Annotated in this window: 55 protein-coding genes and 1 pseudogene (2 of these 56 running past the window's edge); 31 read left to right on the top strand and 25 right to left on the bottom strand. The window is 65.1% G+C overall.

All coding sequences use genetic code 11. The features are described 5' to 3' along the window. The 3 genes in view from recD to recC are tightly spaced (each overlapping or abutting the next) and all read right to left on the bottom strand, a layout consistent with a single transcriptional unit that may run on beyond the window. A protein-coding gene (gene recD, locus IB223_RS18055; RefSeq protein ID WP_192203175.1) for an exodeoxyribonuclease V subunit alpha crosses the window boundary here: on the bottom strand, nt 1–562 show its start. Its footprint begins 1,316 nt before the window's first position; 562 of the gene's 1,878 nt are visible here — the first part of the coding sequence; it begins with the start codon at nt 560–562; its stop codon lies off the left edge, out of view. Continuing rightward, nucleotides 559–4,176: an exodeoxyribonuclease V subunit beta gene (locus IB223_RS18050; RefSeq protein WP_192203174.1), complete on the bottom strand. Its 3,618-nt coding sequence runs from the start codon at nt 4,174–4,176 to the stop codon at nt 559–561. The genes recD and IB223_RS18050 overlap by 4 nt, the downstream gene beginning before the upstream one ends. After that, nucleotides 4,173–7,547 (bottom strand): exodeoxyribonuclease V subunit gamma, encoded by a 3,375-nt coding sequence (gene recC / locus IB223_RS18045; RefSeq protein ID WP_192203173.1) that lies wholly within the window; start codon nt 7,545–7,547, stop codon nt 4,173–4,175. The genes IB223_RS18050 and recC overlap by 4 nt, the downstream gene beginning before the upstream one ends. A 216-nt stretch (nt 7,548–7,763) precedes the next feature. Between recC and IB223_RS18040 the strand changes: the two genes are divergently transcribed. The 6 genes from IB223_RS18040 (at nt 7,764) to IB223_RS18015 (ending at nt 12,018) form a co-directional block, all read left to right on the top strand. Next, nucleotides 7,764–8,552 carry an ATP-binding cassette domain-containing protein gene (locus IB223_RS18040; protein WP_192203172.1) on the top strand — a complete coding sequence of 263 codons (789 nt, stop codon included), beginning with the start codon at nt 7,764–7,766 and terminating at the stop codon, nt 8,550–8,552. 175 nt (nt 8,553–8,727) lie between these two features. Next, complete coding sequence (locus IB223_RS18035) at nt 8,728–9,480, top strand: MlaE family lipid ABC transporter permease subunit (RefSeq protein WP_192203171.1); 753 nt, start codon at nt 8,728–8,730, stop codon at nt 9,478–9,480. Between the two features lie 3 nt (nt 9,481–9,483). Next, nucleotides 9,484–10,026: an outer membrane lipid asymmetry maintenance protein MlaD gene (mlaD, locus tag IB223_RS18030; RefSeq protein ID WP_192203170.1), complete on the top strand. Its 543-nt coding sequence runs from the start codon at nt 9,484–9,486 to the stop codon at nt 10,024–10,026. Nucleotides 10,027–10,034: 8 nt separating this feature from the next. Next, nucleotides 10,035–10,697, top strand: a complete 663-nt coding sequence (locus IB223_RS18025; RefSeq protein WP_192203169.1) for an ABC transporter substrate-binding protein — start codon at nt 10,035–10,037, stop codon at nt 10,695–10,697. Beyond that, nucleotides 10,681–10,983, top strand: coding sequence for an STAS domain-containing protein (locus IB223_RS18020; protein WP_343227227.1), 303 nt, complete (start codon nt 10,681–10,683; stop codon nt 10,981–10,983). The genes IB223_RS18025 and IB223_RS18020 overlap by 17 nt, the downstream gene beginning before the upstream one ends. Before the next feature lie 30 nt (nt 10,984–11,013). Next, the gene (locus IB223_RS18015; protein WP_192203167.1) at nt 11,014–12,018 is read left to right on the top strand and encodes a VacJ family lipoprotein; all 1,005 of its coding nucleotides are present in this window, start codon (nt 11,014–11,016) and stop codon (nt 12,016–12,018) included. 218 nt (nt 12,019–12,236) lie between these two features. Here IB223_RS18015 and rmuC read toward each other — a convergent pair whose 3' ends face one another. Continuing rightward, on the bottom strand, nt 12,237–13,586 hold the full coding sequence (gene rmuC / locus IB223_RS18010) for a DNA recombination protein RmuC (protein ID WP_192203166.1): 1,350 nt from the start codon (nt 13,584–13,586) through the stop codon (nt 12,237–12,239). A gap of 163 nt (nt 13,587–13,749) precedes the next feature. Here rmuC and IB223_RS18005 point away from each other — a divergent pair, with 163 nt between their 5' ends. From IB223_RS18005 to fabV, 3 genes are all read left to right on the top strand, one after another. Continuing rightward, nucleotides 13,750–14,388: a suppressor of fused domain protein gene (locus tag IB223_RS18005; RefSeq protein WP_192203165.1), complete on the top strand. Its 639-nt coding sequence runs from the start codon at nt 13,750–13,752 to the stop codon at nt 14,386–14,388. 172 nt (nt 14,389–14,560) lie between these two features. Further along, entirely contained in the window at nt 14,561–15,997 is a 1,437-nt protein-coding gene (locus IB223_RS18000) for an amino acid permease (protein WP_192203164.1), read from the top strand. A 169-nt stretch (nt 15,998–16,166) separates the two neighbouring features. Then, a complete protein-coding gene (gene fabV / locus IB223_RS17995; RefSeq protein WP_192203163.1) occupies nt 16,167–17,384 on the top strand; it encodes an enoyl-ACP reductase FabV in 1,218 nt (405 codons plus the stop codon). Nucleotides 17,385–17,580: 196 nt separating this feature from the next. Here the strand turns inward: fabV and IB223_RS17990 are convergent, their stop codons facing one another. After that, nucleotides 17,581–18,249, bottom strand: coding sequence for a DUF1080 domain-containing protein (locus IB223_RS17990; RefSeq protein WP_192203162.1), 669 nt, complete (start codon nt 18,247–18,249; stop codon nt 17,581–17,583). A gap of 1 nt (nt 18,250) precedes the next feature. Then, nucleotides 18,251–19,420, bottom strand: coding sequence for a class I SAM-dependent rRNA methyltransferase (locus IB223_RS17985; RefSeq protein WP_192203161.1), 1,170 nt, complete (start codon nt 19,418–19,420; stop codon nt 18,251–18,253). A gap of 241 nt (nt 19,421–19,661) precedes the next feature. On the opposite strand from IB223_RS17985, the gene IB223_RS17980 reads away from it, so the two are divergent. After that, complete coding sequence (locus tag IB223_RS17980) at nt 19,662–20,621, top strand: TerC family protein (RefSeq protein WP_192203160.1); 960 nt, start codon at nt 19,662–19,664, stop codon at nt 20,619–20,621. 90 nt (nt 20,622–20,711) lie between these two features. Next, a complete protein-coding gene (locus tag IB223_RS17975) occupies nt 20,712–21,497 on the top strand; it encodes a rhomboid family intramembrane serine protease (RefSeq protein WP_192203159.1) in 786 nt (261 codons plus the stop codon). 149 nt (nt 21,498–21,646) lie between these two features. On the opposite strand, the gene IB223_RS17970 is transcribed toward IB223_RS17975, so the two are convergent. Then, nucleotides 21,647–23,926: a TonB-dependent receptor gene (locus IB223_RS17970; RefSeq protein ID WP_192203158.1), complete on the bottom strand. Its 2,280-nt coding sequence runs from the start codon at nt 23,924–23,926 to the stop codon at nt 21,647–21,649. A gap of 262 nt (nt 23,927–24,188) precedes the next feature. Here IB223_RS17970 and IB223_RS17965 point away from each other — a divergent pair, with 262 nt between their 5' ends. Next, on the top strand, nt 24,189–25,208 hold the full coding sequence (locus IB223_RS17965) for a TIGR00266 family protein (protein ID WP_192203157.1): 1,020 nt from the start codon (nt 24,189–24,191) through the stop codon (nt 25,206–25,208). A 52-nt stretch (nt 25,209–25,260) separates the two neighbouring features. After that, nucleotides 25,261–26,325: a patatin-like phospholipase family protein gene (locus tag IB223_RS17960; protein WP_192203229.1), complete on the top strand. Its 1,065-nt coding sequence runs from the start codon at nt 25,261–25,263 to the stop codon at nt 26,323–26,325. 78 nt (nt 26,326–26,403) lie between these two features. On the opposite strand, the gene IB223_RS17955 is transcribed toward IB223_RS17960, so the two are convergent. The 4 genes from IB223_RS17955 to IB223_RS17940 form a co-directional block, all read right to left on the bottom strand. Further along, complete coding sequence (locus tag IB223_RS17955) at nt 26,404–27,018, bottom strand: N-methyl-D-aspartate receptor NMDAR2C subunit (RefSeq protein WP_225591194.1); 615 nt, start codon at nt 27,016–27,018, stop codon at nt 26,404–26,406. 170 nt (nt 27,019–27,188) lie between these two features. Then, nucleotides 27,189–27,491, bottom strand: coding sequence for a putative quinol monooxygenase (locus IB223_RS17950; RefSeq protein WP_192203155.1), 303 nt, complete (start codon nt 27,489–27,491; stop codon nt 27,189–27,191). Between the two features lie 84 nt (nt 27,492–27,575). Continuing rightward, complete coding sequence (locus tag IB223_RS17945) at nt 27,576–28,256, bottom strand: glycosyltransferase (protein ID WP_192203154.1); 681 nt, start codon at nt 28,254–28,256, stop codon at nt 27,576–27,578. After that, nucleotides 28,253–28,735, bottom strand: coding sequence for an Lrp/AsnC family transcriptional regulator (locus IB223_RS17940; protein WP_192203153.1), 483 nt, complete (start codon nt 28,733–28,735; stop codon nt 28,253–28,255). The genes IB223_RS17945 and IB223_RS17940 overlap by 4 nt, the downstream gene beginning before the upstream one ends. Nucleotides 28,736–28,864: 129 nt before the next feature. Between IB223_RS17940 and phhA the strand changes: the two genes are divergently transcribed. The 8 genes from phhA (at nt 28,865) to IB223_RS17900 (ending at nt 37,185) form a co-directional block, all read left to right on the top strand. Beyond that, entirely contained in the window at nt 28,865–29,749 is an 885-nt protein-coding gene (gene phhA / locus IB223_RS17935; RefSeq protein WP_192203152.1) for a phenylalanine 4-monooxygenase, read from the top strand. Nucleotides 29,750–29,795: 46 nt separating this feature from the next. Continuing rightward, complete coding sequence (azu, locus tag IB223_RS17930; RefSeq protein ID WP_192203151.1) at nt 29,796–30,251, top strand: azurin; 456 nt, start codon at nt 29,796–29,798, stop codon at nt 30,249–30,251. 148 nt (nt 30,252–30,399) lie between these two features. Then, entirely contained in the window at nt 30,400–33,015 is a 2,616-nt protein-coding gene (gene acnD, locus IB223_RS17925; RefSeq protein ID WP_192203150.1) for a Fe/S-dependent 2-methylisocitrate dehydratase AcnD, read from the top strand. A gap of 43 nt (nt 33,016–33,058) precedes the next feature. Then, nucleotides 33,059–33,523 carry an SRPBCC family protein gene (locus tag IB223_RS17920; protein ID WP_192203149.1) on the top strand — a complete coding sequence of 155 codons (465 nt, stop codon included), beginning with the start codon at nt 33,059–33,061 and terminating at the stop codon, nt 33,521–33,523. 99 nt (nt 33,524–33,622) lie between these two features. Beyond that, the gene (locus IB223_RS17915; RefSeq protein WP_192203148.1) at nt 33,623–34,141 is read left to right on the top strand and encodes a hypothetical protein; all 519 of its coding nucleotides are present in this window, start codon (nt 33,623–33,625) and stop codon (nt 34,139–34,141) included. 33 nt (nt 34,142–34,174) lie between these two features. Continuing rightward, nucleotides 34,175–35,368 (top strand): 2-methylaconitate cis-trans isomerase PrpF, encoded by a 1,194-nt coding sequence (gene prpF / locus IB223_RS17910; protein ID WP_192203147.1) that lies wholly within the window; start codon nt 34,175–34,177, stop codon nt 35,366–35,368. An 84-nt stretch (nt 35,369–35,452) separates the two neighbouring features. After that, a complete protein-coding gene (locus tag IB223_RS17905; RefSeq protein ID WP_192203146.1) occupies nt 35,453–36,559 on the top strand; it encodes a histidine kinase in 1,107 nt (368 codons plus the stop codon). Then, nucleotides 36,556–37,185 carry a response regulator transcription factor gene (locus tag IB223_RS17900; protein WP_192203145.1) on the top strand — a complete coding sequence of 210 codons (630 nt, stop codon included), beginning with the start codon at nt 36,556–36,558 and terminating at the stop codon, nt 37,183–37,185. Before IB223_RS17905 ends, IB223_RS17900 begins: the two co-directional genes overlap by 4 nt. 171 nt (nt 37,186–37,356) lie before the next feature. On the opposite strand, the gene IB223_RS17895 is transcribed toward IB223_RS17900, so the two are convergent. Then, entirely contained in the window at nt 37,357–38,592 is a 1,236-nt protein-coding gene (locus IB223_RS17895) for a DUF4010 domain-containing protein (RefSeq protein ID WP_192203144.1), read from the bottom strand. A gap of 91 nt (nt 38,593–38,683) precedes the next feature. Here IB223_RS17895 and IB223_RS17890 point away from each other — a divergent pair, with 91 nt between their 5' ends. From IB223_RS17890 to IB223_RS17880, 3 genes are read left to right on the top strand one after another with little or no spacing between them, the layout of a single operon-like run. Continuing rightward, nucleotides 38,684–39,715, top strand: a complete 1,032-nt coding sequence (locus IB223_RS17890) for a class 1 fructose-bisphosphatase (protein ID WP_192203143.1) — start codon at nt 38,684–38,686, stop codon at nt 39,713–39,715. Nucleotides 39,716–39,771: 56 nt separating this feature from the next. Then, on the top strand, nt 39,772–40,317 hold the full coding sequence (locus IB223_RS17885) for a hypothetical protein (protein WP_192203142.1): 546 nt from the start codon (nt 39,772–39,774) through the stop codon (nt 40,315–40,317). A 16-nt stretch (nt 40,318–40,333) separates the two neighbouring features. After that, complete coding sequence (locus IB223_RS17880) at nt 40,334–41,032, top strand: 2OG-Fe(II) oxygenase (RefSeq protein ID WP_192203141.1); 699 nt, start codon at nt 40,334–40,336, stop codon at nt 41,030–41,032. 16 nt (nt 41,033–41,048) lie between these two features. Here the strand turns inward: IB223_RS17880 and IB223_RS17875 are convergent, their stop codons facing one another. The 3 genes and pseudogenes from IB223_RS17875 to IB223_RS17860 form a co-directional block, all read right to left on the bottom strand. Continuing rightward, nucleotides 41,049–41,582 carry a nucleoside 2-deoxyribosyltransferase gene (locus tag IB223_RS17875; protein WP_192203140.1) on the bottom strand — a complete coding sequence of 178 codons (534 nt, stop codon included), beginning with the start codon at nt 41,580–41,582 and terminating at the stop codon, nt 41,049–41,051. A gap of 92 nt (nt 41,583–41,674) precedes the next feature. After that, nucleotides 41,675–42,616, bottom strand: a pseudogene (locus tag IB223_RS17870) (PA0069 family radical SAM protein); the annotation flags it as partial. 889 nt (nt 42,617–43,505) lie between these two features. Further along, complete coding sequence (locus IB223_RS17860) at nt 43,506–43,754, bottom strand: helix-turn-helix transcriptional regulator (RefSeq protein ID WP_192203138.1); 249 nt, start codon at nt 43,752–43,754, stop codon at nt 43,506–43,508. A gap of 118 nt (nt 43,755–43,872) precedes the next feature. Between IB223_RS17860 and IB223_RS17855 the strand changes: the two genes are divergently transcribed. The 3 genes from IB223_RS17855 (at nt 43,873) to IB223_RS17845 (ending at nt 45,789) form a co-directional block, all read left to right on the top strand. Beyond that, on the top strand, nt 43,873–44,685 hold the full coding sequence (locus IB223_RS17855; protein WP_192203137.1) for a hypothetical protein: 813 nt from the start codon (nt 43,873–43,875) through the stop codon (nt 44,683–44,685). Between the two features lie 93 nt (nt 44,686–44,778). Then, the gene (locus tag IB223_RS17850) at nt 44,779–45,054 is read left to right on the top strand and encodes a BPSL0761 family protein (RefSeq protein WP_192203136.1); all 276 of its coding nucleotides are present in this window, start codon (nt 44,779–44,781) and stop codon (nt 45,052–45,054) included. Between the two features lie 3 nt (nt 45,055–45,057). After that, the gene (locus tag IB223_RS17845) at nt 45,058–45,789 is read left to right on the top strand and encodes an SseB family protein (RefSeq protein ID WP_192203135.1); all 732 of its coding nucleotides are present in this window, start codon (nt 45,058–45,060) and stop codon (nt 45,787–45,789) included. 67 nt (nt 45,790–45,856) lie between these two features. On the opposite strand, the gene IB223_RS17840 is transcribed toward IB223_RS17845, so the two are convergent. From IB223_RS17840 to IB223_RS17800, 9 genes are all read right to left on the bottom strand, one after another. Continuing rightward, a complete protein-coding gene (locus IB223_RS17840) occupies nt 45,857–46,333 on the bottom strand; it encodes a hypothetical protein (protein WP_192203134.1) in 477 nt (158 codons plus the stop codon). 242 nt (nt 46,334–46,575) lie between these two features. Beyond that, entirely contained in the window at nt 46,576–48,231 is a 1,656-nt protein-coding gene (locus IB223_RS17835) for a hypothetical protein (RefSeq protein ID WP_192203133.1), read from the bottom strand. Further along, the gene (locus IB223_RS17830; protein WP_192203132.1) at nt 48,228–49,133 is read right to left on the bottom strand and encodes a hypothetical protein; all 906 of its coding nucleotides are present in this window, start codon (nt 49,131–49,133) and stop codon (nt 48,228–48,230) included. The genes IB223_RS17835 and IB223_RS17830 overlap by 4 nt, the downstream gene beginning before the upstream one ends. A gap of 107 nt (nt 49,134–49,240) precedes the next feature. Continuing rightward, complete coding sequence (locus IB223_RS17825; protein WP_192203131.1) at nt 49,241–49,654, bottom strand: hypothetical protein; 414 nt, start codon at nt 49,652–49,654, stop codon at nt 49,241–49,243. A 57-nt stretch (nt 49,655–49,711) separates the two neighbouring features. Further along, complete coding sequence (locus IB223_RS17820; protein WP_192203130.1) at nt 49,712–50,458, bottom strand: hypothetical protein; 747 nt, start codon at nt 50,456–50,458, stop codon at nt 49,712–49,714. Nucleotides 50,459–50,591: 133 nt separating this feature from the next. After that, entirely contained in the window at nt 50,592–51,014 is a 423-nt protein-coding gene (locus tag IB223_RS17815; RefSeq protein ID WP_192203129.1) for a hypothetical protein, read from the bottom strand. A 146-nt stretch (nt 51,015–51,160) separates the two neighbouring features. Next, the gene (locus IB223_RS17810; protein WP_192203128.1) at nt 51,161–51,613 is read right to left on the bottom strand and encodes a hypothetical protein; all 453 of its coding nucleotides are present in this window, start codon (nt 51,611–51,613) and stop codon (nt 51,161–51,163) included. Between the two features lie 70 nt (nt 51,614–51,683). Next, entirely contained in the window at nt 51,684–52,118 is a 435-nt protein-coding gene (locus IB223_RS17805) for a hypothetical protein (protein ID WP_192203127.1), read from the bottom strand. A 406-nt stretch (nt 52,119–52,524) separates the two neighbouring features. Further along, nucleotides 52,525–53,004: a hypothetical protein gene (locus tag IB223_RS17800; RefSeq protein ID WP_192203125.1), complete on the bottom strand. Its 480-nt coding sequence runs from the start codon at nt 53,002–53,004 to the stop codon at nt 52,525–52,527. An 87-nt stretch (nt 53,005–53,091) separates the two neighbouring features. Here IB223_RS17800 and IB223_RS17795 point away from each other — a divergent pair, with 87 nt between their 5' ends. The 4 genes from IB223_RS17795 to IB223_RS17780 are packed head-to-tail and all read left to right on the top strand — an operon-like array spanning nt 53,092 to nt 55,560. After that, nucleotides 53,092–53,328 (top strand): hypothetical protein, encoded by a 237-nt coding sequence (locus IB223_RS17795; protein WP_192203123.1) that lies wholly within the window; start codon nt 53,092–53,094, stop codon nt 53,326–53,328. 59 nt (nt 53,329–53,387) lie between these two features. After that, complete coding sequence (locus IB223_RS17790) at nt 53,388–54,338, top strand: SOS response-associated peptidase family protein (protein ID WP_225591193.1); 951 nt, start codon at nt 53,388–53,390, stop codon at nt 54,336–54,338. Beyond that, nucleotides 54,338–54,493, top strand: coding sequence for a hypothetical protein (locus IB223_RS17785; RefSeq protein ID WP_192203119.1), 156 nt, complete (start codon nt 54,338–54,340; stop codon nt 54,491–54,493). Before IB223_RS17790 ends, IB223_RS17785 begins: the two co-directional genes overlap by 1 nt. A gap of 8 nt (nt 54,494–54,501) precedes the next feature. Continuing rightward, entirely contained in the window at nt 54,502–55,560 is a 1,059-nt protein-coding gene (locus tag IB223_RS17780) for a DUF4238 domain-containing protein (RefSeq protein ID WP_192203117.1), read from the top strand. Nucleotides 55,561–55,615: 55 nt separating this feature from the next. On the opposite strand, the gene IB223_RS17775 is transcribed toward IB223_RS17780, so the two are convergent. Beyond that, on the bottom strand, nt 55,616–56,532 hold the 3' portion of the coding sequence (locus IB223_RS17775) for a hypothetical protein (RefSeq protein ID WP_192203115.1). 502 nt of this gene lie beyond the right edge of the window; only the last 917 of its 1,419 coding nucleotides appear in the window; its start codon lies beyond the right edge, outside the window — the gene reads right to left on this strand; it ends in the stop codon at nt 55,616–55,618.

Raw genomic sequence — 56,532 nt, 5'->3', positions numbered from 1 at the left:
GGCGCGCGGTCGTGGTGGTCTTGCCGGTACCGGGACCGCCTGTGACCAGCAGCAGGGCATGGCGCAGCGCGAGCGCGGCGGCACGCGCCTGGTGAGCATCGTGCGCGGCCGGCGGAAACAGCTGCGCGAACACGGGCGCGAGCGCATCGATGCCGGTTGCCGGCACCGCGTGCGCGGCGAGGCGTTGCAGGCCGAGCGCGAGCGCGCGTTCGTACTCGCGATAGCGGCGCAGGTAGAGCAGGTTCTGTTCCAGCACCAGCGGCGCGTGCGGATCGGCGGCGGCATCGGCATCGTCCGGCGTCGCCACCCAGCGCGAGGCGGCAAGGCATGCGCGCCACGCGTCGGCGGATGGCCAGTCGATGGGGGCTTCGGCATCGAGCAGTGCCTGCGGCTCGCGCAGCGAGAGTCCGGCATGGCCCTTGGCGACGGCGAGCGACGCCAGCGCGGCGGCGGCCAGTACCGCGTCGGGCGTGGACGCATCCAGGCGGCGCAGGCTCTGCGCGAGGGCGTGGTCCAGGGTGCGCAGGTGGCCGTTGCGGAACAGGGCCTCGAGCAGGCTCATGCGGCCGCCTCCCGACCGTGGCCGGCGAACAGGGCGTCGAGTGCGTGCACGAGTTCCGGCGCGAAGCGCTGCGCATGCACACCGAGCGACGCATCGCGCGCGGGTTCGAGCCCGCGGCAGAACACGTAGCGGATGCCGCCGAAGTCGCGCGCGTAGTCGTAGCCGTCGCCCAGGCGGAAACGCAGCCAGCGGTGCAGCGCGACGGTGTAGACCAGGGCCTGCAGGTCGTACTCGCTGTGCGCCATCGCGGCGGCCAGCGCAGGCGCGTCGTAGCGCGGCAGGCGGTTGGACTTGTAGTCGAGCACGTACCAGCGCCCGTCGCGCACGTAGGTCAAATCGATCTTGCCGGTCATCAACCCTTCCAGCCGCGAGCGCAGGCCGAACCCCTGGCGGGCGCGCACCACGTCATGCGCGTGCAGCAGCGCCAGCAACGTCGGCACGGCAGTGGGCGCGAGGGCGAAATGGAATTCGATTTCGGCACGCCGCTCGTATTCGCCCAGCGCATGCAGTGCGCCGCCCTCGGGCAGCGCGACGGTCAGCGTGCGCCCGACCAGCGAGGTGAGCAGCGCGATGCCGTCGGCCAGGTCGTCCTGGGCGTAGCCTTCCCTGCGCAGCGCGGCGAGCAGGGCAGCATGTTCTCCTTCCGGCGCCGCATCGCCCACCTGCCACTGCGCCCATGCACTGAAGCGGGTGTCTTCGAGCGCCGCATGCAGCACGTTGCCGAAACGGCTGCCACTGAAACGCGGGTCGTACGCGTCGGCGGTGATGCCGGGGGATGCGTCTGCGTCATCGGGCGGCTGCACCGGTTCGTCCGCGGCCGCGCCATCGGCCTCGGTGGCAGCGGCATCGATGGCGTGGCCCGCATCGGCATGTGCGAGCTGGGTGAAGCTGTAGACCCACCAGTCGGGCGCGATGGAACGCCGGGCGATGCGGGCGGGCGGCACCGCGCCCTCGGCCACGGACGGCAACCACGGCAATGCCGCGGGCGGCGACGTGGAGTCGATGCAGATGCCCGGGTCGCGCGCCCGCAGGGCGTCGACATCGCGCACCATCGCCCACAGCGGTGACTGGGCGTGCTGGTAGAAGGCGCCCGCTGCCAGCCACAGCGCGTGGCAGGCACGGGTCAGGCCGACGTACAGCAGGCGCGCATCTTCGGCGCGCTGTGCCTCGCTCCATTGCGCCTTGGCCGCGCTCCAGCCGGAGACCTCTTCCTGCAGCTTCCAGTGCAGCACGCGGCCATCCGCGTCGGTGACGACGACACGCTGGCCGGGATCGGGCGCCTTGCCGCCGATGCCTGCGTACGGCAGGAACACCAGCGGATACTCCAGGCCCTTGCTCTTGTGCAGCGTCACCACCTGCACGCGGTGCGCATCGGATTCCAGCCGCAGCAGCTGCGCGTCGTCATCGGCGCCGGTGCCGGCATCGGCGATGGCAGCGGCCAGCCAGTCGACGAGGCCGGGCAGGCCGAGCGTACGGGCGTCGGCCTCCTGCAGCATTTCGGCCGTCTGCAGGTAGTTGGTGAGCCTGCGCTCACCGTCGAGCAGGCCGAGCAGGCGCGGGGCGTGCTCCGCGCACAGGTCGTTGACCAGCGCCAGCGGGCCACCGCGTTGCAGGCGTTCGCGCCAGTCCTGTGCGCGCTGTTGCCAGCGGCGCATCGCATCGCCGTCGGTCTCGAGTGCGGCGATGCCGGTGGCATCCACGCCCAGCAAGACAGTGGACAGCGCGGTGCGCAGATGGCCGTCGTCCGCGCCGTGCATCAACGTGCGCAGCAGCGCATGCAGTTCGCGTGCTTCCGGCGTGGCGAACAGGCTGAGCTTGCCGGCCGCGACGGCGGGAATGCCGACCTCGGCCAGCGCCTGCCGGATGCGGGTGGCATCCCGGTGCGTGCGGACCAGCACGGCGATGTCGCCGGGCCGCACGGGTCTGCCGGCGATCGTCGCCGCGCCGGACCGCGCCTCGACCAGCACGCCATGGATGGCGGCCACGCAGGCAGCGGTGGCCAGCTCACGCGAGGTGCCTGCGTCCCAGGGCTTGAGCTTGCCGTCCGGTCCGGGCGCTGGCGATGGCGCCTGCCACACGGTCAGCGCAGGTGCGGCCGTGCCATGACGCTGGAAGTCGTCATCGTGACGGGTGCCGCCGGGCGCGACCGGATGGAAACGGATGCGCTCATCGACGAACGCGGCGTCGCCGGCCTGTGCGTACAGCGCTTCGATGGCGCGCAGCACCGAGGGCCGCGAACGGAAGTTGTGCGACAGCGGTGGCGCGGCGACGGCATCGGCCTGCGCGGCGAGGTAGGTTTCCACGTCGCCGCCACGGAAGCCGTAGATCGCCTGCTTGGGATCCCCGATGACGAACAGCGCCGGCTGCGGACTCCTGCTGCCGAACACGCGGTCGAAGATGCGCCACTGGCGTGGATCGGTGTCCTGGAACTCGTCGACCAGCGCGACGCGGTACTGCGCCCGCAGGCGCTGCACCAGGGCGTCCGCATGCGGCGTTTCGAGCGCGTCGGCGACGCCGTCGATCAGGTCGTCGTAGGTCTGCGCGCGCAGCTGCTGTTTGCGCAGCACCAGCCGTGCCCGGGCATCGTCGCGCAGGCGATGCAGCAGGGCGACGCGGCGCGCCTCCCGGTAAGCCTCGATGCGGTCCTGCATCTGCAGGTACACGTCGATGGCATCGCTCAACGGCGACGCCGGGGTGCGGCCCGTGCCGCCCTTGCTGGTTTTCTGCAGCAGCGCCTCACGGCGCAGCTGCGGCAGCTTGTCGTGCGCGAATGGCACGCCGGCATCATCCGCGACCGCCCACGCACCCAGCGCGTCGAACAGCGCGGTGATCCACTCGACCTTGTAGCTTCCGCCGTGCAGCACCTTGCCCTCCACTGCGGCGACCAGGGCATCGCGGAACGCGTTCCCGTGGGCGTGGTACGCGGCAGCGAGTGCTTCGCCCGCTGCGCGCAACGCGGGTGCGGGGTCGGCGGGCAGCGGATCGACGGGGTGCGGCTGCAACCGCTGTTCGCGCAGCAACACGGGCAGGTCGGCCGCCAGGGCCTCGGGGCCGCCCTTCCACAGTGCAAGCAGATCCTCCGCACCGTCATCGTCCACGCCATGCGCGCGCCACAGGTCCGCGGCGATTTCCTGCCGCAGCGATGCGTCGTTGGCGAGCAACTGCGGGGCATCGAAACCGTGCCCGCTTTCCAGGGCGTGTTCGCGCAGCACCCGTGCGCAGAAACCATGGATGGTGAACACCGCCGCCAGGTCCATGCCGTCGGCGGCTTCGCGCAGGCGGCGATGCAGTGCAGTGGGGGATTCGCCACTCCGCGCTCGATGCGCGTCGAGGAGCGCGCGCGTCAATGCCGCTTCCGGCCCTTCATCGGCCGCGGCGACAGCGGGCAGCGATGCCGCCAGCAGCAGGCGGGCGCGGATGCGCGCGCGCAGCTCCTGGGTGGCGGCCTCGGTGAAGGTGACGGCCAGGATCTCGCCGATGCGCAGGCCGCCTTCCACCACCAGCCGCACGACCAGCGTGGCCAGGGTGAAGGTCTTGCCGGTACCGGCGGACGCCTCGATGGATTGCACGCCATCGAGCGGCAGCGCGAGATAGGGATCGTGCGCGGCGGTCATCCGGCGTCCTCCGCGTCGAAGACGGGAGCCAGCGCGCGCAACGCATCGGGATCGGTGCCGGCGTAGACCTCGCCCTGCGTGACCGCGAGATAGATCGACATCGAAAGATCCGCGAACCGCAACCGCGTGGCGTCATCGGTGAACGGATCGCACCCGCGCAGCGCGAGCCGCAGCGCATCTCCGCTGCCTTCGCTCCAGCTGCGCTCGCTTCCGTACCATTTCTTCGCCGCTTCCTTCAGGCCCGCTTCCATGTCGGGCGCGGCGGCGAAGAATTCCCAACCGCTGTAAGGCGCGAATGGCAGCGGTTCGCGCAAGCCCTGTTCGCGCAGCCAGAGCAGGTGCCGGAGCACCGTGCGCGCCTGGTCCGGAGCGAGGGGCGGGCGCACGTGGGGACCGAACGGATGGCCGGATGCCGGCTTCCTGCCGCCTTCGTGGAATTGAACCAGGGGCAGCGCCAGGCCGGCCGCACTGGCGAGCAGCCAGTCCAGGCCGTCGCGGATCGCCGCGTTTCCGCCCGGAGCACCGATGCGAACGCGGGCAAGCCCGTGCGGATACACGCCCGCCAGCGTGCCGTGCAATGCGACGCCGTCGATGTCCACCTCGATGCGCTGCGTCGCCGGCACGTCGCCGCCGCGCCAGTCGGCGAAGGCGCGCGCATACGGCATGACCTCGCTGCGCAGCGCGGCCAGCGTGCGCCGCCCCAGCGGACCCGAGGGCAGCAGTGCGCGGGCGCGCAGGGCGGCATGCAGCGTGGCGTCATCGTCGCCCTGCAGCGCCCCGGCGAACACGGCCGCCTGCACTTCACTGCGCGCCAGGCCGCGGCCCGGCAGCAGCAACGGTTCGACGTCGTCGCCCGTCTCGTCGATCCCGTCCAGCCGCAGGCCGAGCCGCTGGCGCAGGAACTGCTCGGCCGGTGCGGTCAGGAAGCGGCGCAGCAGGTCGAGCGACAGCGGGGAGCCGGCGTCGTCGGGTGGCGGCATCGCGTCGCCCGGGAACCAGCGCGGCAGGGGCGAGCGTCGCCCTGCCAGCTGGTCGGCGGCGGGATGCCATTGCCGGCGGTAGCTGAAGCGGCGCGGGTCGTCATCGCCACCGAACGCGGCGGGCGAGAACGGCTGCAGCGGATGGTGCACCACCAGCGCCCTGGCGACGGACGCCGGATCGGCATGCTGCTGCGCGGCGGCGTCGATGAGTTCACTGACCAGCACCGACGGTTCGCGTGCGCTGCCGTCGCGCGGATCGGCACCGAGATAACTGAGAAGGAACACGTCCTGCGCGGCGGCGAACAGTTGCAGGAACAGGAAGCGGTCGTCTTCGCGCAGCGAGCGGTCGCCATGCCGGCGCTTGTCGGTGCCGAGTTCGGCCGTGAGCTTGCTCAGGCCGGCGGCGGGATCGCGGCGCGGATAGTCGCCATCGTTCATGCCGAGCACGCAGATCACGCGGAACGGCAGCAGCCGCATCGGCACCATGCGGCCGAAGCTGATGCCGCCGGTCAGCAGGGGCGCGCGCGTATCGGCTTCGGCAAGCGTGGTGGTGAAGTGCGCGCGCACCACGTCGGCCGGCACGGTGTCGGCATAGCCCGCTTTCTCCGCCTGCGCGGCGAAGTCGTCGATGAGCATGCGCAGGCGGTCGAGTGCGCGCTGTCGGGCGGGCAGCGTGGGCTCGCGGGGCAGCAGTGCGGCGAGCAGTCCGAGCAGCCGTTCGCGCCATTGCGCGGGCGTGATCGCTTCGCCCAGCGATTTCTGGTGGCGCGCCAGCACGCGCAACAGGCGGACCAGGATGTCCAGCGCATCGAGCGCGCTGCCTTCCAGTTCCGGCCAGGGCGCGACGCCGGCGATGTCGTCCTGCGCGCCGCTGGCGTGGCCCAGCAGCAGGCGGTCGAGCGCGAACTGCCAGGTGTAGGCATCGTCGGCGGGCGCGTCGTGCGCGGCACGGTGCTTCGCATCCAGTCCCCAGCGCGCGCCTGCGGCCTGCAGCCACGCGTGCAGGCGCTCGAAGGCGGGGGCATCGAGACCGGCCGCGTCCGCGATGGGCGCACTGGCGAGCAGATCGAGGATCTCGTGGGTGCCGAAGCGCGAGACCGGCAGGCCGAGCAGGCGCACGAACACGTCGGCCAACGGCTCGCCCGCCAGCGGACTGGTGTCGGCCAGCGCGTACGGCAACCGGTCGCCATCGCCCGGTGCGCCGAACACGGCTTCCAGGTAGGGCACGTACGGGTCGATGTCCGGCGCCAGCACCGCGATCTCGCGCGGCTGCAGCGGCGGATCGAAGTGGTCGTCCTCCAGCAACGCTCGCAGCTGGTCGTGCAGCACCTGCAGTTCTCGCAGGCGCGTGTGGCAGGCGTGTACCTGCAGGCTGGGATCGTCGGTGCGCAGGGCCGGCAGCAGGTCGGGCGGCTGCGCACGGCGATGGAACAGGTCCGACTGCAGTCGCCGCAGCAGGCTGCCCTGGAACTTGCCGCCCCCTGCGCCGGGATCGGCGTGGCCGCGCACGTCCAGGCTGGGATGCACCAGTTCGTAACCGCCGATCACGGCCATGAAGTCGCGCCCCGCCGCACCCCAGGCCTGCAGCAGGCGGGCGTCGGCGGTCGTGTCGTCCTCGGCGCCCGCGCGCAGGCGTTGCAGGTCGCCCCAGTAGTCCTTCACCGGCGAAGGGACATAGAAATGCAGCGTGCCCACGCGCGCCTGCGTAGCCAGCACGCGCAGCACATCGGGGGAGACATTGAGCGTGGCGAACGCGAACACGCGTGGCGGCAGTCCCTGCGGCAACGGCTGGCCCGAGCCCTCGAAGCGGTCGAGATAGCGCTGGATGCGCCGCGCGCGATAGTCGTGGCCACCGGCGACATGGCGCCACAGGATCGCCTGCGGGTCGTCGGGATCGGCGCCACTTTCCCAGCGCAGCAACCAGTCGCGGCGCCACGCCTGGTACTTCTCGAACACGTCGGCCAGTTCCCCCGCCAGCGCCCACGGCTTGAGTGGATCGGGCCGGCGCGACGCGGTACCCGCCAGGTAGGCGGCGATCTGCGCCATGGCCGGACGCGCGAGCAGCACGGGGTCGGTCAGCGCGGCGTACAGCCGCCAGTGCAGCGTCGCGGCATCGAGATCGTCGCCCTCGCCCGGCACATTGGCGTCCAGCGCACATGCGACGAACTCGCCGGGGGTGAGGAATTCCAGGTTCGCGGCGATGCCGTGCTCGGTGGCCAGCGTGGCCTGCAGCCAACGCCGCATCGCGACCTGCGGGATCAGCACGGTATCCGGCGCCAGCAGCGGCACGCCGGGCGCGGCCGTGCTCAATTCCCGTGCCAGCAGGCCCGCCAGCACCTCCAGCGCGTTGGAGTGGTAGAGGCGGAAGTCGGGCGTGGCGTGGGTCGTCATCGTCGTCGCCATTGTGCCGGATGCCGGCATGGCGCCGAAGACACAGCGGTTTGGGCCACAGCATCCCGCACGACCGTGCGCGCGGGCGGCGGTCGGGTGCCACAATAATCAAACTGCGCGGTACGGTTTATGTTCAGCCGTTGGCCGTGAAGCTACATCGTTGTTTTTGCGTTAACCCGCTACTCCCCCGCTCCGCCCCCCTCGCCGACGACGCCCATGACGCCTGCCGACGCCCCTGCCGTGCACCTGTCCGGCCTCCGCCTTGATCGCGGCGGTCGCACCATCCTGCGCGACATCGACCTGTCGGTGCCGCGCGGCAGCATCACCGCGGTGCTGGGTCCGTCGGGCAGCGGCAAGTCGACACTGCTGGCCGCGTTGACCGGCGAATTGCCGCCAGCGGCGGGCAGCGTGGAGGTGTTCGGCCAGCCCGTGCCGCACCGCAGCCGCGCGTTGCTGGACATGCGCAAGGGCATCGGCGTGCTGCTGCAGGGCAACGGCCTGCTGACCGACCTGAGCGTGGCCGACAACGTGGCGCTCCCGCTGCGCACGCACACGAAGCTGCCGGAGGCACTGATCCGCCGGCTGGTGGACTTCAAGTTGAATGCGGTGGGCCTGCGCGCCGCCGCCGACGCCTATCCTCGCGAACTCTCCGGCGGCATGGCGCGCCGCGTGGCGCTGGCCCGGGCGCTGGCGCTGGACCCGCCGCTGATGATCTACGACGAGCCGCTGACCGGGCTGGACCCGATCGCCAGCGGCGTGATCATGAGCCTGATCCAGCGCCTCAACGACACCCTGGGGCTGACCAGCATCATCGTGACCCACCACGTACATGAAACCCTGCCCATCGCCGACCAGGCGGTGGTGATCGCCAACGGCGGACTGGTGTTTTCCGGCACGCCGGCAGAACTGGAAGCGACGTCCGACCCGCTGGTGAAGCAGTTCCTGCGCGGCGAACCGGATGGCCCGATCGCGTTCGACACGGTCAAGCGCGGGGAGGCTGCGTGATGCGTTATTGCACGGCGCAGATTGTCCCTCTCGTCATCCCGGCGAACGCCGGGATCCATGTTGATTTTGATTCTGCCCGCGAGGCCCGGAGCAACCGCAAGAGCACAATGGATTCCGGCTTTCGCCGGAATGACGGCTCAAGCGCGGCAGACGGCGCTGTTGGGGAGGTGCACTGATGCCCTTCGTCGAAGCCACCCGTTCGCTGGGCCGCGCTGGCCTGTTCTCACTGTCGGTGTTCCGTGCATCGAAGCCGACCCGGGACTTCTTCGCCGAGCTGACCCGCGAGATCTACAAGATCGGCGGCCGCTCGCTGCCGATCATCGCGGTGGGCGGTGCGTTTGTGGGTCTGGTGCTGACGCTGCAGGGCTACCGCACGCTGACCACGTTCGGCGCCAGTGATGCGCTGTCCACGTTGCTCGGCCTGTCGCTGTACCGCGAGCTGGGCCCGGTGCTGACCGCGCTGCTGTTCATCGGCCGCGCCGGCAGTTCCATCGCGGCCGAGCTGGGGCTGATGCGCGCCACCGACCAGATCAAGGCGCTGGAACTGATGGCCATCGATCCGGTGGCCAAGGCCGTGGCGCCGCGCTTCTGGGCGGCGGTGCTGACGGTGCCGCTGCTGACCGGTTTCTTCTGCTCGCTGGCGATCAGCGCGAGTTATTTCGAGGCCGTGCACGTGCTTGGCCTGGACAACGGCACGTTCTGGTCCGCGCTGCAGAACAGCGTGGATTTCTGGGACGACTTCGGCGTGGCCCTGCTGAAGTCGGCGGTCTTCGGCGGTACGGCCGCCCTGGTCGCGGCCTACGTGGGTTTCCACGCCGAGCCGACCATCGAGGGCACCTCCGTGGCTACCACCCGCGCGGTGGTGAATGCCTCGCTGCTGGTGCTGATGTTCAATTTCGTCATGTCTGCATTGCTTTTCAGGAGCTGACCCATGTCCGTCCGTGGACCCCGTCTCGAGTTCGCCGTCGGCGCCTTCCTGCTGCTGGCCCTGGCCTCGCTGCTGGTGCTGGCGCTGGCTTCCACCAACAAGCGCTTCGGTGTGGGCGGCGGCAGCTACGAGCTGACCGCGCGCTTCTCCAACCTCGGCCAGCTGCGCAAGCAGGCCCCGGTGAAGATCGGCGGTGTGGTCATCGGTCAGGTGGCCGACATCCGGCTGGATCCGGTCAAGTTCGATTCCCTGGTGACCCTGTCGATCGACAGCCAGTACAAGGACCTGCCGGCCGACACCGCCGCCGGCATCTTCACCAGCGGCCTGCTGGGCGAGAACTACATTGGCCTGTCGCCGGGCGGTGACCCGGAGGTCCTGAAGCCCGGCGAAGAGATCGCCTTCACCCAGCCAGCGGTGGACCTGCTGCAGCTGGCCGGCAAGTACATGTTCAGCGGCGGCACCAACAATGCCGGTGCAGGCTCCGGGGAAACCCCGGCCAGCGGCGAGACGGCCGCGCCCCCCGTTACGGAAGAACCCACGCCATGAAGACCCTGATGAAGCCCTCCCTCCTGTCCGTCGTGCTGTCTGCCGCGCTGCTGGTGTCCGCACCGCTCGCTGTGTCGGCGCAGACCGCGGCACCGGCCACCGCCACCAAACAGGCCAGTGCCAGCCAAGTCGTGCTGGCCAGCAGCACGCGCATCCTGACCACGCTCGACCAGCGCCGTGCCGAATTCAAGTCGAACCCGGCCGCACTGCGCCAGTTCGTCACCACCGAGTTCAACACGCTGTTCGACGGCGACTATGCCGCCCGACTGGTACTGGGCGTGCACGGCCGTGGTGCCTCCGATGCCGACGTGAAGCTGTTCGGCCAGGCCCTGACCGAGCGCCTGCTGTCGGCCTATGGTGCACGACTGGCCGACTTCAACGCGCGTCTGAAGGTGCGGGTGAAGTCTGAAAGCCCGCTGCCCGGCGGTCGCGGCGTGAAGGTCGACACCGAGTTCGTCCAGGCCGACCAGACCGTCACCCCGATCACCTTCTACGCGCGCAACGTGGGTGGCCAGTGGAAGGTGTTCGACGTGCTGCCGGAAGGCGTGTCCTTCGTGCAGACGTTCAAGACGCAGTTCGATACGCCGCTGCGGCAGAAGTCCATCGCCCAGGTGGCGGCGGACCTGAAGGCCGGCAGGCTGCAGGTCAATGGCAGTGCCAGCGGCAACTGACGCCGGCGTCCAGCGGGACGGCGACGCGCTCGTGTTCACGGGTGCGCTGGACCGCGCTGCGGCCGCCGCGCTTTGGCCCAAAGCGTCGGCACAGCTCGCCGGTGCGCAACGCATTGTCCTGACCAACGTCACTACCGTCGACAGCGCCGGGCTGGCACTGTTGGCCGAGCTGGCCGCGCGACTGCGCGCCGGCGGCACCTCCCCGCGTTTGGAAGGCCAGCCCGCTGGCCTGGCCGAGCTCCAGGCCGCGTATCGCCTGACCCCGGAACTGGATTTCCCGACGTAACCCCCACCCCCGCCGTTTGCAGGAATCAGGATGAATCTGTTCCGTCTCAGCACCGTCGTCCTGCTCGCCGCCCTGGCGACCGCATGCGCGTCGGCGCCCAAACCCTCGACAGCCGCGCCGGCCGACGCGGTGGTGATCGACAGCACCGCTTCGGCCCCGTTGCCGACCGAACCGCCCATCGACCCGGCCAGCATCGACACGCAGGCGCCGACGACGGACACCGCCACGGCGTCGGAGGGCGAGGACGACTTCGCCGCCATCTACGGCCAGGGTGCCTACGACCCGGTGGCCGATCCGACCCTCCCCGCACCCGCACAGTCGCCGACCGCCTACGACCCGTGGGAGAAGTTCAACCGGAAGGTGCACGCGTTCAACAACGTCGTCGACCGTGCGGTCGCACGCCCGCTGGCCCGTGCCTACGTGGCGGCGGTGCCGCGACCCGTGCGCTTGGGCGTTGGCAACTTCTTCGACAACCTGCGCCAGCCGCTGACGATGGTGAACCAGCTGCTGCAGGGGCGTCCGCGCGATGCCACGCAGACGTTCGGCCGCTTCCTGCTGAACTCCACGGTCGGCATCGGCGGCATCTTCGACCCCGCCAGCGACCTCAAGATGAAGCGCCGCAGCGAGGATTTCGGCCAGACGCTCGGCACCTGGGGCTGGAAGCGCTCTCGTTATGTGGAGCTGCCTTTCTTCGGCCCCCGTACCGTGCGTGATGTGCTCGGACTTGCAGGCGACATGCCGCTCAGTCCGACCCGGTACGTGGAAGACGACAAGACCCGCATCTTCCTGCAGGGCCTGAACCTGGTGGACACGCGCGCCCAGCTGCTGTCGCTGGACAGCCTGCGCGAAGGCGCGGTGGACGATTACGCGCTGGTCCGCGATTCGTGGCTGCAGCGCCGCAATTACCAGATCGAAAGCCACCGCACGCCGAAGCAGACCGAAGAAGAACTGCCGGAGTACCTGCAGGACGACGAGAACAACCCTACCGTGCCGGCGGACGCCATGCCGATGCCGGAAATCACTGGCGGCGGTTGAGACCGGCAGGTAGCGATGAATGAAAACGGCGCCTCATGGCGCCGTTTTTCTTTGGCTGTTCCCCTCTCTCCGCGCAGCGGGGAGAGGGTGCCGAAGGCGGGTGAGGGGCGAACGGAGTGGGACAAATTCCATGCCTCGATGGAGGCCGCGCTCGCCCCTCATCCGCCCGCTGGGCACCTTCTCCCCGCGCGCGGGGAGAAGGAGAAAAGCCAGAGCCCTCACTCCGCTTCGTCGCTACCCAACAGCTTCTGCGTTTCTTCACCCGGCAACGCTTCCACGCCGCGAAGCTGGCGCTCGATCGCACGCGTGCGCACGCCCGCCTGCTTGATGCTGTTCTGCACCGTGTCCAACTGGCTGTTGGCCTTCTCCAGCACGGTGGCGAACTTGCCGAATTCGGTCTTCACCGCACCCAGCAGCACGCGCACCTCGCTGGAACGCTTTTCGATCGCCAGCGTGCGGAAGCCCATCTGCAGGCTGTTAAGCAATGCCGCCAGCGTGGTCGGGCCGGCGATGACGATGCGATGGTCGCGCTGCAAGGCATCGACCAGCCCGGGACGGCGGATGGCCTCCGCGTACAGACCTTCGGTGGCCAGGAAGAGCACCGCGAAATCCGTGGTGTGGGGAGGCACCACGTACTTCTCGTTGATCGACTTCGCCTGTACCTTGATCGCGCGCTCCAGCTGGGTGGCGGCTGTGCGCATCGCATCGGTGTCGCCGCGCTCCTGCGCTTCGATCAGTTTCTCGTAATCCTCGCGCGGGAACTTGGCATCGATCGGCAGCCACACCGGCACGTCGCCGTCCTGGCGGCCGGGCAGGCGGATGGCGAAATCCACCGCTTCGTTGCTGTCCGGACGGACCTTCACGCTGCGCGCGAACTGCTCGGCCGTCAGCACTTGCTCCAGCAGGTTCTCCAGCTGCACCTCGCCCCAGCCGCCGCGATCCTTGACGTTGCTCAGTACACGCTTGAGGTCGCCGACACCGGTGGCGAGCTGCTGCATTTCACCCAGGCCGCGCTGGACCGCCTCCAAGCGCTCGGACACCAGCGAGAACGACGCATCGAGACGCTGCGTCAGAGTGGCCTGCAACTTCTCATCCACCGTCGCGCGCATCTGCTCCAGCTTCTGCGCGTTGTCGGCCTGCAGCTCCTTCAGGCGATCCTCCAGCGTGGCGCGCATCTCGCCGATCCGCTGCTCGTTGCGCTGGGTCAGTTCGTTGAGCCGCTGGCCCAGCGCGTCGGCGAAACGCTGCTGCGATTCGGAGGATTCCAGCCGGCCCTTGCGGGCATCTTCGGTCAGCGTATCGCGCAGCACGTCCAGGCGCTGGTCGGTGCGGGTGCTGAGATCGGCCAGGCTGCGGGCAAAGCCGTCGATGCGGGCCTCCTGCGCGCGCGACAACCCCTCCAGCTGCTCGCGCAGCTCGCCACGACCCTCGCGCTGCTCGTCGCGCAGCGCCCGTTCCAGCAGGTCACCGATGCGCGCCTCCGGACGGCGCAGCAGTAGCACCGCCAGCAGCACGACGGCGAGGGCCACGAGAATCAGCAGGAGGACGAGCAGGGTCTGGGAATCCATGCGGACAGTGTAGCCGCTGGCGTCTCATCGCCTGAGCCGGCCACGGCGCGAACGCCCTCGCACAGGAAGCGCGCGCCTCGTCACGGGACGTGGAGATGCGGCTTGACCCGCTCGAGCCGGCGGCGCACAGTCGCCGCGCACTGACCGCTTGGGGAAAGCCGGCATGCTGCAACGCCTCCGCACGCTGATGGGCGCCGCGCCCGATCCGCTGCCCGCACTCGCCGGCGCGCGGATCGCCGCATTGCGCGACACGCTGGGCGAACCCGAATACATCGACCGCGACGACGACCGCCGGCACCGCGTGGACGTGCACGTGTACGCACGCGAGTTCTCCGGCGGTGGCGACACCGGCCACGTGCTGGTCACCAGTGGCATGAGCGACCGCCTGATGACGATGCCGGAGGGCTATGACGGCGATGAATCCGCCGCGCGCGAGCTGTTCTGGTACGTCCGCGAGCCGCATCCGGACTTCATCGCCCAGCTGCGCTGGCTGGCCAAACTGCCGTTCGCCGAAGGCAGCTGGCTGGGTTACGGCCATACCGTGCCCATGCCCGTGCCACCCCTGGCCGCCTCGCCGTTCTCCACGTTCCTGCTGCTGCCGCCCGCGGTCGCGGCGGACCGGCACCTGTTCGACAACCTGCATCTGCACGGCCATGGCATAGAGACCCTGGTGGTGCACCTGCTGTCGGATGCGGAGTACGACCTGGTGCGATCTGACGAGGGCCTGGATGTGTTCCTCGACCTGCTGGATGTGCACCACTACCCGCAGGTGTTCGATCCGTCGCGATCGTCCTACCTCTGAGCGATCCCGCATCGCGTGGTGCGGCGCCGATTGCCAGCCCGTGCCCTGCCCGCTTAGGCTGCGGACGGCCCCGGGGCGGGGATTGCGCCGGCGGGTCCTGTCCTCCCCCTTACCATTCCTGCGCCGGCCCATCGCCGGCGTGCAGTCCCGTTGACGCATTCGAGGAGTTTCCATGACCTGGCTACGGCGCAAATCCATCGACCGGATCACCGAGCACGAAGAGGGCCGCCGACTGGTTCCCACGCTGAGCTGGCCGCACCTGGTGGCGCTGGGTATCGGGGCCATCGTCGGTACCGGCATCTACACGCTGATCGGCGTGGGCGCCGAGAAGGCCGGGCCCGCGGTACTGATCTCGTTCATGGTCGCCGGCATCGTCTGCGCGTGCGCCGCGCTGGCCTACGCCGAACTCTCGACGATGATGCCCGCCGCCGGCAGCGCCTACACCTACAGCTATGGCGTGCTTGGCGAAGCGATCGCGTGGATCGTGGGCTGGAGCCTGATCCTGGAATACTCGCTGGTCGTCAGCACGGTGGCCGTGGGCTGGTCGGGCTATTTCGTCGGCTTCCTCGAATGGGTGCAGCAGAGCTTCGGCTGGAACGTCACCCTGCCCGCAGCGTTGTCGGCCGGTCCGCATGCCGGTGGCCTGATCAACCTGCCGGCCATCGTCATCACGTTCCTCGTCGCGGGGATGCTGATCGCGGGTACGCGTGAAAGCGCGACACTCAATGCGGTCCTGGTGGTGCTCAAGCTGATCGCACTGGCGGTGTTCATCGCGGTCGCCCTGCCGGCCTTCAACCCGGACAACCTGCAGCCGTTCATGCCGTACGGCTTCCCGAAATCGATCGGGCCCGATGGGGTCGAACGCGGTGTGATGGCGGCGGCGGCGATCATCTTCTTCGCCTTCTACGGGTTCGATGCGATCTCCACGGCGGCCGAGGAAACCAAGAATCCCGGCCGCGACCTGTCCATCGGCATCATCGGTTCGATGGTGGGCTGCACGCTGATCTATCTGGTGGTGGCGGTGGCCGCGGTGGGCGCCCTGAGCTACACGGTCTTCGGCCAGAGCGCCGAGCCGCTGGCGCTGATCATGCGCGAACTCGGCCACGGCACGGCCGCGCTGGTCATCGGCATCGTGGCGATCATCGCGCTGCCGACGGTGCTGCTGGCGTTTTTCTACGGACAGAGCCGCATCTTCTTCGTCATGTCGCGCGACGGCCTGTTGCCGCGCAATCTGTCGAAGGTCAACGCGCGTACCGGCACGCCGGTGGCGATCACCGTGTTCACCGCGGTGCTGGTGGCGGCGCTGGCCGGCGTGGCGCGCCTGGACGAAATCGCCGCGCTCGCCAATGCCGGCACGCTGGCGGCCTTCGTCGCGGTGGGCGTGTGCCTGCTGGTGCTGCGCGCGCGCGAACCCAACCGTCCACGCGTGTTCCGTACGCCGCTGGCCTGGGTGGTCGGGCCCATCGCGATACTGGGCTGCCTGTACCTGTTCTGGAGCCTGCCGCAGCGCACGCAGCTGTGGTTCCTGGTGTGGAACGCGGTCGGCATCGTGGTCTACCTGGCCTATGGTCGCCGCAACAGTATGCTGGCCAAGGGCGGCGACGCCTGATCGCGTCACGCAGCAACGAAACCGACAAGCGGGCTTCGGCCCGCTTTTTCTTTGTCCGCGCCCATCGATGCATTTCCCCATACGCCTGCGTGTGCACGCGTGATGCTTCATTCCCGGCGCCTGCGGCACTAAGATGCCGCGCAGGCACACCATCCCCCGGGTTACGACGTTGATCATCCATCCCAAAGTCCGCGGCTTCATCTGCACCACCACCCATCCGCTCGGTTGCGAACTCAACGTGCGTGACCAGATCGCCGCCACGCGTGCACAGGGCGTTCGCACCGACGGACCGAAGAAGGTGCTGGTGATCGGTGCGTCCAGCGGCTACGGCCTCGCGGCACGCATCAGTGCGGCGTTCGGTTTCGGTGCGGACACGCTGGGCGTGTTCTTCGAGAAGCCGGGCAACGAGAAGAAACCCGGCACTGCCGGCTGGTACAACTCGGCCGCGTTCGACAAGTTCGCCAAGGCCGAGGGCCTGTACAGCCGCTCGATCAACGGCGACGCGTTCTCCGACGAGGCGCGCGCGAAGGTCATCGAACTGATCAAGGGCGAAATGGGCGGCAAGATCGACCTGGTCGTCTATTCGCTGGCTTCGCCGGTGCGCAAGCTGCCGTCCACCGGCGAAGTGAAGCGCTCAGCGCTGAAGCCCATCGGCGCGCCGTACACATCCACCGCCATCGATACCAACAAGGACGCCATCACCCAGGCGACCATCGAGCCGGCCACCGAGCAGGAGATCGCAGACACCGTCACCGTGATGGGTGGCCAGGACTGGGAGCTGTGGATCGATGCGCTGGACAAGGCCTGCGTGCTGGCCGACGGCGCGCGCACGGTGGCCTTCAGCTACATCGGCACCGACATCACCTGGCCGATCTACTGGCACGGCGCGCTGGGCCGCGCCAAGGTGGACCTGGACGAGACCGCGCAGCGCCTGGACGCGCGCCTGAAGAACACTGGCGGCACCGCGAATGTGGCCGTGCTGAAGTCGGTCGTGACGCAGGCCAGCTCCGCGATCCCCGTGATGCCGCTGTACATCAGCATCGTGTTCAAGGTGATGAAGGAACTGGGGCTGCACGAGGGCACCATCGAACAGCTGGACCGCCTGTATCGCGAGCGCATGTACCGCACCGACGGCACGCCGGCCGAAACCGATGATGAGAACCGCCTGCGCCTGGACGACTGGGAGCTCAAGCCCGAGGTCCAGGCCCAGGCCAAGGCGCTGTGGCCGCAGGTGACCACGGAAAACCTGTTCCAGCTGACCGACTACGCGAATTACAAGCACGAGTTCCTGAAGCTGTTCGGCTTCGAACGCAGCGACGTGAACTACGACGCCGAGGTGGACCCGGACGTGCAGTTCGATTGCATCGAGCTGTCGCCGGAAAGTTGATCGTCTGCTTGGCGCATGGAAAGGCGGGCTTCGGCCCGCCTTTTTTCGTTGTTCTTTTTAGGAGCGACGTAAGTCGCGACCGCACGGCCGGCCAGCAGACAAATCATCAACGCTCGGTGGTGCGTCGGATCATCCTCTGGGGCCATCGACGCCTGTCAGCGTGCGGTCGCGACTTACGTCGCTCCTACACCGGAAGCTACGAGCAGTCGCGGCCCAGCGCGCGGACGCGCATGTTGCGCAGGTGCACAGCGTTGCCGTGGTCCTGCAGCGCAAGATGACCACGACGCGCCTTGGCGAACTGCGCCTGTAAGGCGAACTTGCTGGCGACCACGCGCTGGCGCCAGTCTTCGCTGTCCAGGTCGTACGCCGCGACACGCACGCCGTTAAGCCAGTGCTCCACGCGCGGACCGCAGGCGAGGATGCGTGCCTGGTTGTACTCGCCGATGGGGCGAAGTGCGTCACGCGCAGGCGCGATCAGGTCGTACGCGGCACCCGCGCGATGACTGGGTACGATGCGGTCTTCCGCTTCGCGGTCGTCCAGCAACTGGTACTCGACCGCCCGTGCCCATACCGGCGACACATCAATGGCACGGTAGAACAGACCACTATTGCCGCCGGGTGGCAGGCGCCACTCGAACTCCAGTTCGAAATCGCCGTACATCCCTGCGCTGATGATGTCGCCGCCGCCGGCTTCCGTGAGCGCGAGTTCACCACCCCGGACCTGCCAGCGCGGATCCAGCGTCGATCCGCCGACGGCGCGCCACTGCGATGCATCGACAAGCGATTGCCAACCCGCAGGCTGCGTCGATGCACAACCGCCCAACAGTGCGGCGAGCAGGATCGGAACGATCCGCGCGCCGCGCACCTCAATCCACCACGCGGCAGAACACCGCCTTCAGATAGCGCGATTCCTGCACGTGCGCCATGAACGGATGGTCGGGACCGGCGCCGGCGACTTTCAGGATCTGGATCGTCCGGCCGGAGAAGTACGCGGCGCGGCGCAACATGTCGAGGAATTGTTCCTCGCTGACCAAACCGGTGCACGAGAACGTGGCGAACAGGCCACCGGGCTTCACCACGCCCAGCGCGAGCTTGTTCATGTCGAGGTATTTCTTCAACGCGGCGATCACCTGCTCGCGGTCGCGCGTCATCTTGGCCGGGTCCAGGATCACCACGTCGTACTGCTCGCCGCGGTTAGCCGCATCACGCAGGTACGGGAAGATGTCGGCCTGCACGAACTTCGGCCGCACGTTGTTGAGCTTGGCGTTGCCCTTGGCGATCTGGATGACGTCCTGGTCGATGTCCACGCCGACCACCTCGGACGCACCGCGCGCCGCGGCATACACCGCGAAGCCGCCGGTATTGCAGCACAGGTCCAGCACGGTCTTGCCTTCCACCTGCCGGCTCAACCACTCGCGGTTCTCGCGCTGGTCGGCAAAGAAACCGGTCTTGTGCGCGCCCGCGGGATCGGCGCGGAACTTCACCCCGTACTCGGTAATGACGGCCGCTTCGGTGGTGGTGTTGCCGTGGAAGTCGAAGCTTTCCTGCTTCTGCACGTGTTCGTCGGCGAAGCTGTGGAAACGGCAACCGGGGAACTGCTCGCGCAGCGCCTCGTAGATCCATTCGCGATGGCGGAACATGCCGGCGGCGAAGAACTCCACCACGATCAGGTCGCCATAGCGGTCCACCACCAAGCCGGACAGGCCATCGCCTTCGGCATGCACCACGCGCCAAGCATCGCTGATGGCATCCAGTTTCAGCACGTCGCGGCGCAGCGACACGGCATCGGCGATCTTGCGCGAGAACCAGCCGGCGTCCACCGGGATGTCGGGATGCGTTTCCAGGATGCGTACGGCGATGCGCGAGTGGCCGTTGTAGAAGCCGCGGCCGATCCACTCGCCATCCACGCCGACCACTTCCACGACGGTGCCCGGCTTGGGCTTGGCGGCGGGCTTCTCGACCAGTTTCTGGAAGATCCACGGGTGGCTGGAACGCCAGGCGTTCTTCAGGCGTACGGTCGGGTTGGGGGTATTCATGAACGCATTTTACCCGCGCGGTTGACCGCATCGCGCGCCACCCGGACAATTCGCGGCAGAAGGGGAGTAGCTCCCAACGTGCCGGCCGTCATTTCGAGCAGCGATGCTCCGGTCCCACGGCAGCCCACCGGGCTGTGAGCGAGACCTTCGCCGCGATGGCGAAGGCACCCCCGGACTCCCGTTTCCCCGGTTTCCGAGATGTCCGCGCCTGCGGCCGTCCTCCACTTTTTCGGGAATCTCGATGGAAACGATTGGCAACCCCTGGTTATGGGCCGGCTTCGGCGGCCTGGTGGTGATCGCACTGCTGGTCGACCTGGTGCTGATGCGCCACGGCGGCGCGCACAAGGTGACGTTCAAGGAAGCGATGTGGTGGAGCCTGGGCTGGATCGCCCTTGCCATGGCGTTCAATGGCGGCCTGTGGTGGTACGTGAACGAAACCGCCGGTTTCGTCGAAGCCAACCGCGTGGGCCTGGAGTTCCTGACCGGCTACCTGGTCGAGAAGGCGCTGGCGGTCGACAACATCTTCGTGTTCCTGATGGTGATGACGTACTTCGCGGTGCCGGAGGAGCAGCGCCAGCGCGTGCTGGTGATCGGCATCCTCGGCGCCATCGTCCTGCGCAGCATCCTGATCTTCGCCGGTGCGGCGCTGCTGGCGAAGTTCCACTGGCTGCTCTATCTCTTCGGCGCGTTCCTGCTGCTGACCGGCATCAAGATGTGGTTCGCCGCCGGCAAAGAGCCCGACCTGGAGAAGAACCCGGCGCTGCGTTGGATGCGCAACCATCTGAAGCTCACCGACGGTTACCGCGGGGCCGCGCTGAGCGTGCGCGAGAACGGCGTGCGCTGGTTCACCCCGCTGTTCGTGGTGCTGGTGCTGATCGGCGTGACCGACGTGATCTTCGCAGTGGACAGCATCCCGGCGATCTTCGCGATCACCTCCGACCCGTTCATCGTGCTGACCTCCAACGTGTTCGCGGTGCTGGGCCTGCGCGCGATGTTCTTCCTGCTGGCCGGCATGGCCGACCGCTTCCACCTGCTGCCGTACGGGTTGGCGGTGGTGCTGGGCTTCATCGGCACCAAGATGCTGCTGATCGACGTGTACAAGATCCCCGTGCCTTGGGCGCTGGGCACGGTGGCGCTGATCCTGGGCGTGACCGTCGCGCTGAGCCTGGCGCGGCCGGCCAAGCCCGACGCAATGGGCTGACCGGCAACTGGCAGACCATCCCGCACGCGGGATGGTCTGTCCATCATGGACCGGCCTTGCATTCGCCCGGGCCGCCGCCAGAACTGGACCATGGACCTGCACCCCGACGACCCGGCGTTCGATCCGGAATCCCAACAGCGCCACGACCGCAAACGGCTGCTGCGCGCGCTCAACCTGAGCCTGGCCTTCGTGCTGTTGCTGGCCATCGTGTACTCGGCCCAGAGCAGCTTCGACGTGCGCGCGTTCACCATCTCGCCACTGTCGGTGGAGGGTCTGCTCGGCATCCTCACTGCGCCGCTGCTGCATGGCTCGCTGGAACATATCGCCGCGAACGCCTCTGCCTTGCTGATCCTCGGCACGCTGGCCGGCGCCGTCTATCCCCGCGCCACGCTGTGGGCGATTCCGCTGGTGTGGCTGGGCGCCGGGCTTGGCCCGTGGCTGCTGGCCGATCCGGGCACGCACACGCTGGGTGCCAGTGGCCTGACCCACGGCCTGATGTTCATGATCTTCATGCTGGGCCTGCTGCGTCGCGACCGCGCGGCGATCGCGGCCGGCATGATCGCCTTCCTGTTCTACGGCGGCATGGTGCTGACCGTGCTGCCACGCGAAGCCGGCGTGTCATGGCAGGCGCACCTGGGTGGCGCTGTGGCGGGATTGATCGCGGCGTTCCTGTTCCGTCGCCTGGACCCCGAATTGCCGAAGAAGAAGTACAGCTGGGAGATCGAGGAAGAGGAAGCCGCCGCGCGTGTCGACGATGAGCTCGAACTGCCGGCGCCGCGCGAAGTCCCGCTGCTGTGGTTGCGCCCGGAGCATCCGGAAGTGGAACAGCGCGGCGTGGTGTTGCGCTTCCCTCCGCGCGAGCCGCCGACGTCGTGACGCCTCTTGTGGGAGCGACGCAAGTCGCGACGGGATGGCACTTGGTCTAGGACAAAAGGAAAAGGCAGACCATCTCGATCTGCCTTTTCTTCTTCCGGATGATGACGCGGTGCCCGGTCGCGACTCACGTCGCTCCTACAGTGGAACCATCAGAACTTCGCGCTGAACTCCACACCCACCGTGCGCGGCTCGTTGATGAAGCCGGTCAGGTTGTTGAAGTCGATGCCGCCGACGATGCGGGTCTGGTCGGTGATGTTGCGACCGAACACCGCGACCTCGTAGTCGCCGTAGTTCCACGCGTAGCCGATGCGCAGGCCGCCTTCCAGCGAGGACTTGCCGCGGAACTCCGGCGACTCGTACAGGAAGAAGTTCACTTCACTGCGGTAGGCCCAGTCGGTGTAGATGTACAGTTCGGCACCCTCACCCAAACCGATGCCGTAACGTGCGGTCAGGTTGTGCACCCACTTCGGCGCCTGTGGCAGCGGATTGCCATCGATCGAATAGCCGGCCGGCGTCAGCGGATCGGTGACGGTGCAGCCGCCGCCGCAACCCGGCACGGTGAGGTTGGCGTCCTTGATCTCGGTATCGTTGTAGCTGCTGCCCAGCGTGACCAGCAGGCTGTCTGTCAGGTACGCCTCCAGGTCCAGTTCGAACCCCTGTCCAACGCTCTTGTCGGCATTGAGCAGCGTGGCGATGTTGGAGCCGCCACCGACCGCGATGATCTGCTGGTCATCCACGTTGTAGCGGAACACGTTGAAGCCCAGGCGCGCGCGCTTGTCCCACAGGTCGGCCTTCACGCCGATCTCGTAGGAAATGACTTCCTCCGAATCCGCCGTGGACACGCCGCCATTCGGTGCGGTCGCGGCGGCGAACAGCAGGCGGCCCTGCACCGACGGCGCACGGAAACCCTTCGCAACGCGGCCGTATACGTTGACGTCGTCGTTGATCGCGTAGACAGCGCTCAGGTCCCAGCTGACATCGTTGACGTCGGTGCTGACGCGGTACGGGCCACCGACCGGCGCGCCGAACGGCGCCGCTTCCAGCACGCTGGCGCTGAAGTCCTTCTTGTCCTGCGTGTAGCGCACGCCGCCACGCAGCTTCAGCTGCTCCGTGACGTCGTATTCGCCGGAGGCGAACACGGCCCACGCCGTGTTTTCCTGCTCCTGCACGGCATGGCCAGCGCGCGGGTTGCCCGGCGTCAGCGAGTCGTAGTTGAAGCTGTCGATGGTGATGTCTTCCTTGAAATAGAAGACACCGGCCTGCCAGTTGAACTTGCCAGCGTAGTCGGACTCCAGGCGGAATTCCTGCGTCACCTGCTTGTGGTCCGGCAGGCCGTCGGCAGACTCGGACGCGAACGGGATCACGCCCGGGCCTGAGTCAGGCAGGAACACGGCACCGTAACCCCCGTCGATGTCGCCGCGGTTGAGCGATTCGGCGGTTTCGTAGCCCGTGATCGAGTACAGGCTCAGGTTGCCGAAGTCCCAGCTCAGGCGCGCGCTTCCGCCCCAGGTGTCCAGCCACGAGAAGTTCTGCCCGTCGACCGACACCTTGTCCTTGTCGAAACCGGGCACGAAGTTGTTGCTGCCGGGATCGATGATGTTGGCGCGGAACAGGCGCGCAGTGCCGTTGAGCTGGCGCTTGTGCAGGTTCAGCAGGGCTTCGAACGCATCGCCTTCGTAAAGGAACTGCACGCGCGCGGCGGATTCGTCGTAACCCTCGAAACCGTCGCTGGTGCCGGCGGCGTAGGTGTTGGATACCCAGTCGTCCTTGCGCTGGTACAGCGCGGAGACGCGGGCAGACCAGCGCTCGCTCAGGGGGCCGCCGACGGCACCCTCGAAGTTCCACATGTTGTCGGTGCCGTAGGCGAGCTGGGCGTAGCCCTCCACTTCACGGGTCGGCTTGGCGGATTCGAACTTCACCACGCCGGCCGGCGTGTTGCGGCCGAACAGCGTGCCCTGCGGGCCGCGCAGCACTTCGATGCGCTCCAGGTCGAACACCGGGAAGCCCTTCAGCAGCGGGCTTTCCTGGACGACTTCGTCGTAGATCAGCGAAACAGGTTGCGAGGCATTGAGGTCGAAATCGGTGTTGCCCAGCCCGCGGATATAGAAGCGCGGGAAGGCGCGGCCGTAGGACGACTCGATGTTCAGGCTGGGCACCCGGCCGGACAGGAAGCGCACGTCGTTGCCACCGGAACCGAGTACGTCCAGCTTCTCGGCGCTGACATTGGAGATCGACACCGGCACGTCCTGGATGTTCTCGACCTTGCGCTGCGCGGTCACTTCGACGGTGTCGAGGGTGGTTGCACTCTGCGGCGCCGGCTCGGCGGGTGCGGGCGTTTCCTGGGCGAGGGCGGTGCCGAAAGGCAGCAGCGCGGCGATGGCAAAGGCGAGGCGATGCGGCCGGGCGGCGGCCGGGCGGAGTCGGGACATGGCGGTGGCTTTCCGAGTGGGTGGGAGTCGGGGCGCGCGGAGGCGCTAGCACGCGAATGTTGCATTACAGCAACAACAGGGGCAATGGCCGGAAGTCCCGTTCCTGACGAAGGTAACGGCGGTTGCCCGCCCCGGTCCGCATTTCCGTACGCCAGGCGGCCGACCGGTACGTTTGGGCCAACGACGTGACCGCTGGCAGGTGACGGCACGCGGGGACGGCGAGCTAGACTCGGCGCCCTTTCCAAGCCTCAGGATGACGCCCATGACGCACTGGTTCTTCAATCTTCCCGGCAGCGCCGACCGCACCGGTCCGCTGGACGAAGACGCCGCCCGCGCCTATGCGCAGCGCAATCCCGGCGCGCTCGGCTGGCGTGAAGGCATGCGCGAGTGGAAGCCGGTGCGCGAGCTGCCCGAACTGGCCGCTGGTGCCACGTCGCCGCCCCACCTGCCGCCCCTGCCGGGCGCCGGTGGCCGCCGCGGCGCCGACGAGATCGACTTCCGTATCGTCGGCGGCGACATGCAGTTCGTCGAAGTGGAACTGGACCCCGGCGAAAGCGCCATCGCCGAAGCCGGCGCGCTGATGTTCAAGGACAGCAGCGTGCAGATGGACACGGTGTTCGGCGACGGCTCGCACAGCGGCCAGGGCGGCGGCTTCATGGACAAGCTGTTCTCCGCCGGCAAGCGCGTGCTGACCGGCGAGAGCCTGTTCACCACGCTGTACACGCATACCGGCCAGGGCAAGGCCAAGGTCGCCTTCGCGGCGCCCTACCCCGGCACCGTGCTGGCGATGAAGCTGGACGACCACGGCGGCCGCCTGATCTGCCAGAAGGACAGCTTCCTGGCCGGCGCGCGCGGCGTCACCGTCGGTATCCACCTGCAGCGCAAGATCCTGACCGGCCTGTTCGGCGGCGAGGGCTTCATCATGCAGAAGCTGGAAGGTGACGGCTGGGTATTCGTGCACGCCGGCGGCACCGTGGTGGAGCGCGAGCTGCAGGCAGGCGAACGCATCGACGTGGACACCGGCTGCGTGGTGGCGTACCACGCCAGCGTCAACATGGACGTGCGGCCGGTCAGCGGCATCAAGAGCATGTTCTTCGGCGGCGAAGGCGTGTTCCTCGCCACGCTGACCGGCCCGGGCAAGGTCTGGATGCAGTCGCTGCCGTTCTCGCGCCTGGCCGGCCGCATGCTGCAGGCCGCACCGCAGGGTGGTGGCCAGAATCGGGGCGAAGGTTCGGTACTGGGTGGCCTGGGCCGGATCCTCGACGGCGACAACAGTTTCTGAAGCCGCGAGTGCGGTTGGCCCTCATTGCGGCGGCGCGCTGTATGCTCCGCCGCTGGTCGCCCCACCCTGCCCTCTCCCCATGCGCCTGATCTCCCGTTCGCGTCCCTTCCTGTTCGCGTTGTGCGCGGTTCTGCTTGCCGCTTGCGGCGGCGACAACGTGCGACCCGCACCGCCCGCCGCCGTGGTGAAGCCGTTGCCGGCGGTGCCGAAGCCCAGGGTCGGCATCGCACTGGGCGGCGGCGCGGCGAAGGGCTTCGCCCACATCGGTGTGATCAAGATGCTGGAAGCCAACGGCATCGAGCCGCAGGTCGTCTCGGGCACCAGCGCCGGCAGCGTGGTTGGCGCGCTGTATGCCAGCGGCATGGATCCGTTCCAGATGCAGAAGCAGGCGTTCGCGCTGGACGAGGCGAAGATCCGCGACGTGCGCCTGTTCTCCGGCGGGCTGGTGCAGGGATTGAAGCTGCAGGACTACGTCAACGAGCTGGTGGGCAAGCGCACCATCCAGCAGTTGAAGAAACCGTTCGCCGCCGTGTCCACGCAGCTGGAGAATGGTGAGCGCACGGTGTTCGTACGCGGCAACACCGGCCAGGCGGTGCGTGCGTCCAGCAGCATTCCCGGCGTGTTCGAACCGGTGGTGATCGGCAAGGCCAGCTACGTGGATGGCGGCGTGGTCAGTCCGGTACCGGTGGATGCCGCGCGCCAGCTGGGCGCGGATTTCGTCATCGCGGTGGACATCTCCACCAAGGCGCCCGGCACCAAGCCCGGCAGCATGCTGGGCATCGTCAACCAGTCCATCGGCATCATGGGCCAGCGCCTGGGCGAACAGGAACTCGCGCGTGCCGACATCGTCATCCGGCCGAAGGTCAACGATATCGGCCCGGCCGACTTCGAGCAGAAGAACAACGCCATTCTCGAAGGCGAACGCGCCGCGCTGGCCGCCATGCCGCAGATCAAGGCGAAGCTCGCCGAGCTGCAGCGCAGCCGCAATGCCGCGCATGCGGCGAGGCACGCCCCGCCCAAGCCCGATCCGCGTTGCCTGGAAGAACCCTCGCGCCTGGGTCGCCTGTTCGGCCGCGACGTGAAGTGCGATGCGGCTGGACAACCCGTAAAACAGTAGCGCGGAGCGTGCTCCGCTGCTCCCGATCCCTGCGCTCAACGAATTCCTGACCCCGTACGGAGCCGGGCAAGCCCTGCTCTACGCGGTGGTGACGCGGAGCAGGTTGTCCCGCGCCCTCGCCTCCAGCGCGTCATGGAAGTACGGCGTGCTATAGATCGCGGGACGGTCGAGGAAGCCCTTCAGGATCTCGCGTCGCTTGCGCCGGAACAGGAAGCCGGGGACGTAGGCGTATTCCTTGCGGATCTGCTGCTCGTACTCGTCGAAGCGCGTGCGTTCCGCGCCCAGGATCGACAGGTCGATGTCGACCAGCAGTCGTTCATCGTGTCCTGACGGCACGGCGGTGTGCCGCGTGGCCATGACCAGCGCATGCACGCGCTGTGCAGCCTCTGCCGCGACGCCCGCATCCCGCAACGCATCGCGTGCCCAGTCGGCACTGCGCTGCTCGTTGTCGTGGGCCTTGATGTCGTAGATGGCGTCATGGAACCACAGCGCCAGTTCGACTTCGTGTGTGTGCGCGGCCAGCGCATGCGCGCGGTCGAACGCCAGCAGGCATTCCCCCAGATGTTGCAGCGTGTGGTAGTGGCGCTGGGGTTCGGCATACGCCGCCATCAACTGCGCGAACAAGGCACCGCCCTCGCCCGTCGCGCCGATGCCGGTCCATGCGCGTTGCCAGGATCCGGGGAAGATGTCCATGGTTGCAATCCAGGCGGAGGGCGGTGTTCCCATTGCAGGAGCGACGTGAGTCGCGACCGCACGGCGTGAACATCAATGTACGCACGAAAAGACCGTTCCGCATCACTCCAGGATCACGCCTCTCCTGTCATCCCGACAGCGTGGGCGTGCGGTCGCGACTCACGTCGCTCCTACAAGGATGGAAGCAACCCGTGCCCGCCCACCGGTGCGGTTTCGATGTGGCTGTCGAATCCCGCGATCAGCGGCCGCGCCTTCGCGATGGCCTGCTGCACGGCCGGCAACGTGAGCGAGGCCTTGTGACTGGCCGCATCGGTCCAGACCTCGGTGATCCAGATCGTATCCGCATCGGCGGGATCACTCGCGATCACGTAGCTCAGGCAGCCCGGCATGGCTTCGGTGCCTTCCAGCAGAATCGCGAGCAGCGCGTCGCGCTGGCCCGGTGTGGCGCGCATCTTGCCGATCAGTCCGTACATGGTGGTCTCGAGGGTCGGTAACCGCGTGCGTTGTAGCACGTGTCGCGGACAGGATCCGCGTGGACGCGACCTGGGGACGCTGCGCTAGTCACCCCACTTCGCCAGATAGTCGCCGTAGGCGGCCTGCCAGGCATCCGACCCGAACGCGCCTCCACTCTGGTGCGTCAACGCGATCGGCCAGGTCCCCAGGCGCAACCCCGCCTGCCTGGCGGACCGGCAGAAATCCATGTCGTAGAAGTGGAAGCCGAAGCGCGGATCGAACTCGACGCGCGCCCGCGACAGGGCTGCCCGGCGTGCGGCGAGGAAGACGCCATCCAGCAGTTCGCAGTCGGCAGGCATGCCGCCGAAGTAGGACACCCCGCCAAAAGGATATGCGCCGTGCGCCACCCCGCCCGACAGGTGGGCCTTGTCGTCCCATGCCAACGTCATGTCGGCGAACGCCCATGCGGGCTGACGGGGCTGCCTGCGCCGGTTGCCTGCCACGCCGACCACGTCGTAGCGGAGCAGCGCGTCCTGCAAGCGGTCAGCGAGGAAGCTGTCGTCGATCCAGACATCGTCGTGCACGAATACCAGCACATCACTGTCCTGGCTTTCCCTGATCGCCTGGTTGTAGACCTCCGGCAGGCCACGACCGTTCTGGTACGCGATCTGGCTCCGGATGCGCGCGTCGAACGACAGCCGGCGCAACGATGTCCCCAGCGCACTGGCCTCCCGGAAATCCCGCTCTGTCCGCCGTGTCGCGCTGACAACCATGATCGATGTCATCCGGCATACCCCAATGGCAGGCCGGCGTCGGTCTTCACCGCGCGCAGCACGAAGCTGGAATTGACGTCGGCCACGCCGCTCGCGTTGAGCAGCCTGTCCAGCAGGAAGCGGGAGAAATGCTCCAGGTCCTGCACCACCACGTGCAACAGGTAGTCCATGTCGCCGGTCAGCGCATAACAGGCCACCACTTCGTCCCAGCCCCGCACGCCATCCCCGAAGTGCTGGACGCTGGCCGGGTCGTGCTTCTCCAGTTGCACGCGGACGAAGGCCTGCAGCCCGAGCCCGACCGCCTTGGGGTCGACGCGGGCGGCGTACCCGGCAATCACGCCCGTCGCCTCCAGCCGCTGGATGCGGCGCAGGCAGGCCGAGGGCGACAGGTTCACCTGCGCCGCGATGTCGGCATTGGTGGCACGGCCGTCGCGCTGCAGCAGCGCCAGCAGGCGCAGGTCAATGCGGTCGAGAGAGGCAGGTTCGGTCATTTGCTGCATAGGATAGCCTGTTCACGCAATTTCATTGCGCCGCTGGTCGGTGTGGGCGCAATTTCGCAAGCCTGTTGCGCGCGTCTGCCGCTAGCATCGACCTATTCCTCCTCCCTCCGGGAAGTCGCCATGAACGAGCCTCGCCGCGTCGAGCACCAGCAGACCGACAAGGGCTACGTGCCGGTCTACACCACCGCCATCGTCGACCAGCCCACCGAGTACCCGGCCGACGACCATGCCACCTGGGGTGCGTTGTACGAACGCCAGCGCGCGCTGCTGGTGGGGCGCGCCTGCGACGAGTTCCTGCAGGCGCAGGATGCGATGGGCATGACGCCGGACCGCATCCCGCGCTTCGATGAACTGAACGCGGTGCTGCGCGCCACCACCGGCTGGCAGCTGGTCGGGGTGGAAGGACTGCTGCCGGAGCTGGAGTTCTTCGACCACCTGGCCAACCGACGTTTTCCCGTCACCTGGTGGATCCGCCGGCCGGACCAGATCGACTACATCGCCGAACCCGACCTGTTCCACGATCTGTTCGGCCACGTGCCGCTGCTGATGAACCCGGTGTTCGCCGACTACATGGAGGCGTACGGCAAGGGCGGCGTGAAGGCGCACGGGATCGGTCCGGACGCATTGCAGCACCTGACCCGGTTGTACTGGTACACGGTGGAGTTCGGCCTGATCAACACGAAGGACGGCCTGCGCATCTACGGCGCCGGCATCGTGTCGTCGAAGGGCGAGTCGCTGTACTCGCTGGAATCGGATGCGCCCAACCGCATCGGCTTCGACCTGGAGCGGATCATGCGCACGCGCTATCGCATCGATACGTTCCAGAAGACCTACTTCGTCATCGACAGTTTCGAGCAGCTGATGAACGCGACCGCGCCGGACTTCACCCCAATCTACGCGCGGCTGGACGCGCAGGACGCGGTCCCCGCCGGCGACGTGCGTGATGGCGACAAGGTCTACACACGCGGCACCGGCGAAGGCTGGGCCGACGGCGGCGACGTCTGACACGCGCCGTACAATCGCGGGCATCCCTCTTTTCCGTGGATGTCCGATGCTCCGACGCCTGCTCCCGCTGTTCGCCCTCTGCGCACTGCTGCCCCTCTCCGGCGCCGCGTTCGCCCGCAACTGCGCGGTGACCGTCGAGGCGACGGACATGATGACCTTCAACCTGAAAACCATCCGCGTGCCCGGCGACTGCGCGCAGCTGCGGGTGGTGCTGAAGCACACCGGTCGCATGCCGGCGCAGGCGATGGGCCACAACTGGGTACTGGCCGAAACACGCCATCATCGCGAGCTCGGCCTGGCCGGCGGCCGCATGAAACTGGCCGACGACTATCTGCCCCGCAACGACGCCCGCGTGATCGCCCGCACGCCGGTGATCGCCGGCGGGCAGACGACCGAGGTGGTGTTCCCGACCTCGCGACTGCGCAGGGGCGGCGACTACACCTTCTTCTGCACCTTCCCCGGGCACTGGAACATGATGAAGGGCAAGCTGGTATTCGAATGACCCGCGCATGTTGATGGTCTTCATCAACGCATCGGTGATTTCTTGCCGGTAACAGGCGTTTTCCCGGCCATGGACACCTGCCTCCGGTAGCATGTCCTCACGCGCCGACCCGCATCGCGCGCACCCCGTTCACAGCAGACGGCACGCCATGAATACCGATTTCCGCACCTCGCTCCCGGGCACTGCGCTCGACTACTTCGATGCGCGCGCCGCCGTCGATGCCCTGCGACCCAACGCCTGGGCCACGCTGTCGTACACCGCGCGCGTGCATGCGGAGAACATCGTGCGTCGCGCCGATCCCGCGCGCCGCGACGACTACCTGCGCCAGCTGATCGAGCGCCGCCGCGACCTGGATTTCCCGTGGTTCCCGGTGCGCGTGGTCTGCCACGACATCCTCGGCCAGACGGCGCTGGTGGACCTGGCCGGCCTGCGCGACGCGATCGCCGACATGGGCGGCGACCCGGCCCAGGTGAACCCGGTGGTGCCGGTGCAGTTGATCGTCGACCACTCGCTGGCGGTGGAGTGCGGCGGCTACGACCCGGACGCGTTCGCGAAGAACCGCGCCATCGAGGATCGTCGCAACGAGGATCGCTTCCATTTCATCGACTGGACCAAGCACGCATTCAAGAACGTCGATGTCATCCCGCCCGGCAACGGCATCATGCACCAGATCAACCTGGAGAAGATGTCGCCGGTCGTCTACGTCCAGGACGGCGTCGCGTTTCCCGACACCTGCGTGGGCACCGACAGCCACACGCCGCACGTCGACGCGCTGGGCGTCATCGCCGTCGGTGTCGGTGGACTGGAAGCGGAGAATGTCATGCTCGGCCGCGCGTCGTGGATGCGTACGCCGGATATCGTGGGCGTCGAGTTGGGCGGCAAGCCGCAGCCCGGCATCACCGCCACCGACGTGGTGCTGGCGCTGACCGAATTCCTGCGCCAGTCGAAGGTCGTCGGCGCCTATCTGGAGTTCCGCGGCGAGGGCGCCGCGGCGCTGACCATCGGCGACCGCGCGACGATCTCCAACATGGCGCCCGAGTACGGCGCGACCGCGGCCATGTTCTTCATCGACGACAACACGCTGGATTACCTGCGCCTGACCGGCCGCACCGACGAGCAGGTCGCGCTGGTGGAGAACTACGCGAAGACCGCTGGCCTGTGGGCCGATGCGCTGGCGACCGCACAGTACGAGCGCACGCTGCATTTCGACCTGTCCACCGTGGTCCGCAACATGGCCGGGCCGTCGAATCCGCACAAGCGCCTGCCGACCAGCGCGCTGGTGGAGCGCGGCATCGCCGACGGAACCAAGCTGGAGGCGGGCAGGGCGGATGAAGCGCAGGGGCTGATGCCTGACGGCGCCGTGATCATCGCCGCCATCACTTCGTGCACCAACACGTCGAACCCGCGTAACGTCATTGCCGCCGCACTGCTGGCCCGCAATGCGAATGCGAGGGGCCTGGTGCGCAAGCCGTGGGTGAAGAGCTCGCTGGCACCCGGTTCCAAGGCCGTGCAGCTGTACCTGGAAGAATCCGGCCTGCTGCCCGACCTGGAGAAGCTGGGCTTCGGCATCGTCGCGTTCGCCTGCACCACCTGCAACGGCATGAGCGGTGCGCTCGACCCGGCGATCCAGCAGGAGATCATCGATCGTGATTTGTATGCGACCGCCGTGCTGTCGGGCAACCGCAACTTCGATGGCCGCATCCACCCGTATGCCAAGCAGGCGTTCCTGGCCTCCCCACCGCTGGTGATCGCCTACGCCATTGCCGGCACGGTGCGCTTCGACATCGAGAAGGATGCGCTTGGCGTCGATGCCGACGGCAGGCCGGTGACGTTGAAGGACATCTGGCCGAGCGACGAGGAGATCGACGCCATCGTCAAGGCGAGCGTGAAGCCGGAACAGTTCCGCAAGGTCTATGGACCGATGTTCAACGTGCGCGTCGAGCACGGCGGCAAGATCGAACCCCTGTACGCCTGGCGCCCGCAGAGCACCTATATCCGCCGTCCGCCCTACTGGGAAGGCGCGCTGGCCGGCGAGCGCACGCTGACGGGCATGCGGCCGCTGGCCGTGCTCGGCGACAACATCACCACCGACCATCTGTCGCCGTCGAACGCGATCCTCGCCACCAGCGCCGCAGGCGAGTACCTGACGAAGATGGGCCTGCCGGAAGAGGACTTCAATTCCTACGCCACGCATCGCGGCGACCATCTCACCGCGCAGCGCGCGACCTTCGCCAATCCGCAGCTGGTCAACGAGATGGCGGTAGTCGACGGCGAGGTGAAGAAGGGCTCGTTGGCGCGCATCGAACCGGACGGGCAGGTGGTGCGCATGTGGGAAGCCATCGAGACCTACATGGCGCGCAAGCAGCCGCTGGTCATCATCGCCGGCGCCGACTACGGCCAGGGCAGTTCGCGCGACTGGGCCGCGAAGGGTGTGCGCCTGGCGGGCGTGGAAGCCATTGTGGCCGAGGGCTTCGAGCGCATCCACCGCACCAACCTGATCGGCATGGGCGTGCTGCCGCTGGAGTTCAAACCGGGCGAGACCCGCAGGACCTACAGCATCGATGGCACCGAGACCTTCGACGTGGTGGGCGCGCGCACGCCGCGCGCGGCGCTGACGCTGGTGATCCACCGCGCCAGCGGAGAGACCGTGCACGTGCCGGTGACCTGCCGACTGGACTCGGACGAGGAAGTCTCGATCTACGAGGCGGGCGGGGTGTTGCAGCGGTTCGCGCAGGATTTCCTGGACGCGTCGAAAGCGGCCTGACCCGTTCGTCGTATCGGTACACCCACCGCACAGGAGTCCGATCATGTCCGAGAACACCGCCCCCGGTATCGTCCGCCTACATCGCGTGCTGCGCGCACCGCCTTCGCGCGTCTACCGCGCATTCCTCGATCCCGACGCGATGGTGAAGTGGCTGCCACCGCACGGCTTCACCGGCAAGGTCCATTCGATGGATGCCCGCGTGGGCGGCGGCTACACGATGTCATTCACCAACTTCGGTACCGGCTCCAGCCACTCCTTCGGCGGCACTTACGTGGAACTGGTGGAGAACGAATTGCTGCGTTACACCGACCAGTTCGACAACCCCGGCCTGCCGGGCCAGATGCACGTGACAGTCACGCTGAAGAAGAGCGTCGCCGGCACCGAGCTCAACGTCGTGCAGGAAGGCATTCCCGCCGCGATCCCGGTCGATTTCTGCTACCAGGGCTGGCAGGAATCGCTGGAGATGCTGGCGAAGCTGGTCGAACCCGAGATTCCGGACGGTGCGTGATGCTGTGACCAAGCAGTCATACGCGGTCATCAGGTGATAAGACCTTCTCATCCCCGCATTTTTTTCGCAGCACTGCCTCCGGTCGCATGGTCGGAGGACGTGCTGCAGCGTTTCATCTCCATTGGACTGATACGTGAGCTTGGAACAACCCTGTTTCCCTCCGGAAACTGGCATCAGTCCTTCTCGGAACGAATTTTCGATCCGACGACGAGGGACCGCGATGCGTTGCTGCGGGTCGGTGACCGTATCTCAGCACGCGCCTGCACGCTGCTGTTCAATCGCATCGAGGGGCCGGATCTCGCGGCTGCGAAGCAGCACTGTACATTGCGTGCCTACGGCAAGCCCAAGGCATTCCAAGAACTACTGGCGACCGTTCAGCGTTCGCTGGCCGACGCAGGATTCAGCCAAATCGCGACCGGCGTAACGCCGCACATTACCCTGAGTTACAGAGCTAAGCGCTCGTTCGACAGCATCCCGCTAGCTCCGGCGATCTCTTGGATGATCGACACCTTGTGCCTGGTGATTGGTAGCGGGGATCCCTACAGCTACGAAGTTATCGGGCGCTGGCCATTGCTGTCCGAGCTTGATCCACCTGCAACGCAACCTTCCTTGTTCTGAGCCGTACCACCATCAAAGTCATCGGTGATTTCCATGTCCCAGACCTCTCAAATCCGCATCCCCGCCACCTACATGCGCGGCGGCACGTCGAAAGGCGTGTTCTTCCGCCTGGAGGACCTGCCTGCACGCGCACAGGTGCCGGGGCCAGCGCGTGATGCCCTGCTGAGCCGCGTGATCGGTTCGCCCGATCCGTACGGCAAGCACACCGACGGCATGGGCGGGGCGACGTCGAGCACCAGCAAGGTGGTGATCATCTCGCCGAGCAGCCAGCCAGACCATGACGTGGACTATCTGTACGGACAGGTGCCGATCAACGAGTCCTTCATCGACTGGAGCGGCAACTGCGGCAACCTGTCGTCGGCGGTCGGGCCGTTTGCCATCGCGAACGGCATGGTCGATCCGTCGCGCGTGCCACGCGACGGCGTGTGCACGGTGCGTATCTGGCAGGCCAACATCCAGAAGACCATCGTCGCGCACGTACAGGTCAGTGGCGGCGAAGTGCAGGAAACCGGCGAATTCGAACTGGATGGCGTGACATTCCCGGCGGCGGAAGTGCAGCTGGAGTTCATCGATCCGGCCGACGAAGGTGAAGGAGAGGGCGGTGGCGCCATGTTCCCCACCGGCAACCTCGTCGACGATCTTGAGGTCCCCGGCGTGGGCGTGTTCACGGCCACGATGATCAACGCGGGCGTGCCGGTGGTGTTCATCGAGGCCGCAGCGCTGGGCTACGACGGCACCGAGCTGCAGGGCGCGATCAACGAGGACAAGGCCGCACTGGCGAAGCTGGAAGCGATCCGTGCCCACGGCGCGGTACGCATGGGGCTGGTGGACGATGTGGCGAAGGCCGCCGCGCGACCGCTGACGCCGAAGGTCGCTTTTGTCGCGTCGCCGAAGGATTACCTGTCGTCGAGCGGCAAGCCGGTGCGCGCGGCCGACATCGATCTGCTCGCGCGCGCCATGTCTATGGGCAAGCTGCACCACGCGATGATGGGCACTGCGTCGGTCGCCATCGCCGCCGCCGCCGCCGTCCCCGGCACGGTGGTCAATGCCGCGGCGGGCGGCGGCTCACGCGAGGTGGTGGTGTTCGGTCATCCTTCCGGCACGTTGCGGGTCGGGGCGGAGCTGAAGCAGACGGACGGCCAGTGGTCAGCCACCAGGGCCATCATGAGCCGCAGCGCGCGGGTGCTGATGGAAGGCACGGTGCGCGTGCCGGGTGACGCGTTCTGACAACGCCGCGTCGCTGACCTGCCGGAAGTCACCACTTTCGCCCGACCCATTGCCTCGGCGCCACGCGCACGACAGCATGCGCGCATGTGGCCAACCCTGAATCGACTTCGCGAACCCATGACGCTGGCGGGCGTGTTCACGCTCGCCGCCGTGTCGCTGGGCCTGCGCTTCCTGCCGCCGGAGGTGCTGCCAGCCGCGGCCGCCGCACTGGTGGCGTACGCGCTGGGATTCCTCCTGTTCGCACTGGCACCGGACACCTGGGAGCGGCAGCGGCGGATCGCCCTGGTGGCGATGGCCGGCCTTGCGCTGCTGCTGGCCTGGCTGACGCCGCGCGTGGGCACCGCGCAGGTGCTGCTGGTGGTCTGGGTGGCATGCGCGGTCAACGTGCTGTCGCCGCGCGGGGTCATCGGTGCCGCGCTGGTGTTGAACGTGGCGTTCTACACGCTGATGGTGCACCACGGGTTCGGCGCGCCGCTGACGATGACGCTGATCAACATCGGCTTCCAGGCGCTCGCCGGCCTGTGCGTGCACTACGCCCGGCGCTCCGAGGAATCCCGCGACCAGTTGGCGTTGGTGAATGCGGACCTGCTGGCCACACGGGCGCTACTGGCCGACAGCGCGCGTGACGCCGAACGGCTGCGCGTGGCGCGCGAGCTGCACGACGTGGCCGGTCACAAGCTCACGGCGATGAAGCTCAACCTGCGGGCATTGGCCAGCGATCCGGTGTTCGCCGTGCGCGATGAAGTCCGCATCGCGCAGCAGTTGTCCACCGAGTTGCTGGACGATATCCGCAACGTCGTGCAGGCCCTGCGCGATTCGCGCGGGCTGGACCTCCAGACCGCGATCCGTGCCCTCGCCGCACCGCTGCCACGGCCAACGCTGGATCTGCGTATCGCGGAAGACATCCGCATCACCGATCCGGCCGTGGCGGAGTCTCTGCTGCGCATCGTGCAGGAGTGCCTGACCAACGCCGCACGGCACGCGAACGCGGAGACGTTGATGGTTTCGCTGAGCAGGGAGGACGCTGACATGCGCCTGTGCATTGAGGACGATGGCAAGCTCAGGGGTGGTTTGCGCGAAGGCAATGGACTGTCGGGCATCCGCGAGCGCGTCGCGGCGCTGGGTGGCGATCTTCGCCTGGGCAACAGCCCGACCGGCGGCCTGCGCCTGGACGTGAGGCTGCCCGCATGAGCGTGCGGGTCGCCCTGGCCGACGACCAGGCGCTGGTGCGCGCCGGTCTGCGCGCCTTGTTGAAGGCGCAGCAGATCGAGGTGGTCTTCGAGGCCGACGATGGTGCCGACCTGCTGGCCAAGCTCAAGGCCCAGCCGGTGGACGTGGTGCTGAGCGACATCCGCATGCCCGGCACCGACGGCATCGAAGCCCTGCTGCAGCTGCGCGAAGGTGGCGACCGGACGCCGGTACTGCTGCTGACGACCTTCGACGATAGCGACCTGCTGTTGCGTGCCACCCAGGCCGGTGCGCAGGGCTTCCTGCTGAAGGACGCCGCCCCGGAAGACCTGCACGACGCCATCCAGCGCGTGGCCGCAGGCGAGACGCTGCTGCAGCCGGTGAGCACAGATCCCGTTCGCGCGCGCTTCCGCTTCCGGGACGAAGCGCCGCCCAGCGATACCTTCAGTGAGCGCGAAGTGGCGATCCTGCGGCTGCTGGCGGGCGGTTATTCGAACAAGGAAATCGCGCGCACGCTGTTCCTGGCCGAAGGCACAGTGAAGAACTACGTCTCCACGATCCTCGACAAGCTCGGTACGCGCGACCGCACCCGCGCCGTGCTGAAGGCGATCACGCTGCGGATCATCTGAGTCCGCTGGGTGTTTGTAGGAGCGACGTGAGTCGCGACCGCACGCTCACCATCACCCGGATCTTTCAGTGGCACGGAACGGATCGGCAATCCCTTCTCGCGACGATGTCGCGTTTCACGGCGATTCGGTGCCTCGGTCGCGACTCACGTCGCTCCTACAGAAAAGCCAGGCTCAGAACACCACCATCGCCGCGCCCGCGGCCAGCGCCACCAGCAGACCTGCGGACACTCGCATGCCGTAGGCGGCCCCGCCGCTGACCCAGGCGATTACCGACTTGGCGATGAGGCTGGCCGCCAGCAACGCGAGCATCCACCAGCGTGCTTCCGCAGCCTCGAGTCCGCCGCGCGAAAACTGGTTGGCCAGCGTTGCCACGGCTGCATGCAGTTCCGCGACCGCCGACAGCGCAGCGGCTGCCATCGCGCCCCGTGGTCCGATCCACGTCGCGAGCGCCGCCGCCACGAACGTCAACACCCCCACCAGCAAGGCGAAACCGAGCGCCTGCCCGAAGCGGAACATGCGGCTCTCGGAGGTAGGAGGCTTCACGGTTTCCTCGCGTCCCGCGCGCAGGCCCAACACGCCGCCGGCCAGCAGTACGCCACCGATGGCGCAGAGTTCCGGCAGCAGGTCACGCACCAGGGCTGGGGATACCGCCCACAGGATGGGCACGCACAGCGTCAGCGAGGCCAGATTCGCCAGCAGCGCGGCCGCGACAGCCGAGCGCAACAGGGCCGGTGTTTCCTTCGCCCGCTGTCCGAACCCAATGGTGGCCGCCGTCGACGACACATAGCCGGCAAAGAACCCCGCCGCCGCCAACCCCCAGCGATTGCCGACCACGCGCAGCACGACATGGCCCAGCGCACTGACGGCCATCACCAGCACCACGAGTTTCCAGATGGTGGCCAGGTTGATGGCGTCGAAAGGCCCGATCGGGCGGTCCGGCAGGATCGGCAGGATGACCAGCGCCGAAGCGAGCAGCAGCAGGCCGTCGAACACCTCGCGTTCGCTGAAGGTGTCGCGGGTGAGTTCATGCAGCGGCTGCTTGGCATACAGCAGCACGGCCACCACCACCGCCAGCGCGGTGGCCAGCGCCGGTGCGCGCATCGCCATGGCGCCCAGCAGGAAGGTAAGCACCAGGGTCACTTCGCTCGTCAGGCCGGGATCGTCCTGGCGCGTGGCGTGGTAGGCCATCGCCGCCAGTGCCCCGACGACGCCCAACCCGACCAGCAACACGGGCAGGCCCAGCCACGCCGCCACCGCCGCGCCCAGCGCCACCAGCGCATGCGTGCGCAGGCCAGCGATGGCATGCGCGCGACGACCGTGGCTGCGTTCGCGCACCAGGCCGATCAGCAGGCCCAGGCCCAGCGCCGAGGACAGCGCCAGCCAGGTCTCCGGGGTTGCTTCGTCCATTCCTTCCTCCAGACCCGTCAGCATAGCGAATGGTCTTGCATTGGTCCCATCAACCCGGACAATGCGCGCACCGTTCGCCGTGGATCCCATCATGCCCGCTCCCGCTCCGTCCGCCGTCTCGCTGAGCCGCTACCTGATCGAAGAGCAGCGCGCCGGCCGCATCAGCGCCGACCTGCGCCAGCTGATCGCGGTGGTGGCCCGCGCCTGCACCAGCATCTCCATCGCGGTCAGCAAGGGCGCACTGGGCGGCGTGCTGGGCGACGCCGGTACCGGCAACGTGCAGGGCGAGGCGCAGAAGAAGCTGGACGTGCTAAGCAACGACATCCTGCTGGAAGCCAACGCTTGGGGCGGCCACCTGGCCGCTTGCGCCTCGGAAGAGATGGACCACAGCCAGCCGATCCCGGACGCCTACCCGCGCGGGGGCTTCCTGCTGCTGTTCGATCCGCTGGACGGCAGCTCTAACATCGACGTCAACGTTTCGGTGGGCACCATCTTTTCGGTGCTGCGCAGCCCGGATGGCGTGACCACGCCAAGCGACGAGCACTTCCTCCAGCCCGGCCGCGAACAGGTCGCCGCCGGTTACTGCATCTATGGGCCCAGCACGATGCTGGTGCTCACCACCGGCAACGGCACCCATGCGTTCACGCTGGACCGCGAGCAGGGCGCGTTCGTGATGACCCAGCGCGACATGCGGATCCCGGAGGAGACGAAGGAGTTCGCCATCAACATGTCGAACCAGCGCCACTGGGAAGCCCCGATGCAGGGCTATGTCAACGACCTGCTCGCCGGCAAGGAAGGTCCGCGCGGCAAGGACTTCAACATGCGCTGGATCGCCAGCATGGTGGCGGATGTGCACCGCATCCTGACCCGCGGCGGCATCTTCATCTACCCGTGGGACCGCAAGGACCCGGGCAAGGCCGGCAAGCTGCGCCTGATGTACGAGGCCAACCCGATGGGCATGCTGGTGGAGCAGGCCGGCGGTGCGGCGAGCACCGGGCGCGAGGACATCCTGTCGCTGCGCCCGACACACCTGCACCAGCGCGTACCGGTGTTCCTGGGATCGAGGAAGGAAGTCGAAGCCGCCGTCGGCTACCACCGCGCGCACGACACCGCGGCCGCGTGAGCGGACGAGGCTAGAATCGCGCAAGTGCGGAGCATCCCCTCCGCCGGGAGCGACGAGTGAAGCGACTGCAGACGCGATTGGCGATCATCCTGCTGGCCTGCCTGCCGGGCATGGCCGGCGCCCAGGCTTCCGCCCATGCCGCCGCCGACACCGATGAAGCGAAGTTCGTCCGACTGACGCGCCATCTGGAACGGTTTCCACTTGATCCGGATGCGAAGCCGATGCGTGCCTGGATGCTCCAATGGGCGATCGAGACACCGGACCTGGTGATCACAGCGTGCGACTTCCTCGAGCCCAAGCTGGAGATGGACTCGTACTATGGCGGCATGCTCTTCATGCAGATCCTCTACGGCAACGCCGCCTGGCAGATCGTCCATCCCGAGCAGCGCGCCGATCCCGTCGCCCCCCAGATTGCGGGCGTCCGCAGTGCGCTGAAAGCCTATGCGGAGATCAGCATGGAACGCGCGGACGCACAGATCCCAGCGTTCGATACGCTGGCGCTGGCCGAACGGGGCGGCACCCTGGAGACGTCGCTGACACCCCGGATCCTGCAGGCATGCCGCAAGGATGGTGCCACTCCGACCGACGATGCATCGACCTGACGGCGAGCATGCCCGCATGAGCGCCGACTTCATCGAGGTCTACGAAAACACGCTGGACGCGGCGACCTGTCGCGCCATCGTGGAACGCTTCGATGCCAGCCGGCAGGACCGGCCAGGGCAGGTGGGTGGCGGACACCACCCGGAGCTCAAGCACAGCCGCGACATCAGCATCAGCGGGCAGGCCGACTGGCGCGACGTGGAACAGCGCCTCAACCTGGCCGTGCTCGCCGGGTTGAAGCAGTACCTGCGTACCTATCCCTTCAGCCTGATCGCGCCCTTGATGCTGCAGCAGCCGGGCGCCGACGGGCAGCTGCGCCGCCTGGGTTACGAGGACGTCGCCGGCATGGACGACGACGCACTGATGAAGCTCATCATGGCGGTGTTCGTGCCGGGCCGGATCAACCTGCAGCGGTATCCCGCCGGCGAGGGTGGCTATCCGTACTGGCACTGCGAGCTGTTCCCGAAAGGCGCGGATGCCGAACCGCTGCACCGCCACGTGCTATGGACGCTCTATCTCAACGACGGCTTCGAGGCGGGCGAGACAGAATTCTTCCACCAGCAGCGCAGGATCGTACCCCGCACCGGCAGCCTGCTGATCGCCCCGACGGCGTTCACCCACACGCACCGCGGCAACCGTCCGGTGGGCGGCGACAAATACATCGCGACCAGCTGGATCCTGTTCCAGCGCGCGGAACACCTGTACGGCGGACGCTGAAGCGCGGCAACGTCGCTCAGGCGACATCCCGCCGTGCATCGATGTCGCTGCGCAACCGCTGCAATGCCGCCTCCACACCGCCCACCACCATCACGCAGGGGACTGCGAGCATCAGGTTGAGCGGCAGGCCGAACTCTTCCAGTTGCCAGCCGTGAACGTCCATGCCGGCATCGGCCGCCAGGTACTGGGGACAACGGTGATGGATGCGTTCGGCAAGGCTGCCGCTCTCGGGCACGTAGGCGTAGACCGGCTTGCCGCGGGCGACGGCATACCCGACTTCGAAGCACGTGCCGCTGTCCGGTTCCGCACCACGGAAGAAATCGAGGTTGGCGAGCACCGCATCGGCGGCATCCAGCAGGCCGATGTCGGCGCGGTAGATCCCGCGCGCGGTATCCCGTGCATCGCCTGTCGCGTGTCCGGCCACCTGTGCGTCCAGGGGAAACAGACCCTCGAAGCCATGGCGTGCACACAACGCCTTGAGTCGTTCGCCGTGCGCAACCGCGTCGGGGCGGAAGATGTCCGGACCTGCGAGGTAGAGGGACGTGATCATCGGCGTGCATGCGGAGGAAGGCACACGGGATTGTCCATGCGCGTCGCCGGGGTTTCCCGTGACCGATCGTCGCAGCGCGCTCGCCGATGCCGTCAGAACAGTTCGCCCTGGGGCGACGGTGCGCGTGGCGGCACGAAGCGGCTGCAATCGAGCGGTGGATGCCGGCGCTCCCTGAAACCGGCCCGTTTGAGTGCCAGCGCGAACCGGCGCGCCAACAGATCGGCATAGACGCCTTCGCCACTCAATCTCTTCCCGAACCGGCTGTCGTAGTCCTTGCCGCCGCGCAGTTGCTGGATCGTGCTCATCACATGCGCGGCGCGGTCGGGGAGATGCGTCTGCAGCCAATCACGGAACAAGGGAGCGACTTCATGCGGCAGGCGCAGCAACACATAGCCTGCGGCGGTGGCGCCATGTGCACTCGCCGCGTCCAGTACGGCTTCCAGCGCCTGGTCGTTCACCCACGGGATCACCGGCGCGAACATCACGCCGACAGGAATGCCGGCTTCGCTGAGACGCTTCACGGCCTTCAGCCGGCTGTGCGGTGCGGACGCACGCGGCTCGAGGCGCGAGGACAGCGCGTTGTCCAGCGTGGTGATGGAAAAGTACACATGCACCAGGTTTTCGCGGGCCATCGGTGCGAGGAGATCCAGGTCACGCTCGACCAACGCGTTCTTCGTGATAAGCGAGAACGGATGCCTGGTTTCGGCCAGCACCTCGATGATGCGACGGGTCAGTTGCAGCTTCCGTTCAACCGGCTGGTAGGCGTCGGTGTTGATGCCCAGCGAGATCGGGCTTGCCCGATAGCCGGCCTTCGCAAGCTCGCGCCTCAGTACCTCCGGCGCATTGGTCTTCGCGAAAATCCTGGTTTCGAAATCCAGGCCGGGCGACAGGTCGAGATAAGCGTGCGACGGACGAGCGAAGCAGTAGCTGCAGCAGCAATTTATGGAACCTCCAAATTTTGTTCACTTGCTCGAGGGGGCCTGGAGCAGGGATCTGGGGTGCCATTCGGTCAAAGTGCGCAAGATTGGCCGAGCTTGCGGCTAGCCTAGAGGTTCCATGGGGGACCCGTAAGGTAGGTTGGTGGGGGATTTGAGATTGCCCCGAAGCTGCGGCCGGATGAATCAGCTGCACTTGCGAAAAACAGGTTTCTGATGAAGTAGCCGCACTCTCTCTAGGAAACTGCCAGGCCTAGTCCATGATTGCCTAGCCACAGCGCTGCACATGAACAGTGCGATCGATAGCCACACGAGACCTCGGCAGAATGGAAACTCACACCAGCCCCCCTGATCTAGCAGTGCAAGACCTGCCAAGACCGAAGCTCGCTCACCCGACTCGCGAGTTCATGGCTTCCCTGCCCCCTTTCACCGGGCTGGACATAGGGAGGATCCATTGGATTGGAAGCGAGCAGGCTGCTGCTGCAGCGCTCCAAGTCCTCAAGCTTGAACGAACGCTCGGGTTCGACACGGAGACGAAACCGACCTTTGTGGCCGGCGAGGTCAGGACGGGACCTCACCTGATCCAACTGGCCACCTTCGATAGGGCCTACTGCATTCCTGCTGAGGGCGTGTGGACGAGGGATCTTTTGGCGCCACTCCTTGAGTCCGAAGGCATTCTTAAAGTTGGTTTTGGCCTGGCAAATGATCGGAGGCCGCTCTACGGCAAGTATAAGATCAAGCTAAGGGGGTCCTTGGATCTTGCTCCCGTCGTGCGCAAGCTTGGCTACCGACAGCGCGTGGGCCTTCAGGCCTCCGTGGCAATCGTCTTGGGACAACGCCTTGGGAAATCCAAGTCCGTGCAACTGTCCAATTGGAGTACGCGGCCCCTTAGACCAGCCCAACTTGTCTACGCCGCCAATGACGCTTTTGCATCCCACTGCGTGTTTCTTGAACTTCAGCGCCGTCATCCGAGCCTGCTGGCAGGAGCTCATCCTTGACCGGCTGGAAGCACCAGCTTCATTGCACGGGCTGGGCTAAGCCCGAGCGCTGAAGTGAGCTCGAAGAACTCGATCACGTCCAGCCTGCGGGCCCCCGCCTCGACGGCAGACATCCGCTGCTGGGGCCACCCCAGCTGGCGAGCTAGCTCGCCCTGCGACAGCCCCAGTTCCTCGCGGCGCTCTCTCAGTCTCTCGACCAGCCGTCGATACTCCTCCCGATAGATCGTTTTTGATGCCATGGTCGCCGCCAGTCCTGGACGACTGGGGAATCTATGGCGCACCTACCGATTACATGAAAATTGTGTAGAAAACTCGCGCGGCCGCTGATAAGCTCCCCGACTAATCGCGAGAGGTGCAATGGCATGTGTCCGCACCCAATCGACTCTGCTGCCCGCCGCCCGCGACCTCGTGCCATTTGCACAGTCGCTAGGATTGCTGCGGCTTGGTGCGTGGTACGCCCTTGAGCTATCGACGACAGTCGAGGCCCCTTTCAGCACTGGGACAGCACTAAGCCAGAAGCTCTTTCAGCAGCTGGCGGAACGTCAGGTTCTGCGTACTGCGGCAGGACAGGAGCCCGGCATTCGTCGCGCACTCTATGAGCCTCTGGGATGGTGCTATCTCACCGACTGGGGTGAGCGAAACCATCTCCAAGCCGCGCTGCAGACAGTGATGCTAGATCTGGCATCGCGTCAGGATTCTGTGCGACCGACCCTTGAGCTTTGGGAAGCATTGGCAGCGGCCGAGATTGAGACATACCTCGCGCACCTGCTACGTCGCCACACCCTGGATCCGGCAAGCGCTCCCTTCATCATGCATGCGATGGCAGATGACTGGTCTGACTTGAGTTTGGCTCGTAAGCGCTACCTGGCGTGGCACGCGGCGCGCGGCGCCGCCTCAACCCTTCTTCGCACTGGGATGGACCAGGATGCGGCGCGCTCCGCAATGCTTGAGGAGATGCGTCGCCGCTCGCGGTGGCTTGCCTCGAGATCGGCCAACAATGAGCTGTCTGCCGAGGAGTATCAATTTGTACCTGATCCTCAGTGGAAGAAGCCCATCCTCTTGAACGTCTTCCTCTCCCACCTGTTGCCTGTAGGAATCTCCTACTGGGCAGACCACCCTGGACGATCGACTCATGCGTTGGGACGAAGCAAAGCGGCAGGCAACTCCTGACGACGACCGCATCGTGAGATTCCTAAACATGCCCGCCAGAAGCGAGCGTCTTCGGCATATTCCACTGCGCCTTCAAATGCGGAAGAGGCCTCTATGACCATGCCGCTCGAACGAACTCGACACCTCATCCAGGCCGGTGCGTTTCTTCGCGATCTCGCTGCCAACATGGCCGTTCCCAAGCAGGTGCGCGCGGAAGCGTATCGATTGCTCAGGCACTTTCCGTCTGTATCGGATGTTGAAGCGATAGCCGCCAACGAGGCACGACTGCAGGAGGTCACAGGATCACCGCTTCGCCCGAACTTGCTTGCGACTGAGTTTGATCCAGAGTGGCTACGCGGCTACATGCACGGTCCACACATTGGAGGTTGAAGGATGTCCAACGTCAGCGAGGGAGAGCTGGAACATTGGTTTGAGCGAGCGATGCGGAGCCGTACTGATGAATCGACCTTCTTCGCTTGCCTCGTTCGCGCCACGGTGCATGCGCACGTGCCGATATCCGATGACTCCAAGAATGTGAGGCTGATTCAGTTTCGACACCCGGATGGGTATGACGCGATTCCCTTCTTCACTTCAGCTCACCGTGCCGCACGATCTACTTTCAGTGGCCTGCGGACTATCACGCTTCCTTGTGCGAGGCTATTTGAGCAGACGATTGGAGCAACCTTGATGGTCAACCCTAACGACGGTGGCGCTGTGCTTTTTCCCGAGGAAGTGGCCACGTTGCTGAAGTCAGGGACGCTAGAGACGTTCGAGAAAGTCAGCTTGAGCGAGGGAACCGTGGATGTACGCCCTGCCACATCTCCTCCTGACAACTTGATCAGGGCACTAGAGGGAAACGTGCCTTTACCGCCCTTCATCAGGGAGATCTATCTCCTTGAGAAGCGCACATTGGATCAAGGGTTCAGCCGACCAATTTTGCTCATCTATGCAGGCGTGGAAGCTCGCCAGATGGAGCGAGGAGCACGGCATCTGGTCTCTGTTGTTCAGGCATTGGATCCACGGCCAGAGGACATTGTCGACGTGGCCGTGTTTGACATCGCCCAGGCCAGGCCTGGCTTCTTGAATGACATTGGCGCCGTTCCCGTGTTCGCTTCCAGCGATTAGACCTGCGAATCCAGTACAGACTTGGACAACGGGCTAAGCGAGGACCGTGCGCATGAGATGTGTGCTATCAGCTACCCGAGGCCGCTGCCGACTCTGACGGACCCTCTGATACACCAGGAAACGTATTAATCAGCAGGCCGACGGCCAGTCCAGCCATTACCAAGGTGGCAACGAGCTGCGAGGCCTCAACGAGTTGCGCTAGAAGCGAGTAGATGAACATCACTAGCTTTGAACTGTTAGAGGGATCAAAGAGCGCGAACGTCTCAATCACGAGGCCAAAGAGCGAGTGCGTAAGGATGCTCATCACGATGACGGATAGGCTGAAGAGCACACGCATGCGCTTGGTCGTACCGATGTGCTTGAGGTACATCAGGGTAAGCACCAGCGTCGATACTGCTAGGGCGAGCATGCAGCACCAAAATGCGCCGCCCAGGACTCCGCGGATCACTGGAGCCATGATGGAGTCCACGATCACTACACCCAGAGCCATCAAGGCCAGCCCCACCGCCCAACCTACGTGTACCGCTTCCTTTCTGAAGGTCATCGAGTGCTCCTTTGCTTTGCGATCCTCAACGGTATCGGCTATGTCGGCCAACACATTAGGCCCTGAACCTGCCTTGGGCCTTGGTGAAGCGAGACCGCGAAGAACCCTGACTCATAGCCTCACAGGATCTCGGACCGACGTTTCCGCCACAGAAGTCCAGCGAGTGCCCAACCGTTCAAGCGGATCTCGAGCCAGGTTTCTGGTCCAGATCAAGTTAGCTGTGCGCGCAGGTTCGTTCGAACTCATCTGGCAAGGTACCAAGTGGGCAGGGGGTGGCGGTGCAATCGCGCCGACAGAGCAGTAAGGACGCTCCAGGGCTGCGCATACCAACCAAGTTGTGTTGGGTCTGCTGCACCCTCTGGAATGCGTAAAGATGCCTGAAGCTCCGAAGAAGTATCTTCTCCTAACCCTGCAATCACCCTCGAGACGCTAATCGCATCTAGACTGCGGTTTGAGCCGGTAAAGGTCTCAATGCCAGAGGTGTGGTACCAGCGCTCAAGGGTAACTCCGGACAAGTGGGGCGTGAGACTTCGCAGAAGCGTCAATCCTGCTTCGTCTTCCATTACCGAAAAGATGGTCGCCAGCAAGGGCACGAGCGTCGTCGTCTTGAAGAAGTCGCGGTCACCCGCGTCGCGGGTGAAATGCACCGCAACGGCGTCCTCAAGCAAATCTGTATCGACCGGCAAGCGCTCATTCGTCATCAATGACCGCTTCAAGAGCTGCGTGACTCCCATTGCCAGATTCTGCACAGACTGGATAGCGCCTTCTTTCAACAGTGCTGTAAACACAAGACTCAGGTCGATGCCCTGACCGTCCAACAAGGGCCTTGCAACAATGCTGTTGGCATTGATTACCTTCACGATGTCCTGAAGCACCTGGCGCCGTCTATCTTCAGACCCTTCCATGCGCTGGAGAAGCAGTAGCAGTGTCGCAAGCCGGCCCAACTCATCGAAGACGAGATCCGCATAGAAGACAGGGTTTGGTCGGTGCCGTACGATTGCTCGTGCGTTCCTTAGGGCTGGCAGTGTCTTGTCGAAATAGGTCGACAAGGTGTGAACGTGAAGTTCGACCGTTGCATTGAGACGTCGCAGAAACTCGGAATCACCCGTCAACCCAAGGCTGACCGATGCGGACCACATCCTTAGCGCAAGGTACTCGCCCGCCACGACAGCCGGCTTCAAGTTGTTCTCTGCGCCACCCCACACCACCAGCACACCATGGCCCATTGCCGCAGCTGCACAACGACGTAGGAACTTGCGGCGCGCTGGCGCTGGGCTATCGTCAGCCTCATTCGCGGGCGCGGTCATCACCTTCTCAATGAAGTGTACGAAGCGCTGGATCGAAGCACTCGAGTCACTCAGCCCAGCCAGGGCCGCGCGGAGATCGGACTGTGCGTGCCCAAGCAGCAGTGACTCGTCGAAAACGTGTTTCTCAATTAGGGGCGTGAGCTGGTCGATTCCCCAGAAGCCGAAGATAAAACCGGGTCGGGCGTTGACCTCGTCCGCGAGTCCTGCAAAGCCGGTTGCAGCCTCCTGCTTTATGACCCCACTTGAAACGACCACAACGTGCTTGGTCAGTGCTCGTTGAGACTCCGTTAGACGATTGCGCGCAAAGTCGGTACACGCCTCACGCGCGGATGGCTCAATGGCCTGTTGGCCGGTAAACAGATCTTCTCGACGAATGTCACCGAACTTGATTATGAACAGGTACAGCTCTTCTCTACCTTCAGAGTTCTGAAAGCTCGACAGAACGTCCACCCCTGCCTGAGGGACGCCTGTCTGCGGACGACTTAGTACCGAATGACCCATCGCAGTCAGCAGCTCTGGCAAAAGAGCGTCCAGTTCGTTGCGCTCTCTTAGACTGCTTATGTAGTTCTGAAGAACGAGTTGCAGGCTCATGAACTGGTGCTCCGCCAGAGTTGATTGCGACGCATGAGCCCGAGGACGGGATCCGTAAGCTCAGAAAGCGGAGGCTCAATCGCAAGCTCGTGCGAGGACATGGCCAAAGTCATCTCTTCCGTGCCCGAGTCGTGCGGGACTTCAATGACCGGTCGACTAGTGTACTTGAGCCTCACTTCATGCAGCAGTCCGCGAAATGCTGAGGATTCCTCGGCACGGCGATGAATTTCTCGGTGCTCACTTCGCTTGAGCGAGGAATACAGGAGGCGCATATCCGCCGTCATCTCGAGTTCCCGGAGCCGCGGTAGCTCATCAAGGACCTGCTGCACTTCGCGCGCCTTGCGAAGTGTCTCAGTTGAGACATCGAGCTCCAGGAAGCTCGAATCTGGAGAGCCCAGAAGCTCGACGGTACTGACCAGCAGCTGTTCCACGTGGTAGTCGAGTAGCTCAGTCGTACAGTTGCGAACCTCATCGCTGCCGGGAAAGTCACGCGCCATGCTCAATGTCCATCCGAGCGACACCGAAGGTGCGGCTGCTAACGCGCACGCGCGCCTGGCCGTTGTGATTGCTTCGTCCTCCAGCACTCGGGTCAGGTCGTAGGGCTGGGGAAAGTGCTGATCGAGATGGGTAATGTTGGCGTGGTGCAAGAGCGCCTTGCCCAGTCGGACATCAGAGTCAGTCGTCAGCCAGCGCGCTAGTGCGGTAGGGAACAGCAGGGGCGACTGCGCGATGGCATGGAGGCAATTGTCGATATCAATGCTACCGAACTGATCGGATTCGCTATTCGGCTCCATTTCACGGGCGAGTTGAGACAGACGGGCAAGCAACTGTCCATCTCGGTCGTGGTCACGGTCCTGAGCGGCCAACTGCAGGTAGATATCAAGTCCCTCGGTATCTCGCACAACGGCCTCCAAGTTGCTAGTTTCGGCAACAATCTATTACACCAATTTGGCCGAGCCACGAAGCGGCTTCAGCTTGAATGAACTTTGGCCGCGAAGTCGGTGCACTTTCAAGGCCATCCCCACGGCAAGTAGATCCGCTTGTTGGGATCGATCTCTCTGGCTTGACGCTGCCAATCACCGTGCTGAGATATGTACGTTAGCGGGTCCATTGCACCCGACATAACCGACCTGTTGGCGCCGAGAATGGTGTCATACAGAGAGTTGATCGTATCGCCGGCCGAGCGGTGGCCGAGGCCATATAGGTCACTCGCGATCAGCGCCAGGTAGCTCAGGTTAGCTGGTTCCTGCACCGTCATCTGCGCGCCGTCGCCGATGTAGTTGATCGACCTAATGATCCGAAGTGCTTCTCTGCGAAGCTCGGAAAACCTTGCATACTTGGTAACGATGAGGCTGGAATACAGCCCGCTGACGATGCCGATAGGCAGTGAAAGTATCAATGCAAACAAGGAATCATTGGTCATGGGCGAAAACACCTGAATTGAGACGCGCCGTGAAGGGCCGTCGGCTCGGATGAATTGTTACACCGCACCCGACTTCCCGAAGGTGTCGAAGGGGTCAATGTAGGAGATGCCCGATATCAGATCGGAATGCCCGGACATGAAGTAGTCGCTGTTCATGTCAAGCGCGCCTCGCCAATGGTGAACGCCGTCCTTCAACTCCATGATTCCATACACGGTGAAGTCGTTGTTGTGAAGCGTGCCGTACTGGATGTTTCCCCCAACCGATTCTATCGACTCATCATTGATGATGTCGCGAAGTACCGACAGATAGTCTTTGTTCCGAACTAGGGTCGCCTTCGGATTCACGTGTTTTGATCCAGATCCTAGGAACTCGTGCTTTGACGCAACGAGCACCTCATCAAGCGAGTGCACATTGTTGCTGTTGGTCGAGAACTTGAATGCTCTCAGCAGGCCGGTAGAGGGACATTGGCCACACACAATGAAGCTTGCGATTCCCTTAGGGCCCACTGCGGTTTTGCAGATCTCAATGGAGATTAGTTTGTAAGCTTTGAATATGAACTCGCATATCCCCTTCATACTCACGTCCGTGTGGCCTGGCGCATACTGAAGATCCTGCAGCACTGCGGCAACGGACTCTTTGATCATCAGCGAATTTACCGCGCTTCCGGCAAAGCACATCCCGAGCCGTCCCTGGTAAGCCACACTCCTAGCTCTTGAAGGATCCGGATGCGCCGGCTGAAGGATTCTGTAGGGAAGGGCTAGTACCTTGATGCCAACATCAGCATAAGAATTGGTAGCGATCATCAGCCGCGAGTCCGCAGCTAAGTGAATTGCGTTGTCCTGCTTCCATGCGATGCAAAGAGTCATTGAGGGCTCCAAATTCCGTATCACGCCTAAACTGGCCGATCCGCGTAGCGGGTTCGGCTTGAATGATTTGTTAGCCCGGCCGGCCGGGCCACACTCTATCGACAAGCTCTCGAACCTCCATTGCCCCGTGATGCCCTTGCATGGCGTCTGTCCACTCTGGCGGGCTGGTGAAAGTAGATGATGCGGGGGCGCCCCAAAGAGATGAGTTGAGCGCAACAACAACCACGCCGGCCTGTGCCTCAAAAGCAGGAACGGCCAAGATGGCGGCGCGCAGCTTGGCTGCAGTTGGGCCAGGCAACGCAGGCTTGAAGTCCAGCCAGACCATTGATTGGCCGCCGGGACGGACGGCCAGCACAAGATGGCCACCGGTTGGGCTTGGTGCCTGCCCCGACAGAGCCTGCTCAGAAGAGGTCTGAACCGCCTTGATGTAGTTGGCTAGCGCATCCACCGATGGAACTCGTTCTTGGAGAACTGAGTCCGGCAGGAGCAGCATGACACTCTCGGAGTGATACGGGGTCGCAGCGGTGGCAGTGAAGGTCAGGAATGCTGCTGATAGAGCTACTAGACGCTTCATATGGCACCTAACGCCTAAATTAATCCGCGCTGCGAAGCGGCGTTGGCTTGAGTGAATTGTTAGAGCTACCCACGATAGCCCCTGCCGCGAACCGGATCTACAGGGAAATTTTTGTTGCAGGTCGCGCACCAGAAGTCTCCGTTTGGCTGCTTCATATCCTGAAGCGGAGAAATCTTGCGGCTCTCATAACATGTTGGACAGGCGTAGTGCCTTGGTTCTCCAGAGTACTGATACACAACAGCTCTTCCCGGAGCTTGCACCAGCTTGTACTCGGAGGTGCGATCCTCCCAAGCGGACATTGTAGCAAGCTCTTTGCGCAAGGCCTCATTTGTCTGCTGTAGAGCGAGTAGCTGCTGCTGCGTATGGAACAAGCCATCTTGAAGTTTCGTGATCTGATCCATTGCCGCATGAATCTTTGCTCGAGCCTCCTCGTCGATCTTGGCGTTCAAGGCTAAGGACATTGAGTCCCGCATGAACTGAAGAGCGGTATATGCGCTTGTGATTGCAGAAAGATCCAAAGAACTCTCCTGGTAGACCTAACGCCTGAATTAAGCCGCGCCGTGAAGCAGCGTCGGCTTGAGTGAGTTGTTAGGCCTGTGAAAGCGCCACTTCGAGCATAAAGAGATCGAGCTCAACGCGAGCTAGTTTCTTAAGATCACCAAAAATTCCTGCACTGACAGAGTTCGAATTGATCGCTAGCGCTGGTGCGTCATCGATTGTGGCGTGCGGCCCAAAGAATCCAATTACTATGAAATCTTGCCCCTTGATACGTGGGCAAACAACATCAATTAGGAATCTAAGCTGTGCAATTGAAAGATACGTGCCTTCTGATCTCGCACAGATTGCAACTGTCGTAGGGATGGCGTCTTCGTCAATCTCGTGCGACTGAGCCTCGTACCGATCCATTTGGTACAGGATCTCAAGGTCCACACCTAGATTGCTTGCGGCATCGACAAATTGATTGTGCTCCAACATCTCAAATCCACAGGAGCATATGACGTTGAAGTTATGTGGGTTCTGCACGACATCTCCTTGCATCGACCAACAGGGGCCCAGCTAACTGGTAGCCGGACCCATGGGTCCACCTATACGACTTATCCAAGTCCGCCGTAAGGCCGACTATCCCCTTGAGACGGCTCGATCTTAGGGTGGCTGGGTCCGATCAACAAGCCGACGTATAGCCGGCCCCAGCGACGATGCTGACGGCGGTACGCTGGCCTGAATTGCCCCCAAGAGCAAATCTCCTAGCCATCAGAGCGCGCGTTCTCCAGTGTCCGCTCTGGGTGGCAAACATTACCCGTCAGCAGTCAACCAGACGGAAGCGTGGAGAAGGTGCCGGTGGGTGGCGTTGTGCACAGCACACCCACCGGCGATGCCCGGCGCCACCAATCGCAGGGATGGCGCTTAACGTGGCGGGACGAGTGCTGTACTAGCCCACGCTGGGCATGACCAGCATGTGCCGGCGCCTGATCCGCGAATAGTCGGCGTGTGGCGCGAATGCTTGTAGAGGTTCCCCTACATCCGCGATGGAATCGAAGTCGTCAGGCAGGACGTTGTCCACCTTAATGATCCTGGAGGAAAGACCCCCGCCCGCCGGCCGAGTCTGCTGCCACAGAAAGCGGGCGGCGTCATCGGCCTTCTTGGACTGAGGAGCGGACGCTGCACGGGAGCGGGCCCGCAATCGCGCGCACTCGCGCGCCCGCTCGCTGGACTGGGCTAGCAGCCATCGTTCGATGAAGCGCTTGCCCTGCGCAACGCTCGCCGCCTTCGAGTGGATCTCCCGCTTGTCCCAGGGCTTGATCCGGGTCGACCCGTCTGCAGCAATGCTCGCCACGAAACCGTAGTTCCAGTACAGCTGGCTGCTGCCATCTGCGCTGTCGGACCATCGATAGGCATCGGGGAGGGGCATGCAGCCATCGTACGAGCCGCCATCCCACGGACTGAGACCGACGGTCGTGTCGCAGCCGGTGAGACCGGCGGACGAAGAATGGGGCCCATGCCTACCTACCTGACGCCCTCCGAAGCCAACGCCCTGGTCGATGCCATTCAGGCCAGCCTTCCGGCCATGTACGCCACGATCGCGCCCTCAGATCGGCAGGAGGCCTTCGCCGCGGAGGCGAATGCCATCCTGGAGCTCGTGGAGCCTCAGCACCACATGGCGCTGTTCGAACGCCTGGAGTCGATCGTCCTGCTGACCCGTGGCTTCGAGCGTCCGCTGGCTGCAAACGGCTAACAGGGTCGGCGGTATATTCGGGCCGACTGCCGAGGACTGTGCCTATGTGCTACTCCGCGATGATCCAGGCCGACTACGAGAAGTATGTCCGCCACTACGGCGCGACGATGAGCCTCGAGGACTTCGTCATGAACGTGTGGTCGGCACCCGATCGGGCGAAGAAGAGGCGCCGGCCGAAGGCCATGGAGGACTGGTTCCGCAACTTGGGTGACCCGAAGGCGCAGGAGATCTGGCACGTGATCCAGCGCCAGCGCGCCGAGCGCGAGACCGAACTGCAGCAGGAGCTGTTCAAGCAGAAGAAGCGCCAGGCCGATGCCGAGCGCGCCCTGCTGACCAAGGTCACCAAGAAGGCGCAGGAGGACCTGCGTATATCGACCGACAAGATCAGCAAGCTCAAGTTAGATCTAGATGACCTGCAGCGAGTCGAGCCGCTTGCGCGTGATAGGCGCTTCTATCCCGGCAACTATGCGCCGGTCATCGTCATGGAGAACGGGAGAAAGGTGATCAAGCCGATGCGGTATCGATGCAGACTCCCTGGCTGGACTGCCGAAGTCGAGCGTAAGTACGACACGACCTACAACGCTCGCAGAGACAAGATTGAGACAAGCTGGCAAGCGCTCTTCGGGCATCGCCATGCAGTCATCGTGGTCAGCGCGTTCTACGAGAACGTCGAGCGCCACAACATGGAGCAGCGCGAGCTAGCAGAGGGCGAGAAGTCGGAGAACGTGGTGCTGGAGTTTCGGCCGAAGCCCGAGCAGGACATGGTGATTGCATGCCTGTGGAACGAGTCGCCTGACGGAGATGAGGCGCTGTTGTCGTTCGCTGCCATCACCGATGACCCCGCTCCCGAGGTTGCCGCCGCCGGTCATGATCGCACCATCATCCAGATCAAGCCTGAGCACATTGAGGCCTGGCTGACTCCTGAGGGCCGACCCGCTGAAGAGCTACAGGCAATTCTCGATGACCGACCGCAGGCCTATTACGAACACCAAGTGGCGAAGGCAGCGTGATGGATATGGATGAGGCGATTGACCGGGCTCATGCGCTTGATCGGTGGGTGTGCCTTTACGCGCGCTCGAACACGTTCGCGCAGTTCCACGCCGACTACGCGACACAGGATCCTGAGCTTAAGGCCTTCCTCAATGCCACCGAGCATGAGGATTGACCTGGATCATGGCCGGACGTCGACATCACTACTTGCCTCGCTTCTTGCAGCGGCCGTTCGCTTTTCATCAGAAGGGAAAGCATTTCTACGTCCATGCCCACCATAGGACCCACGGCAGCTTTGGAACCAATGTGATGGAGCTTGGCCAGGAGGTCGACTTCTACGGAGGCCCCGACGATCCGTCACTGGATGACAAGATAACGGCAGGTGAAAAACTGCTTTCGATAACGGTCAATAAGCTCAATCAGGGCGAGCAAGTCACTTCTGCGGAGATGGCAACGCTTGTATGTGCTCTTGGCATTCGCACGAAGGCGATGAGATCGGCGCTCACAACAATGGTTCCTGCACTCATTGCGGGCATTCGGGCCAAAATTCAGAAGGAAAGGTATGTCCAACGTGAACTTATCAGGAGCCTCCATGACCCAGCGAAACGTCGACAACTAATCTACGAGCAGCTTCGCAAGGATCATGGTCATCTGAGCCGGGAACTGCAGACAAGGCTCTATTCGCAGATGGTTCCTAGATGGAAATCCTTTGTTCTTGAACAGGAGCATAAGTTCATCGAGGAGGCAGAGCATCTAGTCGAGCTCTTTATGGATCGATTTGAGTCCGAGTCAGAGAAGATAGCGAACAAGGCCTTTCTCGGAGCTCTGTCGAAGGGCCCCGAAAGCCCATTGAGGGTTCAGAAGATGATGGCTGAGATGACTTTCGAGGTCTTAGAGTCCGGACCGGATGAACGTTTTATCCTTGGCGATTGCGGTCCGGTCGCTACCTTCAGTGATGGTAAGTCGCGACTTGCTCTAGGTGCGATTGAGGAAGATGTCGATAAGTCAATGATCTACCTACCGATCTCACCGACTCGCTGTGTTTTAGCTCGCCGTTCGCCAGAGACTACCCCGCTATCCCTAACCAGCATCAACCAAATGAGCGCTGAGCTCTCGCACGAGTTCTTTATAGCAATCGAAAGTGACGGAGCCAACCTGGCGACCCTTCGGCAGGCGATTGGGTCGCTAGTACCAATAGCCTCGCATTCGGACATCACGCGACTGATAGCGGACGACAGTTGATCGTCGTAGGCTGCTCAACCGGGACTAAAGCTCCTGCCCACCGGGCGAGATGCGCTCAAGTTCCACATGGGAGCGCCGCCATCTCGGACTGACTCCAGCAGATTGGGCTGTAGTGACATGCCTGACAGCAGGTTCTGCTATCGATCGCGGCTATGTGACAACGGTCGTCCCTCACATCGATGACATGTTGATGTGCGCAGTGGTGTGGCTGGTTGTCGGTGAAGAAGGATCTGGGCGATGTTGCAACCCTGAACGCGATCGAGTTGGCGCCACACCCTTGTGCTACTTGGTTGCATGCGCTCCAAGCATGAAATCTGCACTCTTGGGCGGGCGCTGGACGTAGATAGTGCCTTGAGCTGCCGGTCACCATTACCCACTCATTCCTCTCTGGAAGATCGTTTACTAGCACGCGATCAGGCGTCGCAGCTTCTACCCTTCGAGGTCTTACTGGAAAACCTGGAAACTGAGTTAGGGGTGCGGCCTGGAGCTCGAGCCCGAGCATTTCCCCGCATCGACGAAGTAGCTGCTCTGCAGCGTCACTCACTTCGCTCAAGTGATCTAAGATCGAGTCCTGGCGCTCGTCGAGTGGAAACTCAGTATCCTCAATTGCCATTAGCAGTGTGTTGTCTGTTCGCTGGAGGACTACCACCGGATAGACGAGTATTCGCGGCTTTGGCGCAAACCTAGATGATCCGGTCGCTTCGTATTTCACGTGTACCGCGTGAAATGCTGCTGACAACGTATCGGGCTCGATGTAGCCACGGAGCTGGCTTGGCCTTACAAAGGACTGACTGTCTCCGGCTAGCACACGCCGTGCAAGCAAATCCAGTATCGTCGTCGATTCTGCGAGGTAGTCTTCCTTCCTCAGAACAATGATCTGTTCGTCGTCCACCGCCGCGGGGCTAAGAAACGTCTTGGTAGGGCAAACGAATATCACCATCCACTGACCGCTGGTGAGTACGACTCGCGGGA

Origin of the sequence: Pseudoxanthomonas sp. PXM03 (assembly GCF_014852005.1) — a bacterium.
Classification (GTDB): Bacteria; Pseudomonadota; Gammaproteobacteria; order Xanthomonadales; family Xanthomonadaceae; genus Pseudoxanthomonas_A.
The sequence above is the reverse complement of the archived record's forward strand: the minus strand, read 5'-3'. Positions and strand labels throughout refer to the sequence as shown.

Bases quoted from the DNA above. Each gene is read 5' to 3' on its own strand.
- IB223_RS17850 (WP_192203136.1), top strand. From the start codon at position 44,779: ATGACCATGCCGCTCGAACGAACTCGACACCTCATCCAGGCCGGTGCG.
- IB223_RS17785 (WP_192203119.1), top strand. From the start codon at position 54,338: ATGGATATGGATGAGGCGATTGACCGGGCTCATGCGCTTGATCGGTGG.
- IB223_RS18050 (WP_192203174.1), bottom strand. From the start codon at position 4,176: ATGACCGCCGCGCACGATCCCTATCTCGCGCTGCCGCTCGATGGCGTG.
- phhA (WP_192203152.1), top strand. From the start codon at position 28,865: ATGAACGAGCCTCGCCGCGTCGAGCACCAGCAGACCGACAAGGGCTAC.
- IB223_RS17840 (WP_192203134.1), bottom strand. From the start codon at position 46,333: ATGACCTTCAGAAAGGAAGCGGTACACGTAGGTTGGGCGGTGGGGCTG.
- IB223_RS17945 (WP_192203154.1), bottom strand. From the start codon at position 28,256: ATGACATCGATCATGGTTGTCAGCGCGACACGGCGGACAGAGCGGGAT.
- recC (WP_192203173.1), bottom strand. From the start codon at position 7,547: ATGACGACCCACGCCACGCCCGACTTCCGCCTCTACCACTCCAACGCG.
- IB223_RS17955 (WP_225591194.1), bottom strand. From the start codon at position 27,018: ATGGACATCTTCCCCGGATCCTGGCAACGCGCATGGACCGGCATCGGC.
- IB223_RS17975 (WP_192203159.1), top strand. From the start codon at position 20,712: ATGGACCTGCACCCCGACGACCCGGCGTTCGATCCGGAATCCCAACAG.
- IB223_RS17795 (WP_192203123.1), top strand. From the start codon at position 53,092: ATGCCTACCTACCTGACGCCCTCCGAAGCCAACGCCCTGGTCGATGCC.
- azu (WP_192203151.1), top strand. From the start codon at position 29,796: ATGCTCCGACGCCTGCTCCCGCTGTTCGCCCTCTGCGCACTGCTGCCC.
- IB223_RS17965 (WP_192203157.1), top strand. From the start codon at position 24,189: ATGACGCACTGGTTCTTCAATCTTCCCGGCAGCGCCGACCGCACCGGT.
- IB223_RS17920 (WP_192203149.1), top strand. From the start codon at position 33,059: ATGTCCGAGAACACCGCCCCCGGTATCGTCCGCCTACATCGCGTGCTG.
- IB223_RS18025 (WP_192203169.1), top strand. From the start codon at position 10,035: ATGAAGCCCTCCCTCCTGTCCGTCGTGCTGTCTGCCGCGCTGCTGGTG.
- IB223_RS18040 (WP_192203172.1), top strand. From the start codon at position 7,764: ATGACGCCTGCCGACGCCCCTGCCGTGCACCTGTCCGGCCTCCGCCTT.
- IB223_RS17890 (WP_192203143.1), top strand. From the start codon at position 38,684: ATGCCCGCTCCCGCTCCGTCCGCCGTCTCGCTGAGCCGCTACCTGATC.
- IB223_RS17790 (WP_225591193.1), top strand. From the start codon at position 53,388: ATGATCCAGGCCGACTACGAGAAGTATGTCCGCCACTACGGCGCGACG.
- IB223_RS17855 (WP_192203137.1), top strand. From the start codon at position 43,873: ATGGCATGTGTCCGCACCCAATCGACTCTGCTGCCCGCCGCCCGCGAC.
- IB223_RS17900 (WP_192203145.1), top strand. From the start codon at position 36,556: ATGAGCGTGCGGGTCGCCCTGGCCGACGACCAGGCGCTGGTGCGCGCC.
- IB223_RS17800 (WP_192203125.1), bottom strand. From the start codon at position 53,004: ATGCCCCTCCCCGATGCCTATCGATGGTCCGACAGCGCAGATGGCAGC.
- IB223_RS17780 (WP_192203117.1), top strand. From the start codon at position 54,502: ATGGCCGGACGTCGACATCACTACTTGCCTCGCTTCTTGCAGCGGCCG.
- IB223_RS17835 (WP_192203133.1), bottom strand. From the start codon at position 48,231: ATGAGCCTGCAACTCGTTCTTCAGAACTACATAAGCAGTCTAAGAGAG.
- IB223_RS18015 (WP_192203167.1), top strand. From the start codon at position 11,014: ATGAATCTGTTCCGTCTCAGCACCGTCGTCCTGCTCGCCGCCCTGGCG.
- prpF (WP_192203147.1), top strand. From the start codon at position 34,175: ATGTCCCAGACCTCTCAAATCCGCATCCCCGCCACCTACATGCGCGGC.
- IB223_RS18005 (WP_192203165.1), top strand. From the start codon at position 13,750: ATGCTGCAACGCCTCCGCACGCTGATGGGCGCCGCGCCCGATCCGCTG.
- IB223_RS17980 (WP_192203160.1), top strand. From the start codon at position 19,662: ATGGAAACGATTGGCAACCCCTGGTTATGGGCCGGCTTCGGCGGCCTG.
- IB223_RS17825 (WP_192203131.1), bottom strand. From the start codon at position 49,654: ATGACCAATGATTCCTTGTTTGCATTGATACTTTCACTGCCTATCGGC.
- IB223_RS17905 (WP_192203146.1), top strand. From the start codon at position 35,453: ATGTGGCCAACCCTGAATCGACTTCGCGAACCCATGACGCTGGCGGGC.
- IB223_RS17880 (WP_192203141.1), top strand. From the start codon at position 40,334: ATGAGCGCCGACTTCATCGAGGTCTACGAAAACACGCTGGACGCGGCG.
- IB223_RS17875 (WP_192203140.1), bottom strand. From the start codon at position 41,582: ATGATCACGTCCCTCTACCTCGCAGGTCCGGACATCTTCCGCCCCGAC.
- IB223_RS17860 (WP_192203138.1), bottom strand. From the start codon at position 43,754: ATGGCATCAAAAACGATCTATCGGGAGGAGTATCGACGGCTGGTCGAG.
- IB223_RS17950 (WP_192203155.1), bottom strand. From the start codon at position 27,491: ATGTACGGACTGATCGGCAAGATGCGCGCCACACCGGGCCAGCGCGAC.
- IB223_RS18000 (WP_192203164.1), top strand. From the start codon at position 14,561: ATGACCTGGCTACGGCGCAAATCCATCGACCGGATCACCGAGCACGAA.
- mlaD (WP_192203170.1), top strand. From the start codon at position 9,484: ATGTCCGTCCGTGGACCCCGTCTCGAGTTCGCCGTCGGCGCCTTCCTG.
- IB223_RS17820 (WP_192203130.1), bottom strand. From the start codon at position 50,458: ATGATCGCTACCAATTCTTATGCTGATGTTGGCATCAAGGTACTAGCC.
- IB223_RS17970 (WP_192203158.1), bottom strand. From the start codon at position 23,926: ATGTCCCGACTCCGCCCGGCCGCCGCCCGGCCGCATCGCCTCGCCTTT.
- IB223_RS18035 (WP_192203171.1), top strand. From the start codon at position 8,728: ATGCCCTTCGTCGAAGCCACCCGTTCGCTGGGCCGCGCTGGCCTGTTC.
- IB223_RS17895 (WP_192203144.1), bottom strand. From the start codon at position 38,592: ATGGACGAAGCAACCCCGGAGACCTGGCTGGCGCTGTCCTCGGCGCTG.
- IB223_RS17940 (WP_192203153.1), bottom strand. From the start codon at position 28,735: ATGACCGAACCTGCCTCTCTCGACCGCATTGACCTGCGCCTGCTGGCG.
- acnD (WP_192203150.1), top strand. From the start codon at position 30,400: ATGAATACCGATTTCCGCACCTCGCTCCCGGGCACTGCGCTCGACTAC.
- IB223_RS17815 (WP_192203129.1), bottom strand. From the start codon at position 51,014: ATGCTGCTCCTGCCGGACTCAGTTCTCCAAGAACGAGTTCCATCGGTG.
- rmuC (WP_192203166.1), bottom strand. From the start codon at position 13,586: ATGGATTCCCAGACCCTGCTCGTCCTCCTGCTGATTCTCGTGGCCCTC.
- IB223_RS17985 (WP_192203161.1), bottom strand. From the start codon at position 19,420: ATGAATACCCCCAACCCGACCGTACGCCTGAAGAACGCCTGGCGTTCC.
- IB223_RS17845 (WP_192203135.1), top strand. From the start codon at position 45,058: ATGTCCAACGTCAGCGAGGGAGAGCTGGAACATTGGTTTGAGCGAGCG.